This is a genomic window from Streptomyces sp. NPDC050534, assembly GCF_044457745.1.
In the GTDB taxonomy this organism is placed as follows: domain Bacteria; phylum Actinomycetota; class Actinomycetes; order Streptomycetales; family Streptomycetaceae; genus Streptomyces.
Genome location: NZ_JBITHF010000003.1, coordinates 1 through 57,163 on the forward strand (window position 1 = coordinate 1; position 57,163 = coordinate 57,163).

The window sequence follows — 57,163 nt, forward strand, 5'->3', positions numbered from 1 at the left end:
CGCGGCCCCCATGCAATTCGCGGGGTTCGACCCGTTCTGCCGGGTGTTCCGATGGTTGTTCTGATCGGCTGCGCCGAGCCGCGGGGCCGGGCGCTGGTGACCCGCGCCGGTCCACGCTGCGTCACGGCGCGAACGCGAAATTCGGCTCGAACTTCTCGTACTGAACATCCCCGCGATGCCCGTCAATTGAAGGCGTCGGGCGACCCGCTGTGACCAGATCACGTTCATCCCGTTGTTCCTGTGTCGTGACGGGTCTCCTGTTGTCTGCCTATTTGTCATGCACGCGAAGGGTTGCGTTCAGTCCGTGGCCCGTCCGGCTGCGTGAGCTTTCACGTGTCCAAGAGGCCTGCGAGGCAAGGGAGTTAGCCGATGACCGGAGCAAGCTCGCCAGACCGACGCCGCTTTCTGACCACCGGCACCGCCGTGCTCGGCGCCGCCGCCTCCGCCATGCTCTGGCTGCCGGGCACCGCACGGGCGGCCGAAGGCACACTGCCCGACGGGGTCTTCAGCCTCGGGATCGCCTCCGGTGACCCGCTGCCCGACGGCATCGTGCTGTGGACCCGGCTCGCCCCCGACCCGCTGGCCGGCGGCGGGATGCCCGACCAGGTGGTCCCGGTCGAGTGGGAGATCGCCGAGGACGAGGGGCTCGGGAAGACGGTGCGCCGGGGCGTCGCGCAGGCCCGCCCCGAATACGGGCACAGCGTCCACGTGGACGTCCGCGGCCTGCGCCCGGACCGCGCGTACTGGTACCGCTTCAGAGCGGGCGGCCAGCTCTCGGACACCGGCCGCACCCGCACCGCCCCCCACCCGCACGCCAGGAACGGCTTCCTGCGCGTTGCCCTCGCGTCCTGCCAGAACTGGCAGCACGGCTATTTCACGCCGTACGCCGACATGGTCGAGCAGGACCCCGACTTCGTCCTGTTCGTCGGCGACTACATCTACGAGTCCACGCCGTCGTCGGCGGGTCCGCGCCGGCACGAGGGCACGGGGGAGCCGTACACCCTGGAGCAGTACCGCAACCGGTACGCGCAGTACCGCACCGACCCCGACCTGCTCAGGATGCACGCCAGTGCGCCCTGGGTGGTCACCTTCGACGACCACGAGGTCGACAACGACTGGGCCGGCGAGGTCCCGCAGGACCCGGACAAGCAGCCCCACGACGCGTTCGTGGCCCGGCTGACGGCGGCCTTCCAGGCGTACTACGAGCACATGCCGGTCCGGGCGACCGCGATCCCGAACGGCCCGCACATCCAGATGTACCGCCGCCTGGAGTTCGGCCGCCTCGTGCGTCTCAACGTCCTCGACACCCGGCAGTTCCGCAGCGACCAGGCGACTACGCAGGCCGGTGCCGAGGACCCGTCGATGACCATGCTGGGCGCCGAGCAGAAGACCTGGCTGGTGGACGGGATGCTGGACTCGCCCGCCCGCTGGAACCTCGTCGCCTCGCAGATCATGATGGCCGAGACCGACATCCTGCCCGGCGAGGGCAAGCTCTGGTACTACGACGCCTGGGACGGCTACCAGGTCGAACGCAACGCCCTGCTGGAGGAGTTCGCCGACGTCCGCAACCCGGTCGTGCTCAGCGGCGACCGCCATCTGACGATGATCAGCGACCTCAGGACCGACTACTCCGACCCGGACTCCGAGGTCGTGGGCGCCGAGTTCGTCGGTACGTCCATCTCCAGCAACGGCGACCAGGACCAGGCCGCCTTCCACGCCCAGTGGGACCCGCTGAAGGCGGACAACCCGCACTGGAAGTTCATCGACGCCCACCGGGGCTACCACCTCTTCGACATCCACCGCGACGGCATCGACGCGCAGGTGCGGGTGATGGACACGGTCGTGCGGCCGCAGGCGACGCCGAGCACGGTGGCGCGGCTGCGGGTGGAGAACGGCCGGCCGGGCGTGGAACTCGCCTGAACGCAATGCCGAAAAGCCGGTGCGTGAAGCAGGTGTGAGACGGGCCTGGGCTCATCCGGGTTCCAGGCCGCTCTCAGGTAAGTCTCAGGTGTGAGTCTTACCCTCCCTTAACCATGGAGATCGACTGTACGAGAGATGACGGCCGGGCGAACGACCCCGTGGGCCCCGCCCAGTTGCCCCCAGGCACCCGGCTGCTGCACATCGGCCCGCACAAGACGGGGACGACCTCGATCCAGGGCGCGCTGTTCGCCGCGCAGGACCGGCTGCCCGCGCACGGAGTCGAGTTCCCCGGGCACACCCGGCACCCCATGGAGGCGGCCCTCGCCGCCGTCGCGCGGCCCGGGATGATGGGTGACGCGGTGCCGACCGAGCGGCACTGGACGACGCTGGTGCGGCAGGTGCGCGAGGCCGGTGACCGCACGGCCGTGGTCAGCAGCGAGTTCTTCGCCGACGCCGAGGACGACGAGACGATCGCGCGGATCGTCGGGCAGCTCGGCGGCGACCGCGTGCACGTCCTGGTCACCCTGCGCCCGCTGGCGAAGATCCTGCCCTCGCAGTGGCAGCAGTACGTGCAGAACGGTCTGCGGATGGGCTACGGGGACTGGCTGGAGCACATGCTCCGCAAGGCCCCGTACGAGCAGCCCAACCCCAGCTTCTGGCGCCGGCACCGGCACGACGGGCTGGTCGCGCGGTGGGCGCGGGCGGTCGGCACGGAGCGGATCACCGTCGTCGTGGTCGACGACCGGGACCGCGGCGGCCTCATGCGCACCTTCGAGGCGCTGCTCGGGCTGCCCGCGAATCTCCTTCAGCCCGTTCCGGACACGGCAAACCGTTCGCTTACTCTCGCCGAGACCGAAATGCTGCGAAATCTCAACAGGGAATTCCGCGGCAATGGGCTGCCGGACGAGCTGTATTCCAGGCTGGTGCGTAACGGCGCGGTCATGCATATGAAGAATTCGTGCAGCCCCGCACCGCAGGACGTGAAGATCTCGACGCCGCGGTGGGCGGCCGAGGCCGCCGCCGGGATCGCCGCGGAGATGATTGACGCCATCACCCGTACGGGCGTACGGGTGGTGGGTGACCCTGCGCTGCTGTCCACCGTCCCGGAGCCCGCGGGTGAGCCGCCGCAGGAGCCGCGCATCGCTCCCGAGGTGGCCGCCCAGGCCCTGTACGGCGCGCTCGCGGCGGCCGCCGAGGTGCCCGTACGGCACAGCACCCCCGCCAAGTCGCGCACGGTTCACCAGACGTCCTCGGTGGAACTCGTGAAGGTGCTCGGCCATCGCTGTCTGAGGAGGCTGCGCCGCCACTGACCGGCTGTGCAGTTACTCACAGCAACGCACCGCCATTCCGCGGGAGCCCGCCGAGGGCGCCCCCGGCGTCACCAGCAGTTCAAGGTGAATGCAAGATGGCGCGTACATATGCGGTGAACGGCGCTCACCTTGCACAGCGGTAACCGCAAGTGGGACCATTTCCCCGTTCCCTGACGCCCCAAGGTAGGTCCTCTGTGTCCCAGCACATAGCCAAGCCCCGTACCACCGCAGTGATCCTGGCCGGTGGCACCGGCCAGCGGGTGGGTCTCTCGATCCCCAAGCAGCTGCTGAAGATCGCCGGCAAGGCAGTGATCGAGCACACCCTGACCACCTTCGAGAACGCCGACTCGATCGACGACGTCATCGTGCTGATGGCGCCGGGGTACGTGCCCGACGTGGAGAAGATCGTCGCCAAGGCCGGGTTCACGAAGGTCAAGAAGATCATCGAGGGCGGCTCGACCCGGAACGAGACCACCGAGCGCGCCATCGAGGCCCTCGGCGAGGGCCTGGCCCAGGGAGAGGACCTCAACGTCCTGTTCCACGACGCCGTGCGCCCCCTGCTCGCGCAGCGCGTGATCGACGACTGCGTGACCGCGCTGGAGCGCTACCAGGCCGTCGACGTCGCCATCCCGTCCGCGGACACCATCATCGTCACGCGCACGCACGGCGAGGACGGCGAGTTCATCACCGAGATCCCGGACCGCTCCCGGCTGCGCCGCGGCCAGACGCCGCAGGCGTTCAAGCTGTCCACGATCAAGCGGGCCTACGAGGTCGCGGCCGGCGACCCGAACTTCCAGGCCACGGACGACTGCTCCGTCGTGCTGAAGTACCTGCCGGACGTGCCGATCCACGTCGTCGCGGGCGACGAGTACAACATGAAGGTCACCCAGCCCGTCGACGTCTTCATCGCCGACAAGCTGTTCCAGCTCGCCTCGACGGCCGCACCCGAACAGGTGACCGAGGATGCCTACCGTGCGCTGCTGACCGGCAAGACCGTCGTGATCTTCGGCGGCTCGTACGGCATCGGCAAGGACATCGCCGAGCTCGCCGAGTCCTACGGTTCCACGGTGTACGCGCTCGGCCGCTCCACCACCGGCACCCACGTGGAGAACCCGGAGGAGGTCGACGACGCGCTGTCCAAGGCGTACGCGGAGACCGGCCGGATCGACTACGTCGTCAACACCGCGGGCGTGCTGCGCATCGGCAAGCTGGCCGAGACCGACAACGCGACCATCGAGGAAGCGCTGAAGGTCAACTACCTGGCCCCGGTGCAGATCGCCCGTTCCGCCTACAAGTACCTGGCCGAGACCAAGGGCCAGCTGCTGCTGTACACCTCCAGCAGCTACACCCGCGGCCGCGCCGAGTACAGCCTCTACTCCTCGACCAAGGCCGCCATGGTGAACCTCACCCAGGCCCTGTCCGACGAGTGGGCGGGCGACGGCATCCGCGTCAACTGCATCAACCCGGAGCGCACCGCGACGCCCATGCGCACCAAGGCCTTCGGCCAGGAGCCCGCGGGCACCCTGCTCTCCTCCGAGGCCGTCGCGCGCACCTCGCTGGACGTGCTGCTGTCCGAGCTGACCGGGCACGTCATCGACGTCCGCCAGCAGGACCCGACGGCGGGCGCGGCGAAGGCCTCCGGCTTCGAGCAGGCGCTGGCCTCGGTTCTGGACCGACAGGACGGCGTGTAATAATCGACGGGAATTAGCCTTACGTTATTCAGGCCTCTGCTTTCCGGTGTCAATGCTCTGCATTGACCGGGTGAACGCAGGGGCCTGAATCCGTACACCCGACGAATTACCGCACACCCTGCGCAGTCCAGAACAAAACCGGCACTCCCCCCTCCCAGAGCAGGTTCTCCGTGATATCCACCGCTATTCGCGTCGCCCGAGTGGGCAGCGCGGCTGAGCTGGCCGCGGCGGCACTCATGATGCTGGGTTTCCCGGCGCTCATGCTGGCCGCGCTCGTCCCGAGCGTCTACGCCTTCGCGGCCGCGGCCGCCGTCACGTATCTGGCGGACCACTATCTGCACCGCAAGGGCAGCTACCTGGTCAACCGGCTCAGCAAGGTCCGTGCCGGCCTGTCGATCCGCTTCCTGATCCGGCAGCTGCTGCTGATACTGCTGCTGGCCCGGATGTCGCTCGCGGACAACCTGATCTACTACGGCGCGGTCGCCTGCTTCATCGCCTTCTACGGTCTGCAGGCCCCGCACGGCGCCCTGGTCACGCTGATCCGCAACCGCCGCCGGATGCCGGTCGCCACCCGCAACGTGGATCTGAAGTCGCGCATCCGCATCCCGGACGCCCCGCCGCGCTTCCTGCTGGACCGCTCGGCCGAGAAGATGCTCCACCTCGACCTCGCGGCCGTCGTCGGCATCCTGGTCTCCGCGGCGGCCGACTCCTCCGTGCCCGGCTTCATCGGCATCGGCGTCACCCTGTTCCTCGGCTGCCTGTACGTCCTGGCCCTGGTGCCGTACGTCCGCGGCGGGAAGATCCCGCCGAGCGCGGAGAAGGTGCTCGCGGCCGTCGACGACTGGCTGCGGGAGTACAAGCCGGAGACGGTGCTGTACTTCTCCGGCTCCAAGGACTCGGCGTACCAGGTCAACATGTGGCTGGAGACCATGGAGCAGCTGGACTCCAGGCCGCTGGTCATCCTGCGTGAACGCGTCATCCTGGCGAACCTGGCCCCCACCACGGCGCCCGTCGTCTGCGTGCCCGGTGGTGTGCACCTGATGAACATGGAGCTGTCGACCGTGCGCGTCGCGCTGTACGCGGCCAACGTCGGCAAGAACATCCACATGCTGCGCGTGCCCACCATGAAGCACGTCTTCATCGGCCACGGCGACAGCGACAAGCTCGCCAGCGTCAACCCCTTCAGCAAGGTCTACGACGAGGTGTGGACCGCCGGCCGCGCGGGCCGCGACCGCTACGCCATCGCCGACGTCGGCGTCCGCGACGACGACATCGTGGAGGTCGGCCGCCCGCAGCTGGCGCCGATCGAGACCTGGCAGGGCGTCCCCGAGGGCCGCGTCCCGACCGTGCTGTACGCGCCCACCTGGGAGGGCTGGGACGGCAACCCGGGCAACACCTCGCTCGTGCTGGCCGGCGAGAACATCGTGAAGAAGCTCGTGAAGGCCGACCCGCCGGTCCGCGTCCTGTACAAGCCGCACCCCTTCACCGGCACCGTCAGCAAGGAGGCCGGCACCGCGCACCGGCGCATCATGGCGCTGGTGGAGAAGGCCGCCGCCGAGCGCGCCGCCGACTCTCGCTCCGCCGCCGACGCCGCCGCCCAGGAGCAGGCCAAGGGCGACCTGGCCCGGATCGACGCCCGCCTCGCCGAGCTGTCCGGCTCCGGGGGCGACCGCGGTGACGAGGCCGAGGCCACGCGGGACGGTGTGGCCGACGTCGAGAAGTACGAGGAGGTCGCCCGGCTGCGCGGCGAGTGGAACGACGCGTACTGGCGTTCCTTCGGCAGCTTCGAGCACCGCGTCATCACGGGCGCCGAGCCGCGTCTGTACGACTGCTTCAACGTCTCCGACGCGATGGTCTCCGACATCTCCTCCGTGGTCTCGGACTTCATCGCGAGCGGCAAGCCGTACGCGGTCACGGACTCCGCCGAGCTCGGCGTCGAGGAGTTCAAGCGGCAGAACACCGCCGTGCGAGCCGCGGTGATCCTCTCCAACAGCTCCGCGGAACTGGGCGAGTTGCTGGCCGCCGTGCGGACCCCGGACGCCGACCCGCTGGCGGAGGACCGCAAGGAGCTGAAGAAGTACCTGCTCGGTCCCGACGAGCCCACCTCCATCGAGCAGTTCAACACCGCGGTGGCGGACCTGGCGCTCAAGGCGCACACGCGCAACCTCGGCCAGGAGTCCCGGACCGCGGGCGGCGCGGCCGGTGCGGACGAGCTGTCGGACCAGCTGTCGCCCGCGCAGCCGGTGCCGGCGGCGGGGGAGCCGGACGGCACGAAGCAGCGCTGACGGCCACCACCCTCACGTAGGAGCCCGGCCCCGGGGAGCGATCCCCGGGGCCGGGCTCTATCGCGTTTCTTACCCCATGGCGCACCGCATCCTGAGCAACTCTCACCGGCGATACGTACCTTCCGGTGACCTGTGTCACCAATGTCGATCAGTGAGGCAACCTCCTCGAGTGAGCACCCGTCTAACAAATTGCGAATATGTGGATTCGGGGGAAATGCACCTTGACCAAGGGGGAAATGTGACCGGCGCGCAGCCTGATGTCAGCGTGATCATCGGGGCGTACGAGGCGATGCCGTATCTCGTCGAGTGCCTCGCATCGGTGGAGGCACAGACCATCGACCGGGGGCGCATCGAGGTCATCGCGGTGGACGACGGCTCCACGGACGGCACGGGGGAGTACCTGGAGGACTTCGCGGCGCGGGCCGCCATGCCGGTGACGGTGATCCGGCAGGACAACTCCGGCGGCCCCAGCGGGCCGCGCAACGTCGGGCTCGGCAAGGCCGCCGGGCGCTACGTCTTCTTCCTCGACGCCGACGACCGGCTCGGACCGGAGGCGCTGGAGCGGATGGTCGCGATGGCCGACCGCAACGGCACGGACGTGGTGCTCGGGCGGGTCGAGGGGATCAACCGCAAGCCGCCGCAGTCGATGTGGGGCAAGACGCTCGACCGTACGGACGTCTTCTCCTCCAACATCAAGTTCACGCTGAGCGCGCAGAAGCTGTTCCGCCGTGAGCTGCTGGAGCAGCACGGGATGCGGTTCGACGAGTCGCTGTGGACCGGCGAGGACGCGCTGTTCACGATGGAGGCATACCTGCGGGCCAAGGGCGTCTCCGTGATCGCCGACCACACCTGCTACTACCTGGTGGGCCGGGACGACGGCAAGCACGTGACGAAGAGCGGGGGTTACTCCCTGCGCTTCGACTCCGCCCGCGCCCTGATGAACCTGATAGCCGAGCACGTGCCCGCCGGGGAGCGCCGGGACGCGCTGCTGGTCAGGCCCTTCCTGGTGACGCTGCTGCCGCAGTTCGGGCCCAAGTACCTCAAGGACAGCGAGCAGGTGCGGCAGCACAAGTTCCAGCTGGCGAAGCCGCTGATGCAGGAGTTCTGGAGCGAGGGCGTGGCCCGCCGCCTCAAGGTCGAGGAACGGCTGCGCCTGCACCTCGTCGCCGAGGAGAAGCCCGAACTCCTCAAGGAGGTCGTCGAGTTCGTCAAGGCGAAGAAGCAGGCGCCCGCTCTCCTGGAGAGGCGCGGCCGCCACGTCTACCTCGTCTACCCGCACTTCCGCAAGGCCGCGGCCGCCGTCCCCGACACGATCTACCTGGCTGCCCCCCGCGAGGCCCGGGCCTTCCCCGGCTACCGCGAACACTCGGCGGGCGGCACGCTGCTGCGCCGCGCGGCGCGCAGGGCCCGCCGGGTGCTCAAGTCCCGTGACGCGGCGGCGCGGACGCGCCCGCCCGGCGGGACCGCGGCGGCGGCCTGAGTCCGGCCTACTGCTTGCCCGACTGCAGCGCCTTGCGGATCGGGCGGCCCACCACGCGGCGGGCGCGGCGGTACACGGATGCGGAACCCGGGGCCGGCTTGCCCCCGCCGCGTTCCAGCTCCCGCTTCAAGTGGGCGTTGTCCAGGGTCAGTTCGGTGATACGGGTCTGGAGCCAGCCGAAGCGCGAGGTGAGCGAGGAGATGTCGGCGTCGTTCCATGGCCGGATGCCGGGCGGGAAGGCCAGCGAGCGCATGCGGGCGTCGAAGGACGCGCCGCCGTCGCCGTGGGAGAAGGTGTTCTCCAGGCCGTTGCGGTCCAGGAAGGCCGTGAACCGCTCGAAGCGCTCCAGGTGACCGCCGGTCAGGCCGGTGAAGTCGGCCTCCTCGTACAGCCGCGCCGGGTCGAGCTCCGGGGTCAGCTTGTCGATGCGGCGGTGCGGGATGTCGAAGTAGCGGCACAGCTCCAGCGTCCGTGAGTCGCCGCACAGCACCGTCGCGGGCGTGCCCGCGAGCAGCGCCGCGATGTTGCCGTGGATGCGGGAGCCGAAGGAGAAGTCGTAGCCGCGCAGGTCGTCGATCCAGGTCACTGGGTCGATGTAGACCCGCACCTTGTCCTCCCGGAACATCGGGTGGTCCGGGTGCGTCGGGATCGCCGTCACCTGCGCGTTCGGGTGGGACAGGTCCCGCCAGTGCAGCTGCCGCGCGTCGCTGAGGTTCTGGCCGATGAAGGTCAGGTGCGGATAGCGGGCGTGGGCGCGGTCGACGACCTGGTCGAGACCCTGCTTCTGCACCGCGCTGTGCGAGCCGTTGACCGCGATCCGGGAGTCGGCGGTCAGCTCCGGCACCTTCTTCTGGACGCTCAGCTCCTTGCCGTACATGAAGAGCGACGGGCACCCGATGACCTCGACGTCCCGGTATCCCAGGCCCTTGAGGTACTGCTCGGTGAACTCGCCGCGCACCCCGATCGACGCGCTGCGGTCGAGCACCGCGGAGACGAACGCGCGCACCGTCTCCTCCATCGGCTTCAGCCGCGCCGCGTTGTAGTTCAGCCCGGCCTGCGCCCCGATGCCCAGCACCACCACGGGGATCCGCAGCCTGCCGATCAGCCGCGTCAGCCGCTTCAGCGACCCCTCGAACGAGGGCCGGAACGCGTTCGCCAGTGGTACGACGAAGGCGTCGTACTCCTCGTTGATCCGCTCCGCCGCGGCCGCCTCGGTCCGCATGCCGTTCGCGACGACCTCGGTGCCCGGTGTCTCGAGAATCTTGTGGGAGGCGTCACTGAAGATCAGATTGCCGGAGTTGGTGGCGATGACGTCCTGGTGGAGAGCCTCCTCCACGGGAAAGACGTCGAAAGGGCTCTTGCCCGAGCGCAGGAGGATGCGCTTCACACGGCGGTCTCTGGATTGCACAAAGTTCAACCTAGATTTGCCTGCACTTTGATTTCTATAGACAACCAGTGCAACCTTTTTGCCGTAAGCGACGTGTGATCACGCAGTTACGTCGTGCCTGTCCGGGGACTGGACCGGCGCGCGGGAGCCGGTCCCCTTCGCGTAGATTGCCGGGCGGGGATGCCCGAGTGCGAGGGGACGGAAGAGCAAGGTGGCAGGGGCAAGGCAGGGCGTCATCGAGGCCCGCAGGATCGTCGTCAAGGTGGGTTCCTCGTCGCTGACGTCCGCCGCGGGCGGCCTCGACGCCGACCGGGTCGACGCGCTCGTCGACGTTCTCGCCAGGAGCCGCAGCGGAGGCGAGAAGGAGATCGTCCTGGTCTCCTCCGGTGCCATCGCCGCCGGCCTCGCCCCGCTGGGACTGCGCCGCCGCCCCCGGGACCTCGCCCGCCAGCAGGCCGCCGCCAGCGTCGGCCAGGGACTGCTCGTCGCCCGCTACGCCGCCTCCTTCGCCCGCCACGGCGTCCGCGTCGGCCAGGTGCTGCTCACCTCCGACGACATGAGCCGCCGCGCCCACCACCGCAACGCCTCCCGCACCCTCGACAAGCTGCTCGCGATGGGCGCGTTCCCGATCGTGAACGAGAATGACACCGTCGCCACCGACGAGATCCGCTTCGGCGACAACGACCGGCTCGCCGCCCTCGTCGCCCACCTCGTCCACGCCGATCTGCTGGTCCTGCTCTCCGACGTCGACGGCGTCTACGACGGCGACCCCAGCAAGCCCGGCACCTCGCGGATAGCTCAGGTGCGGGGACCGGAGGACCTGGCGCACGTCGAGATCGGCAGCGCGGGCCGGGCCGGCGTCGGCACCGGCGGCATGGTCACCAAGGTCGAGGCGGCCCGGATCGCGGCCGCGGCCGGCATCCCGGTCGTGCTCACCAGCGCGATCCACGCGGCGGACGGGCTGAGCGGCAAGGACACCGGCACCTACTTCCACCCCGCCGGCAAGCGCTCCGCCGACCGGCTGCTGTGGCTCCAGCACGCCTCCACCCCGCAGGGGCACCTGACCCTGGACGACGGTGCGGTGCGGGCGGTCGTCGAGCGGCGCACATCGCTGCTGCCGGCCGGAATCGCCGCCGTGGAGGGCGAGTTCAGCGCCGGGGACCCGGTCGAGCTGCGGGACGGCGAGGGGCGCGCGGTGGCCCGCGGGCTCGTCAACTTCGACGCCAAGGAGATCCCCCAGCTGCTCGGGCGTTCGACGCGGGAGCTGGCGCGCGAGCTGGGCCCGGCCTACGAACGCGAGGTCGTACACCGCGACGACTTGGTGATCCTGCATCCCTGACCCCCGTCAGGGACCGAAAACAGGGGGAACGCCCCGGAAATCGGCCCGTCCCTGAGGTGGACGTTCCGCAAAACCGCCCCACGGGCCCTTGCGGCCTGCTCAACTTTGTCTCAGGGACACATTCCGCACGAGCCCTGCTCGACCGTCGCGTGAAGGAGGCCATCGTGAGACGAGTGCGCCCTGGGACGGCGTCCCGCGGCGGCGTCAAAGGCGCCACCGCCTCCCGGGCGGCCGGCGAGGAGCGCGCCCTCACGAGCGTCGCGGCGGGGACGCGGTACGAGGAGCCGGCCGACCTGCCCCGCCTGTGGCACGTCACCCTCAGCGTCTCCGGCGAGGAGGCCCCGCTGAAGGAGGTGCGGCGCGGCCTCGAACAGCTCGCCCACGATCACCCCTTTCTGCTGACCAGCCGCTATGCCAACGATCACGCGGAGATCCGCTACTGGGAGGAGGCCCGCGACCTGCACGACGCGGCCGCCGTCGCGCTGCGTCTGTGGGGCGAGCACCGCCAGACCGCCCAGCTGCCGCCCTGGGAGATCGTCGGCCTGGAGGTCATCGACCGGGAGACCTACCACCAGCGCGTCGCCGAGGGGTACGGCCCGCCGCCCGCGAGCCCGGTGGGCGTGCACCCCTTTTGAGACCCCTTGGCCGGGTGTCTCGGGGTGTGGGATGTCCGGTGAACGGTCCTCCGCGGCGCACTACTCTTCCCTCATGACCACGCTTTCGCCGTACGACTCCATGTCCCCGGTCACGCAGGCCGCCTACCGCGCCAAGGCCGCCGCCGCGGACCTCGCCCCGCTGCCCCGCGCGGAGAAGGACGACGCGCTGCTCGCCGTCGCGGACGCCCTGGAGGTCCGTACGAGCGAGATCGTCGAGGCCAACGCCAAGGACATCGCCAAGGCCCGTGCGGCCGGCACCAGCGAGGCCATCGTCGACCGGCTCACCCTCACCCCGGAACGGGTGCGCGCCATCGCCTCCGACGTGCGGGACGTCGTCGCGCTGCCCGACCCGGTCGGCGAGGTGGTCCGCGGCTCGACCCTCCCGAACGGCATCGACCTGCGCCAGGTCCGCGTCCCGCTCGGCGTCGTCGGCATCATCTACGAGGCCCGCCCGAACGTGACGGTCGACGCCGCCGCGCTCTGCCTGAAGTCCGGCAACGCGGTCCTGCTGCGTGGCTCCGCCTCCGCCTACGAGTCCAACACCGCCCTGGTCCGGGTCCTGCGGGACGCCGTCGGAGGCGCCGGACTGCCGGCCGACGCCGTCCAGCTGGTGCCCGGCGAGAGCCGCGAGAGCGTGCGCGAGCTGATGCGCGCGCGGGGTCTGGTCGACGTCCTGATCCCGCGCGGCGGCGCCTCCCTGATCCAGACCGTCGTCTCCGAGTCCACGGTCCCGGTCATCGAGACCGGCACCGGCAACTGCCACGTCTACGTCGACGCGCAGGCCGACCTCGACATGGCGATCGACATCCTGATCAACTCCAAGGCCCAGCGGGTCAGCGTCTGCAACGCCGCCGAGACCCTCCTGGTCCACCAGGACATCGCCCCCGAGTTCGTGCCGCGCGCCCTGGACGCCCTCGCCGAGGCCGGGGTCACCGTGCACGCCGACCCGAGGGTCCTGGCCTACGCGAAGGACTCCAAGGCGACCGTCGTCGAGGCCACGCCGGAGGACTGGGACACCGAGTACCTCTCCTACGACATCGCCGCCGCCGTGGTGGACTCGCTGGACAAGGCCGTCGAGCACATCCGGCTGTGGACCTCCGGCCACACCGAGGCGATCGTGACGACCTCCCAGCAGGCCGCCCGCCGCTTCACCCAGCTGGTCGACTCCACCACGGTCGCCGTGAACGCCTCGACCCGCTTCACCGACGGCGGCCAGTTCGGCTTCGGCGCGGAGATCGGCATCTCCACGCAGAAGCTGCACGCGCGCGGCCCGATGGGCCTGCCGGAGCTGACGAGCACGAAGTACATCGTCACCGGGGACGGCCACATCCGGCGCTGACCGGAGCCGCGAGGCGGGGGCGCATATGCGCTGGGCATGCGCTCCCGGTACGCGCCCGTGCTGCACGGGAGATGTCTCAGCAGGCGGATGAATTTCCATACCGTCTGCCCAAATTGACCCCCCAGGTCTACTCTGGAGACGTGCCGGAGGACGTGGGGGGCACGCCGTTCCCTGACGGCTGGGAGCCCGACGACGACCACGACCGCGGGGTGTCGGACGAAGAGTTCGCCTCCGTGGTGTTCGACGAGGCCTTCGTACGGGCGGCAGCCGTCCATGAGCCGACCGCCGTGGAGCGCCTCCTGGCCGCGGCGCAGGCGAGAGCGGAGGCCTCCGAGGCGGAGGCCCGCCGGGCCCACGGCCGCGGCAAGCGCTACGAGGACGGGTACCGCCCCGGCGACGGCACCGGTTTCGGCCATGATCCCGACCTCGACGACCCGGACGACACCGACGTCCTCGACGGCCGCTACGGCACCACGGGGACGTACGGAAAGCAGGTCCGCTGGCACCGCCCCGTCGCCTGGATGCTCGCCATCGTGATGGGCATAGGCATGGTCGCGCTGGCCTTCGCCGCGGTCTACCGCGGTGCCTCCTCGGGCAGCCGCGAGCAGGTGCCGCCGCCCGCGTCGACCGGTCTGGAACAGGGGAGCGCGGCGCCGCCCTCCGCCTCCGCCGACACCGGCCAGCCGGCCATCTCGGTCATCCCGCGCACCCCCTGAGCGGCGCCCGGAGCACGGCCTTGGCACGTGCGTCCGCGTCCTGGCCCGATCCTGGTGAGAACCTGTCAGAAGTTGTCGTGCGCCCGGGCGTTTACCCCGGCTCCCGGAGACCTACCCTGAAGATATGGGCGGGCCTGGAGACCCACCTGAGGGGACACCCGAGGGCGCCCCGGCAGGTGGTGAGGACGAGTACCGATCCGTCGTGTTCGACGAATCGTTCGTCCGCGCTGCCCGCCTCCAGGAGTTCTCCGCGCAGGAGCGCATGGCCGACCACGCGCCCGCCGTACGCCGCCGCCCGCCGCTGCGCCGTGGCCTGTCCCGGCAGGCGCTGATCCTGGTCCTGCTGATCGCGGTGGCCTTCGGCACCGCGATCTACATGGGCGTACGCCACCCCTACCAGACGCCCTCCGCCCGGCAGCCCGTCGAGCCCCTGCGGATGACCGTCATCCCGCTCTCCCCCCAGGGCAAGGTGCCCGGCGCGACCGATCCCGAGTACCTGTACGCGCACAGCCCCGCCGCGCAGTTCCGCGTCGGTGCCGAGGGCATACCGCTGCCGGCCTCGCGGCGCACCGCGCACTTCTCCGACAGCCAGGTGGTGGCCGCCCTGACCACGGCCAAGGACTACATCGTGCGGTCCGCGCTCGACCCCGAGGTCATCTCCAGCCAGGACGTCCGCGCGGTGCGGGTCATGCTCAACGGCGACCAACTCGACCAGTTCGACCAGAGTTTCGAGCATCCGGTGGCCGACGGCCGGCATCAGCCCACCGGATGGCTGGTCCGCTTCGACCAGACCCGCGCCCAGCTCGCCGACAGCAGGATCCGGGTCCAGGGCACGCTGCAGGCAGCCGAGACCGACTCCGCCACCCTCGAGGTCACCGCGGACCACACCTTCGTCTACGCGCTGAAGCCGACCGGCTCCGACGCCAAGGCGCTGGCGTCCCTCTTCACCGTCCGGCGCGAGCTGCACTTCCGCTTCGACCGCGACGACCTCCGTCTGCACCAGGCCCAGCTCGTCGTCTCCTACGTCCAGGCCGGCCCGCTGTCCTGCGCCGAGGACTCCACGAACCATCTGCACCCGCTGCTGGCCGGGCAGACGGCCCGGGCGGGCGGCCCGGCGGGCACGGACCCGTACGCCACCAGCGGGTTCACGGCCCTGTGCGGGTCGCTCGCGGTGAGCGCGCAGCCGAAGGTGTGAGACCTGCTCCGCCCGCTTCCCGGTGGCTCAGTCGTCGCCCCGCGGCGGTGTGTCCTTGGGCGGTGTGCCGTCGGGAGGCGTGTCCGCGGAAGGCGTGTCGGCCGGCGGCCGGTCCTCGCGCGGCGCCGAGCCGGTGAAGCCGTCGAAGCCGCGCCGTACCCGGCCGCCCAGGCCGCCGGCCCCGCCGGCGATATCGCTGACCAGCTTCATCAGCGGGTCCTTGGAGCCCTTGACGTTGCTCGCGTAGCTCGCCGCCGACTCGCGCCAGGAGTCCGAGACCGAGGCGTCCTTGTCCTCGTCGCGGCGCGGGTAGTGGCCGTCCATGATCCGCTGGAAGTCGCGGGACTCGGCCCACTTCTTCAGCTCGGCAGCGCGGATGGTGGTGAAGGGGTGGGTCCGCGGCAGCAGGTTCAGGATCTTCAGCACGGAGTCGCGCAGGTCGCCGCCCGCCTCGTACTCCTCGGCCTGCTTGAGGAAGGCGTCCACGTTCATCTCGTGCAGGTGGTTGCCGCCCGCGATCTTCATCAGGCCGCGCATCGAGGCCCGCAGGTCCTGCCCGGCCAGCAGGCCGGCCCGGTCCGCGGACAGCTCCGACTTGCGGAACCACTCGCGCAGCGCCGTCACGATCGCCATGATCGCGAGGTTGCCCAGCGGGATCCAGGCGATCCGGACCGCGAGGGTGGTCAGGAACAGCAGGATCGTGCGGTACACGGCGTGGCCGGACAGGGCGTGACCCACCTCGTGCCCGACGACGGCCCGCATCTCCTCCTCGTCGAGCAGTTCGACGAGACCCGTGGTGACGACGATGATCGGCTCGTCCAGGCCGATGCACATCGCGTTCGGCTGCGGGTCCTGGTTGACGTACATCGGCGGGACCTTCTCCAGGTCCAGGATGTAACAGGCGTCCCGCAGCATGTCGTTGAGGTGGGTGAACTGCTGGTCCGAGACGCGCACCGAGTCGGACAGGAACAGCAACCGGAGGCTGCGCTCGGGCAGCAGCGCGCTGAGCGCCTTGAAGACCGTGTCGAAGCCGCTCAGCTTGCGCAGCGCGACCAGCGCGGAGCGGTCGGCGGGGTGCTCGTACGCACGCGAGGAGATCCCCGGGAATCGTCGGCGTTGCCTGCTCGGAACGTGCTCGTGTCCGTTGTGCTCGTGGCCGTCGTCGGACATGTGTGTCCCCCATGTGCGTGTGAGTGGCCCTTTGCGGACCCTTGTGCGGCCCTTTGCGCCCCCGAAGCAAGGCCCAGCCTAGGCGGAGTTACCGTGGACGGGCACTACACCGAAGGAGTCCAGCACCATGGAGCACACTGCCGCAGCCCTGTGGCTCGTCCAGGCCGCGAGCGCGTCCCCGCACCAGGGGCCGGGGAATCTGCTCCGGATCGTGCTGGTCGTGATGATGGTGGGGTGCGCGCTGACCGGGTGGTTCCTGTTGCGGGGTTACAAGCAGAAGGACGACTGAGGGCCTTCCCGGGTTCCCCGACGGCGGAGTCGGCGTGATCGCCACAATGGCGCCCGCTTACGATTGGCCGACATCTTCATCCCGCCCACACCGGATAGGTTCTGCCGATGACGAGCTTCCACGCTGCCGCCGCTCAGTTGGTCACTCTCGCTGCCGAGGGCGAGGAGCACGGCGGCAATCACGAGAGCCTCAGCCCTTACCTCACCGGCGGCGGCGCCCTGTTCATCCTGCTGCTCCTGCTGTGGATCACCACCCGCTTCAACCGCGATCGCTGAGCCCCCGGGCCGCTGCCGAGGACCGGTCCGCCCGGTCCTCTCAGGCAGGGCCGGTAGGGTCTGCACGCATGGGAGAGCAGGACATGCCTACCGGCCCGTCGAACCCCGGCAAGCGCCGCCTCGGCGTCATGGGCGGAACGTTCGACCCGATCCACCACGGGCACCTCGTGGCGGCCAGCGAGGTCGCTGCGCAGTTCCACCTGGACGAGGTGGTCTTCGTGCCGACCGGCCAGCCGTGGCAGAAGACGCACCGCCACGTCTCCCCGGCCGAGGACCGTTATCTGATGACGGTGATCGCGACCGCCGAGAACCCGCAGTTCTCGGTGAGCCGTATCGACATCGACCGGGGCGGCGCGACGTACACCGTGGACACGCTCCGTGATCTGCGCGCGCTGAATCCCGACACGGACCTGTTCTTCATCACCGGCGCCGACGCGCTCGGCCAGATCCTCACCTGGCGGGACTCGGAGGAGCTGTTCTCCCTGGCGCACTTCATCGGCTGCACCCGGCCCGGCCACCACCTGACCGACCACGGCCTTCCCGAGGGCGGTGTCTCGCTCGTCGAAGTTCCGGCGCTGGCCATCTCCTCCACAGACTGCCGTGCGAGAGTCGCCAAGGGAGACCCCATCTGGTACATGGTGCCGGACGGAGTCGTGCGCTACATCGACAAGCGCGAGCTGTACCGCGGCGAGTGAGCCGAGAGGGGCACCGGTGAACGACCGATACGACGCGGGCTACGGCGACCACGAGGACCAGTACGAACTCGTCGGCTACGACGAGTACGGCCGGCCCGTCTACAGACAGGCCACGCAGCAGCAGGCGCCGCAGCAGCCGTACGACCCGTACGCGCAGCAGCAGGGCTACGGATACGACCCGTACGCGACCGGTTCGCAGCAGCAGATCCCGCAGCAGTACGACCCCTACGGCACCGGACAGCAGCCCGTCACGCCGCCCGCGCCGCCCTACGACCCCTACGGCACCGGCGCGCCCCAGGGCGGCGCGCCCCAGGCGCCGTACGACCCCTACGGGCGGGCCGCGGCCAGTGGGCAGCAGCCCCGGGTCGCCGAGCAGACCGCCTACATCCCGCAGCAGGCGAGCCCGGGGGAGCGGGCGCAGGAGGCGTCGCCGGCCGAACGGGACTACCGCACCGAGCAGTTCGACTTCGTCGAGGAGCCCGACGGCGACTCCGAGGACGTCATCGACTGGCTGAACTTCACCGAGAACCGCACCGAGCGCCGCGAGGAGGCCAAGCGCCGCGCCCGCAGCCGCCTGGTCGCCCTCGTCGTCGTGGTGGCCATGGTCGCGGTCGGCGGCGTCGGCTACCTCTGGTACGCCGGCAAGCTGCCGGGCCTGTCGTCGTCCGGCTCCAAGAAGGGCGGCACCGCGACGGCCGCGGGCGCCCAGAACCGCGACGTGATCGTCGTCCACCTGCACAACACCAAGGGCGGCGGCACCTCCACGGCCCTGCTCGTCGACAACACCACCACCAAGCAGGGCACCACCGTGCTGCTGCCCAACTCCCTTTCCCTGACGGACGACGACGGCACCACGACCACCCTCGCCAAGTCGGTCGACGGGGACGGCTCCTCCGGCACCCGCGACTCCCTCGACACGGCCCTCGGCACCGACATCGAGGGCACCTGGCGGCTGGACACCCCGTATCTGCAGAACCTGGTCGACCTGATCGGCAACATCGAGGTCGACACCAACGCGGACGTACCGGACCCGGCCGCCAAGAAGAAGGGCGCCGAGCCCCTCGTCCACCAGGGCAAGGACCAGACCCTCAGCGGCAAGTCGGCCGTCGCCTACGCCACCTACCGCGCCCCCGGCGAGGCCCAGAACGCCCAGTTGGAGCGGTTCGGCCAGGTCATGGCGGGCGTGCTGCGCAAGATGTCCTCCGACCCGACGGCCGCGACGACGACCGTGCAGACCCTCGCCCAGATCCTCGACCCGTCGCTCACCGACAAGGACCTCGGCACCTTCCTCGCCAAGCTCGCCGACCTCGCCAAGGGCGGCGACTACAAGACCGCACTGCTGCCCGTCCAGAGCGACGGCACGATGAGCGCGCAGGCCAGCGCCAGCGTGGTCAAGGACGTCCTCGGCGGCGCGGCCAAGAGCCCCGACCAGGGCTCCGCGGTCCGGGTCTCCGTGCAGAACGCCACCGGCGCCAAGGGCAACACCGACAAGGCCCGCGTGGTCCTGCTCAACGGCGGCTTCACCTTCCTCGAGGGCGGCACCGCGGGCACCACGTCGGCCACGTCCAAGGTCGTCTACACCGACGCCAAGGACAAGGCGAACGCCACCGAGGTCGCCAAGACCCTGGGCCTGCCGGGCAGTTCCGTGGCCAAGGGGAAGACCACCTCGAACGCGGACGTCTCGGTGATCCTCGGCCAGGACTACAAGCCGTCCGCGTCCTGACGGACCCGTGCGGCGGCGGGCGCCCCGCGTGATCTTTCCATCACGTGGGGTACGCCCGGCGGTCCGTGAGACCCTTGATGTCAACCGACCGCCGACCGAAAGCCACGTAGTGACCGCCACTGACCGTTCCCTCGAGCTGATCCACACCGCCGCCCAGGCGGCCGCCGACAAGCTCGCGCACGACATCATCGCCTACGACGTCAGCGACGTGCTGTCGATCACGGACGCCTTCCTGCTCGCCTCCGCGCCCAACGACCGCCAGGTCAAGGCGATCGTGGACGAGATCGAGGAGCGGCTGCAGAAGGAGCTCGGCGCCAAGCCGGTGCGCCGCGAGGGCGACCGCGAGGCCCGCTGGGTCCTCCTCGACTACGTCGACATCGTCGTCCACGTCCAGCACAGCGAGGAGCGCGTCTTCTACGCCCTGGAGCGGCTGTGGAAGGACTGCCCCGAGCTCGAACTGCCCGCCGACGCCAAGGCCACCCGCGGCAAGGCCGAGGAGCACGCCAGGCACCAGGCCGCCGAGGAGGCGACCGACCTCGGCGGTGAGTGGTGATGAACGCCACTGGTGAGGTGTCCCCCGGCAAGCCCGGCCGGGGACGCCGCGTCATCCTGTGGCGCCATGGCCAGACCTCCTGGAACGTGGAACGCCGCTTCCAGGGCACCACGGACGTCGCCCTCACCGAGACCGGCGTGGCCCAGGCCCGCCGCGCCGCCCGGCTGCTCGCCTCCCTGGCGCCCGACGCGATCGTCGCCTCCGACCTCCAGCGGGCCGCGAACACCGCGGCCGAGCTCGCCGAGCTCACCGGCCTGGAGGTCGCCCACGACGAGGGGCTGCGCGAGACGTACGCGGGCGTCTGGCAGGGCCTGACGCACGAGGAGATCATCGAGCGGCACGGCGAGGAGTACGCCGCGTGGAAGCGCGGCGAGCCGGTCCGCCGCGGCGGCGGCGAGCTGGAGACCGAGGTGGCCGAGCGCGCCGCCCCGGTAGTGGTCCGGCATGCCGAGAAGCTCCCCGACGACGGCACGCTCGTCGTGGTCAGCCACGGCGGGACGATCCGCACCACCATCGGGCGTCTGCTGGGCCTGGAGCCCCGCCACTGGGAGAGCCTCGGCGGCCTCTCCAACTGCTGCTGGTCCGTCCTCGGCGAGGGCGCCCGCGGCTGGCGCCTGCTGGAGCACAACGCCGGCACGCTGCCCGAGCCGGTACTCGGTGACGACGACTAGCGGATTTCACTTTCCGGCAGGTCGCAGGCTAGAGTTCTTCTTGTTCGTCCCGCCGAGCGGGAAGAACCTGATGGGGCTATAGCTCAGTTGGTAGAGCGCCTGCATGGCATGCAGGAGGTCAGGAGTTCAATTCTCCTTAGCTCCACAACAAGATCCCGTCTCCGTCAGGAGGCGGGATTTTCTGTCTGTTCCTGTACGACGTGAGTCACTTGCGGTCCCGAAGGCGTATACCTCTGTGGAGGCGCTCTCGGCGTGCGTGTCCGTACTGGTACTCAGGCGTCGCTGACCGTATTGGCCCGGCCGTGGCAGAATCAAACGGCCGGAAGGGAGCGCGGCCCGACGGGAGGGAGCTGTGATGCCTGCGAGCATCCTCGAGGAGGTCGGCCACCTCCTCGAAGCGGCGTCTGCACGGGACACGGTCATCCGTCTGAGCTGCCCTTCCTGCGGTTCCGCCCATGTCGCGCAAGTCCTCGGCGACAACGGCGGAGTCTCCTACGTGTGCACGGCCTGCGGCCACAGCTGGAGCTGATCGATGGGTGCACACAGGCGCAAGTGCGATTGGTGCGGCAGCGGCACGCCGATCGTCCGCGACATGGAGCCGGTCAACCCCGACTACCAGTACTGGTGCGAGGAGTGCGCGAGGGCGCTGATCATAAAAGGCGACCCGATCGAGACCTACCGTGAGCTGGAAGGGGAGCCGATCTACGGCCGTCTGCTCGAGGAGCACTGCACGCTCAAGCGGTTCTACTCGTTCGTCACCGCGTGACGTGCCGGCCCTGCCCGGGGCCACGGAAACGATTTGGTGTTGCACCCGGTGGACCGTGTAATGTTGGCGTCGCCGCCGGGGAAACCGGGCGGACCAGAGCACGGGGCTATAGCTCAGTTGGTAGAGCGCCTGCATGGCATGCAGGAGGTCAGGAGTTCAATTCTCCTTAGCTCCACGGCAGATCCCGCCGGATCGTGAAGATCCGGCGGGATCTTTGTTTGTGCGGGGGCAGTTGTACGCGGCTCAGCGGCCGAGCGCGCGCCGCCCGCGCCCCTGGGAGAGCACCGGCAGGTTGCGGGAGGGTGCCCGGTCGCGCGGCGCCTCCTCCTCGATGCGCAGGGCGAGTGCCGGGCAGCGGCGCACCGCACGCAGTGCCTTGGCCTCCGCGTAGCGCGGCACCTGGGCCTGGGCGACGGTCGGGAAGCCGTCGGCGCCGAGTTCGAAGACCTCCGGGAGGATGTCCGCGCACAGGCCGTGGCCCCGGCACAGGGTCCAGTCGACGTAGATCTTCTGACGGCTGGCGCCGGTCTCCGCGGGCTCCGCGCCGCCCGTGATGCCCGCGGGCATCTGGCCGCCCTCGAAGAGCGGCAGAACGCCCTCCACGGGCCGTCCGCAGCCGTTTCCGAGGACGTGCGCCGCGAGGTCGTCGGTGAAGGCCTTGATGGTCGACTCGAGGAACATCGCGGAGCCGTCCGGATGCGAGCACGCGCCGCGCCGCTTCACGTTCTTGGCGACCTGTTTGAGGGCCTCCAGGGCGGCCGGGCCGCCGCCGCCCAGGATGTCCTCCATGCCGCGCGCGGCGGCCGGCAGGCCGAGGTAGCAGGGACCGCACTGGCCCGCGCTCTCCTCGGCCAGCCACTGCGCCACGCGCAGCGACTCGCCCAGCGGGCAGGTCTCCTGACTGATCGGCAGGATCGCGCCGGCGCCGAGCGAACCGCCCACCGCGTCCAGGGAGTTGCGGGAGACGATCGCCTCGTCGACCGTCGCCGCGTCGATCCACTTGCCGTGGTAGCCGCCGGTCAGCACGCCCTGGGGGACGGGCGGGGCACCGGCGAGCTGGAGGACGTAGCGCAGCGGGACGCCCGTGGGGACCTCGATCACCATGGGGCGGGCGACCGCGCCGGAGACCGTCAGCATGACGGTGCCCGGCTCGTCGTAGAGGCCGGTGTTGCCGTAGCGCTCGGGGCCGATGCGGGCGGCGATGGCGAGCTGGGCGAAGGTCTCGGCGTTCGACAGCAGGGTGGGCGCGCCGCCGACGCCGCTCTGCGAGGCGCTGATCTTGCGGCCGGGCGGGATGGCCGGGCCGCCGTCGATCGAGCGGATCAGGGAGGCGGCGGCGCCGGTGACCATACGGACCGGGTTGCGCTGGACCCAGGCCTTGAGTGCTGAGCGGCGTCCGTTGCTGAGGCCGCGTTCGGCGAGGGCGGCCTCCATCGAGCGCTGCGTCGACTCACGGGTGACCCCCACCACGAGCGTGCGGGCACCCAGTGCCTCCGCGACCAGCAGCGCCCCGTCCAGGATGAGATGGGGGGCGCGGTTGATCAGCACCGTGTCCTTGCGGCAGGCCGGCTCGTCCTCGCTGCCGTTGACCACGACGACCGGCCGTACACCGCGCTTGATCGCCGTCTCGGCGACCGAGCGCAGCTTCTTGTGGAAGGGGAAGCCCGCGCCGCCGCGGCCCTTCAGATTGATGTTCTCGGCGAGCTTCGCGAGCTGCTCGCCGCCCAGGGGTTCGAGCGGGCCGTGCACCTTGAGGTGCATGGACAGATCAAGTCGTTCGACAAGGTCGAAGCCAGACGTGAGTTGCGGAAGTCCGACCACGCGGACTTCTGGAACGTCGGGCAGGGCCTCGTTCACCTATAGCCTCCGGAAGGCGTGTTCCAAGGTTCGCCCGAACCCGGTGCGTCCCAGGAGGCACCGGGCGTCGATTCATCGGCGGGACCGCTGTTGTACGTGTCGTTCGAGTTGTACGTGCCGTACTGGGCGTTCGTCTCACCGGTGTCGTACACATCACTGTTGCGGTAGGCCGCGGCGCCCGAATTGTCATAGGTCGGGATGTTGTATGCGGTGTCCTGGAGCGGGTCGTACGCCGACGGGGGCGCCTCGCCGACGGGCGGGGGCGAGGGCACGGGCCAGCTGCCCGATGCGCTGTCGGAGGCGTCCATGCGCGGCAGCGACCCTGTGCTCTGGATGTGGGGCAGGTCCATGCGGGCGGTCTGGTCGGCGCCGTACTGCTGCCGGCCCGGCTGCTGCGGGGTGACGGCGCGGTAGGCGGCCGCGAAGCCGCCGGTGGAATCCGGGGTCATGGTGCGTGAGGACGAGGTGTCGTAGAAGCCGGCCGTGGAGGACGCCGCCGTGTCCATGGGGGACTGCCTGCGTGCCCGGGCGTTCTCGTAGCCCGGCAGTGCGGACGGCGTCTCGGCCGCACGCGCGCGTGGCGACGATCCCTCGGCCACGCGCGCGCGGCTGGCCTCCAGCTCCTCGCGGGCCGCCCCGGGATCGTTGCCCAGGAGCATCGCGAGGCGGTCGGCGACCTTCCGCTTGAACGGGCGCGGGGCCGAGCGCAGGGCGAGGGCCGCGGCGACCGCGACCACGCACAGCTCGTAGGAGACCATGAAGAAGGTCTTGGCCGGGCGTCCCGCGAACAGGCCGTGGATCAGGGCCGCGCACCAGGCCGGGTAGGCCAGCATGTGCATCGCGCGCCAGCGCGCCGCGATCGGCGCCGGGGAGGCGAACTGGTTGCGCAGGGCGCCGGTGATGCCGACGAAGATCATGAGGTACGCGGCCAGCGAGCCCATGCCGACGAGGGTGGCGCTGCCCGGGTTCGCGGCGCCGGTGCCCGAGAACAGCCAGCCGAAGGGGATCAGGGCCGCGACCCAGTCGGCGTGGTCCAGCGCGAGCTTGACTCCGATGTGCACCAGGAGGAAGGCGATCGAGGCGACGGCGGTCACCCGGTGGATGCCCTGGGCCACGAGGCGCTGGCGGATGTTGAGGATGAGCCGGTCCTGGGCCACCAGGCCCCAGATCACCGAGCAGGTGAGGCAGACGAGCGACAGGACGCCCGCACCGAAGTTGAGGAACTGCTGCAGCCAGTCGCCGCCGAGGATCACTACGGCGGGTATGAGCAGCAGCACGACAACCGACGCCACCCCGTAGGCCGACCGGCCGGGTTTGGGGAGCGTGCTGTTACTACGACGAGGGTTCATGGGGGCAACTCCGAGCAGTTTCGGGAAAGCGGTCCCGCTGCCGAACTCTAGGTGGCGCCATACCGATGGGTACGAGGTTTGAGTTATTGGGTTGTTATGCAAGGACAACGCAGTCGTTGTGATGTCCGGGTGTCGGGTGTTACGCGAAGTAACTTTTGACTTCTGTTCAGTTGATGTCCGGATGTGACACCGGGGCCAGAGACCCATACGGAAGCGCGTCGCATCGTGCTCAAGCGCTGCGGTACCCTAACCGCATGCGTGCCGTACGCCTTCTGCTTAGCGAGCCGCGCTGATCAGTCCCGACCGCCGGGCGACCCGGGTGGTCGGAATCGGCGCGGCGTCCCCTCCTGTGCGAGGGGATTTTTCGTTTCCGGGAAGTCGCAGCAGTCGGCAGAGACGATCGATGGAGCTTTGAGGATCATGAGCGAGACGAACCCCGCTGCCGCCGCCGAGGCGGCAGCGCCGCACCGCTACACGGCCGCCATGGCGGCCGACATCGAGGCACGCTGGCAGGACTTCTGGGACGCCGACGGCACGTACGCGGCGCCGAACCCCGAGGGTGACCTGGCCGGTGACCCCGCGGTCGTCGCCCGGCCCAAGAAGTTCATCATGGACATGTTCCCGTACCCCTCCGGTGCGGGCCTGCACGTGGGCCACCCGCTGGGCTACATCGCCACCGACGTCTTCGCCCGCTTCCAGCGCATGACCGGGCACAACGTCCTGCACACCCTGGGCTTCGACGCCTTCGGCCTGCCCGCCGAGCAGTACGCGGTGCAGACCGGCACGCACCCGCGCGTGTCCACCGAGTCCAACATCGAGAACATGAAGTCCCAGCTGCGCCGGCTGGGCCTGGGCCACGACAAGCGCCGGTCGTTCGCCACGATCGACCCGGACTACTACAAGTGGACCCAGTGGATCTTCCTGCAGATCTTCAACTCCTGGTACGACGAGGAGGCGGACAGGGCCCGCCCGATCGCCGAGCTGGTCGCCCGGTTCGAGTCCGGTGAGCGCGCCGTCCCCGGCGGCCGTTCCTGGGACGCGCTGACCGCCGGCGAGCGCGCCGACATCCTGGGCGAGTACCGCCTGGCGTACGCCTCCGACGCGCCGGTCAACTGGTGCCCCGGCCTGGGCACCGTGCTGGCCAACGAGGAGGTCACCGCCGACGGCCGCTCCGAGCGCGGCAACTTCCCGGTCTTCAAGGCCAAGCTGCGCCAGTGGAACATGCGGATCACCGCCTACGCCGACCGGCTGCTGGACGACCTGAACGAGCTGGACTGGCCCGAGGCCATCAAGCTGCAGCAGCGCAACTGGATCGGCCGCTCCGAGGGCGCCCGCGTCGACTTCCCGATCGACGGCGAGCGCATCACGGTCTTCACCACGCGTCCCGACACCCTGTTCGGCGCGACCTACATGGTGCTGGCCCCCGAGCACCCGCTGGTCGAGAAGTTCACCCCGGCCACCTGGCCGGAGGGCACCCACGAGGTGTGGACCGGCGGCCACGCGACGCCCGCCGAGGCCGTCGCCGCCTACCGGGCGCAGGCCGTCTCGAAGTCGGACGTCGAGCGCCAGGCCGAGGCCAAGGACAAGACGGGCGTCTTCATCGGCGCGTACGCGACCAACCCGGTCAACGGCGAGCAGGTCCCCGTCTTCATCGCCGACTACGTCCTGATGGGCTACGGCACCGGCGCGATCATGGCCGTCCCGGCGGGCGACCAGCGTGACTTCGAGTTCGCGCGCGCCTTCGAGCTGCCGATCCACTGCATCGTCGAGCCCACCGACGGCCGCGGCACCGACACCGCGACCTGGGAGAACGCCTTCTCCTCGTACGAGGCGAAGATCATCAACTCCTCGAACGGCGACATCTCCCTGGACGGCCTGGGCGTCGCCGAGGCCAAGGCGCGCATCACCGAGTGGCTGGCGCGCAAGGGCATCGGCGAGGGCACGGTCAACTTCCGCCTGCGCGACTGGCTGTTCAGCCGCCAGCGCTACTGGGGCGAGCCCTTCCCGATCGTCTACGACGAGGAGGGCATCGCCCACGCGCTGCCCGAGTCGATGCTGCCGCTGGAGCTGCCGGAGGTCGACGACTACTCGCCGCGCACGTTCGACCCCGATGACGCCGACACCGAGCCCGAGACGCCGCTGTCGCGCAACGACGAGTGGGTCCACGTCACCCTGGACCTGGGTGACGGGCGCGGTCCGCGGAAGTACCGGCGCGAGACCAACACCATGCCCAACTGGGCCGGTTCCTGCTGGTACGAACTGCGCTACCTGGACCCGCACAACAGCGAGCAGCTGGTCGACCCCGAGATCGAGCGGTACTGGATGGGCCCGCGCGAGGGCCAGCCGCACGGCGGTGTCGACCTGTACGTCGGCGGCGCCGAGCACGCCGTACTGCACCTGCTGTACGCGCGCTTCTGGTCCAAGGTGCTGTACGACCTGGGCCACGTGTCCTCGGCCGAGCCGTTCCACAAGCTGTTCAACCAGGGCATGATCCAGGCCTACGTCTACCGCGACGGCCGCGGCATCGCGGTGCCCGCCGCCGAGGTGGAGGAGCGCGACGGCGCCTACTACTACCAGGGCGAGAAGGTCTCCCGGCTGCTGGGCAAGATGGGCAAGTCCCTGAAGAACGCGGTCACTCCGGACGAGATCTGCGCCGAGTACGGCGCCGACACGCTGCGCCTGTACGAGATGGCGATGGGCCCGCTGGACGTGTCGCGGCCGTGGGACACACGCGCGGTGGTGGGCCAGTTCCGGCTGCTGCAGCGGCTGTGGCGCAACGTCGTCGACGAGGACAGCGGCGCGGTCACCGTCACCGACGCCGAACCCGACGAGGAGACGCTGCGCGCCCTGCACAAGGCGATCGACGGTGTGCGCCAGGACCTGGAGGGCCTGCGCTTCAACACCGCCATCGCCAAGGTCACCGAGCTGAACAACCACCTGACCAAGACGGGTGGCCCGGTGCCGCGCTCGGTCGCCGAGCCGCTGGTGCTGCTGGTCGCGCCGCTGGCCCCGCACATCGCCGAAGAGCTGTGGCGCAAGCTGGGCCACACCGACTCGGTCGTGCACCGCGACTTCCCGGTCGCCGACCCGCGCTACGTCGTCGACGAGACCGTGACCTGCGTCGTGCAGATCAAGGGCAAGGTCAAGGCGCGCCTGGAGGTCTCGCCGTCCATCTCCGACGCGGAGCTGGAGAAGGCCGCACTGGAGGACGAGAAGGTCGTCGCGGCGCTGGACGGCGCGGGGATCCGCAAGGTGATCGTGCGGGCGCCGAAGCTGGTGAACATCGTTCCGGCGTAGTCGCCGGCGCAGGTGTCCACGTCGGTGACCGCGGTCCGGGGCGTGAGCGCCTCGGGGTAGTCCCCTACGGGCAGGTTCGGGGTTCTTCTGGAACTCCGCGCCTGCCCGTCTCGTTTACCGTGGAAGAGCGGCGCGGGGTGTGCCGCGCCGTGCGGAGGAGGAGCGACGTGGAAGCAGTGATCGCAGTGTTCGCCCTGCTCTTCGTGCTCTTCCTGGCAGTCGGTGTGTACGCCACGGTGAAGGTGGTCGGCGCCGCGCGGCGCGGCGTGGACCGCACGATCTCGCAGGCCCGCCGCACGGTCGAGGACCACACCCTGCGGGCCAGGTCCTTGGCCCAGCCCGGAGCGGCGGGCGAGCTGGCCCAACTGCGCCTGAAGCTGCGCACGTCGATGCGCGCGACCCAGGACGCGCTGTACGCGGGCGTGCCCGAGGACGAGTCCCTCAAGGAGTCCCTGGGCCTCTTCGAGCGCCTCAGCGTGCACGGTCACGAGCTGGACGGCGAGCTCAAGCGCCTGGAGGCCGAGCCGGACCGCAGGACGCTCGCCGAGCGGCTGCCCGGCCTGCGGGAGCGCACCGAGCGCATCACGCACTCGGCGGACTCACTGCGCTGGGCCGCCCGCGACCGGGCGCACCGCTTCGCCGACGACGACCTGGACGCCCTGAGCGCCCAGATAGACGTGGAGGCCGGTGCGCTGCGGCACTGGACTCACGAAGACTCCTCGGGGGAGCCGGGGGAGCCGGGGGAGCCGTCGCAGTGGCCCGACACCCCGGCCGCCGACCAGGCGACGGCACAGCAGACCTGGCCGGAGACGCCCCGGTCGCGTACGGCCGAGGAGCCGACGCGGGCCGCCATCACCCCACCCGCACCGCGCCCCGTCTACCCATGGCAGAAGAAACCCCGCCCCGAGAGCACTACTTGATCCGGTCAAGGGCATGCCAGGTGAGAGGGGCCGGGCTGCCGCCCGAGCACTACGGCAGGTAACCTCCAGCTCATGTCCCGCCATGTCGCGATCGTCACCGATTCAACGGCCTACCTGCCGCCGCGGACGATGGAGCGCCACGGCATCACAGCGGTGCCCCTGACCGTGGTCCTCGGTGACCGGGCGCTGGAGGAGGGCACCGAGATCTCGACGCGTTCTCTGGCCCAGGCACTTCAGAAGCGGCATCCCGTCACCACCTCGCGGCCCAGTCCCGAGCTCTTCGCCGAGACCTACCGCAAGGTCGCCGAGTCCGGCGCGAGCGGCATCGTCTCCCTGCATCTCTCGGCCGAGCTGTCGGGCACGTACGACGCGGCGGTCATGGCGGCACGCAAGGCGCCGGTGCCGGTGCGGGTCGTGGACACCGGGACCGTCGCGATGGCCCTCGGCTTCTGCGCCCTCGCCGCGGCGGAGGCGGCGGAGTCGGGCGGGACGGTGGACGAGGCCGTCACGGCCGCCGAGAAGCGGGCCTCCGGCACCTCCGCCTACTTCTACGTCGACACCCTCGACTATCTGCGCCGCGGCGGCCGGATCGGCGCCGCGCAGGCCCTGCTGGGCTCCGCGCTCGCGGTGAAGCCGCTGCTTCAGCTGGACGCCGGCCGGATCGAACTGCTGGAGAAGGTCCGGACCGCCTCGCGGGCGATCGCCCGCCTGGAGGAGATCGCGGCCGACCGGGCCGGCAGCGCGCCGGTCGACATCGCTGTCCACCATCTCGCCGCCCCCGAGCGGGCGGCGGCCCTCGCGGACCGGTTGCGGACGCGGGTGCCGGGTGTGGCGGATCTGCATGTGAGCGAGGTGGGGGCGGTGATCGGGGCGCATACCGGGCCCGGGCTGCTGGGGGTCGTGGTCTCGCCGCGCTGACGGTTGCGCACCTGTGTGGGTGACGGGGTTATCCACAACTGGGCGGTAATCCCCGGGAATTGAGCAAGATCATCGCGAAGCCGGCGAGTGCCCGATCCTCGGCGCATGGCACTTCGATCACGTTCACGTACAGCGACCGTCTCCAGTGGGCCGGGACGGGGCTCCGGCTCCGACGGCCGGAGCCGCCACCGCCGCTCGCCGGTGCCGAGCCGGCTCCGGACCCGGCAGCGGCATGCGCCGGCGGAGGAACTCCGTCGGCGTGCGCAGCTGCTGTTCCCCGAACACGCCGGCGAGTGGCGGGAGTCGGGTGCGGGGCCGCCGGGGCCGCCGGTGCCGTCGGTGCCGGAGGACGGGCGCGAGACTCCTCGGCCGGGCGAGAGCCCGCAGGCTCCTACCGCCGGGGAGGGCCGGCGCGGGCGGGCCGGGCTTGCGCTGCGGGAGCGGATGCCGCTGTGGGTGCAGACGAGGTGCGGGCTGGAGCGGCGGAGCGTGGTCGCGCTCGCGGTACTGCTCGTCGTTGCCGCCGGCTTCGCCGTTCAGCACTTCTGGGCCGGGCGGACTCAGACCGTGCGGGCGCCCGAAGTGGTGCGGGCGGCAGCCCCGTTCGGTGAGCGGAAGGGGAGCGGGGAGCCCGCGCCGGACGCTTCGGCCGGAGCGCCGGGCGCCGCGGGCACGGCCGGGGCGGAGATCGTCGTCGACGTCGGCGGCAAGGTGCGCGAGCCCGGGATTCATCGTCTGCCCGCCGGTTCACGTGTCGCCGACGCGCTGAGCGCGGCCGGCGGGGTGCGCCCCGGCACGAGCACGGACGGGCTGAACCGGGCCCGCCTCCTCATGGACGGGGAGCAGGTGATCGTCGGGGAGCCCGCGGCTCCGGCGCCCGCCGCGGCCGGCGGCGGTTCGTCCGCCGGGACCGCGGGCGGTGCGGCCGCGGGCGGCGCGCCCGCGGGCGGCGCGCCCGCGGCCCCGGTCGCTCTCAGCACGGCCACCGTGGACCAGTTGGACACCCTGCCGGGGGTCGGTCCGGTGCTCGCCCAGCACATCGTCGACTACCGCACACAGCACGGCGGGTTCCGCTCGGTGGACGAGCTGCGCCAGGTCAACGGCATCGGCGATCGCCGTTTCGCCGATCTGCGGAATCTCGTACGGCCATGAGGCGCGCCCCTGGTCTCCCACCCGGCCGCACGGCCGTCCACGCCGCCGCCGCAGGACGGCTCGGAGCGGCCCATCCCCGGCAGGAAGGACCGACCGACCTGCGCCTGGTACCGCCCGCGCTCGCGGCCTGGGCGACGGCCGCGGTGCTGCTCGACGCGACGCCAGGGTGGGTCACGGGCGTCGCGGTGGCGTGCACGGCTGTGGCGCTGGTCCTGCTGGCGGCGCGGCGGCGTGGGGTGCGCGCGCAACCGTCCGGACCGGACCACCGGCTCCCGGTCGCCGCAGTGCTGCTCTGCGTCGCCGGGGCCGCGGTCTCCGCGGGGCTGCACGGAGCCGATGTGCGGCGCGGGCCGGTGCCGGGACTGGCGCGGCAGTACGCCTCGGTGACCGCCGAGGTCGAGGTCACCTCCGACCCCCGGCTCACCAGGCCCCGGATCAGGGGTGACCGTGCCGTGCCGGCCTCCGTGCTGATGGACGCGGAGGTACGGCGGGTGGAGGAGGCGGACGGGACGACGGTGGCCACACGGACGCCGGTGCTGGTGATCGTCGACGCGGGGACGCGGACCGGGACCTCCGCCGAGGTGCCGGGCCGAACCGGCCCGGTGGCTTCCGCAGAGGGGCCGGGCGGAACGGGCGCCGCGACCGCTGCCGAAGGACCGTCGCCCTGGCTCGAGTTGCTGCCCTCCACACGCCTGCGCATTCACGCCCGCTCGGCGCCCGCCGCCGTCGGCGGTAACCGGATCGCGGGGGTGCTGCGGGTGCGGGGGCAGGCCGTGCCGGAGGTGGTGGAAGGGCCGTCGGGGGCGCAGCGGCTGGCGGGGCGGTTGCGGGCCGGGCTGCGGGAGGCGACGGACGGGCTGCCGGCGGACGCGCGGGCGCTGCTGCCCGGACTGGTCGTCGGGGACACCTCGCGGATCACCCCGGAGCTGGACGAGGCGTTCAAGGACACCGACCTGACACACCTGCTCGCGGTGTCCGGCAGCAACCTCACCATCATCCTCGCCCTGCTCATCGGGCCGCCGGGCATGGCCCGGCTGGCGGAGCGGCGGGGGTTCGCGTCCCGGCTCGGCATCCCGCTGCGGACGACCGCGGTGCTCGGCGGCGCGCTCACGGTCGGGTTCGTGGTGGTGTGCCGACCGGATCCGAGTGTGCTGCGGGCCGCGGCCTGCGGCAGCGTCGTGCTCCTGGCCCTGGCGACCGGCCGCCGCAGGTCGCTCGTCCCGGCGCTGGCGACCGCGGTCCTGCTGCTGGTGCTGTACGACCCCTGGCTGGCCCGGAGCTACGGCTTCCTGCTCTCCGTACTGGCCACCGGAGCCCTGCTCACGCTCGCTCCGCGCTGGAGCGAGGCGCTGCGGCGGCGCCGGGTCCCGCCGAGGCTCGCCGAGGGGCTGGCCACGGCAGCCGCGGCGCAGGTGCTGTGCGCGCCCGTGGTCGCCGTGCTGTCGGCGAGGGTGAGCCTGGTGGCGGTGCCGTGCAATCTGCTCGCGGAGATCGCGGTGGCGCCCGCCACGGTGCTGGGCTTCGCGGCGCTGGCGACGGCACCGGTGCTGATGTCCTTGGCCAAGGGGCTTGCCTGGTGCGCGAGTTGGCCAGCGGGCTGGATCGCGGACATCGCCCGGACGGGGGCCGCGCTGCCCGGCGGGGGAGTGCCCTGGCCGGGCAGCTGGACCGGGGCGGGGCTGCTCGCACTCGTCACGCTGGTCGTCCTGGCGGCGGGCCGGCGACTGCTGGGACACCCCTGGCTGTGTGCGGCCTGGGGGGTGCTGCTCGTCCTCGTCGTCGTGCAGCCGCCGCCCCTGACCAGGGTGATCAAGGGCTGGCCGCCTCCGGGGTGGCGGTTCGCGATGTGCGACGTGGGGCAGGGCGACGCGACCGTGCTCGCCGCGGGGGACGGCAGCGGCGTCGTGGTGGACACCGGGCCCGATCCGGCACTCGTCGACCACTGTCTGCGCACGCTCGGCATCACCAGGATCCCGCTGGTCGTGCTGACGCACTTCCATGCCGACCACGTGGCCGGGTTGCCCGGTGTGCTGCGCGGGCGTTCGGTGGGGGCGATCGAGGCGACGGGCTTCGAAGAGCCCGCGGACCAGGTCGAGTTCGTACGGAAGGAGGCGGCGGCCCGGCACATCCCGCTCACCCGGGCCGCGGCAGGGGAGCAGCGGCGGACCGGCGCGCTGAGCTGGCGGGTGCTGTGGCCCCCGCCGCGTCCGGCACCGGAGCCGGACGGGCCGAACGACGCCAGTGTCACGCTGCTGGTCAGATCGGCCGGACTGCGGCTCCTGCTGCTCGGGGACCTCGAACCCCCTGCCCAGCAGGCGCTGTTGAGGTCGCCGGAGGGGGCGCTGCTGGGCGGGGTGGACGTGCTCAAGGTGGCCCATCACGGCTCGGCGTACCAGGACCCGGAGCTGATACGCAGGGTGGCGCCGCGGCTGGCGCTGATCTCCTGTGGAAGGGACAACCCGTACGGGCACCCGGCTCCCAGCACGGTCGCGGCGCTGCGGGCCGAGGGCGCGGTGGTGCTGCGGACGGACCGGGACGGAGCGCTCGCCGTCGAGGGGACGGGCAGGGAGCTGCGGGTGGCGACAGACTGAGGGCATGCATATCCGAGAGATCGACGGCTACCTACACCGCCTGGGAATCGGGCCCGAGGAGTGGCCCAGCGCGCCCACTGCCGAAGCACTCCGCGATCTGCACCTGCGCCATCTGCGGACCGTGCCCTTCGAGAATCTCTCGATCCACCTCGGCGAGGAGATCGTGCTGGAGGAGGACCGGCTGGTGGACAAGGTGGTGGGGGCGCGGCGGGGCGGGTTCTGCTACGAACTCAACGGCGCGTTCGCGGCGTTGCTCGGAGGGCTCGGCTTCGAGGTCACCCTGCTCGCCGCGCGGGTGCACGGGGGCGCGGGGCGGCTCGGGATCCCGTACGACCATCTCGCGCTGCGGGTGCGGACGGCGGACGGGGCGCAGTGGCTGGCGGACGTGGGGTTCGGGGCCCACAGCCACTATCCGCTGGCGTTCACGGACAAGGGCGAGCAGAAGGACCCTGGAGGTGTGTTCCGGATCGTCGAGGCGGGGCCGGACCTGGACGTCGTGCTGAACGGCAGACCGCAGTACCGGCTGGAGGTGCGGCCGCGCGAGCTCGGTGACTTCGTGGCCGGGGCGTGGTGGCACAGCACCTCGCCCAGGTCGCACTTCGTGCAGTCGCTGGTGTGCTCCAAGGTGACGGAGGACGGAGGACGGATCACGCTCAGCGGGCGGAGCTTCAAGGTGACGGGAGCCGACGGGGCGCGGGAGGAGCGGGAGTTGGGCACCGATGAGGAGGTCCTCACGGTGTACCGGGAGCGGTTCGGGATCGAGCTGCACCATGTGCCGACCGTGCGAAATCCCCGCAGTGACTCCTGATTCGGTTCACCGCGCGGCACATCGGGTCGGCGCGGATCAACCCGAGCATCCGCGTCGATCTCGACGTGCGGATCGTGCGCACGGGCTGACCTGCGTCCTGCCTCCGGCGAGGGTGCCGGAGAATGAGCTCGTGAGCGATGTGAGACATGTGCTGGTGCTGCCCGACCGCGACGCCGCGGAGGAGGTGGCCGAGGCACTCGGGGAGCGGTTCGGGCTGTCCGAGGAGCCGCAGCTCGTACGGGATGCGCTGGCCGGTGAGGACGACGCGGAGGACGCGCAGTGGCTGGTCGTGCTGCGTGACGAGGAGGGGCGTTTGGATCCGGGGGAGCTGGATGGGTTCGTCGGGCACTGGGACGGGTGGCGGGAGGAGCCGTAGCGCTCCGTCGGGAGCGCCGGGCCCCGTGGCTGGTCGCGCCCGCGCGGCCGCGTTGTCAGTGCCCCGTGACATGCTTGTCGCGATGGCCAGGAAGACTGCGAATGACGACCCTCTCGCCCCGGTGACGCTCGCCGTGGGCCAGGAGGACCTTCTGCTCGACCGTGCCGTGCAGGAGGTGGTGGCCGCCGCGAGGGCCGCCGACGCCGACACGGACGTACGTGACCTGACGTCGGACCAGTTGCAGCCCGGCACGCTCGCCGAGCTCACCAGCCCCTCGCTCTTCGCGGAGCGCAAGGTCGTGGTCGTACGCAACGCACAGGATCTTTCGGCCGACACGGTCAAGGACGTGAAGGCGTATCTGGGGTCGCCCGCCGAGGAGATCACTCTCGTGCTGCTGCACGCGGGAGGAGCCAAGGGCAAGGGGCTGCTCGACGCCGCGCGCAAGGCCGGTGCCCGGGAGGTCGCCTGCCCGAAGATGACCAAACCGGCGGACCGGCTGGCCTTCGTGCGCGGGGAGTTCAGGGCCGCCGGGAGGTCGGCCACGCCCGAGGCGTGCCAGGCGCTGGTCGACGCCATCGGCAGCGATCTGCGCGAGCTGGCGTCCGCCGTCTCCCAGCTGGTCGCCGACGTGGAGGGGACCATCGACGGCGCGGTCGTCGGGCGATACTACACCGGCCGGGCCGAGGCGTCGAGCTTCGAGGTCGCCGACCGGGCGGTGGAGGGGCGGGCGGCCGAGGCCCTGGAGGCGCTGCGGTGGGCGCTGTCGACCGGCGTCGCGCCCGTGCTGATCACCAGCGCGCTCGCGCAGGGCGTGCGGGCGATCGGCAAGCTGTCCTCCGCCCGCGGGGGGCGGCCGGCGGATCTCGCGCGGGAGCTCGGGATGCCGCCGTGGAAGATCGACCGGGTGCGGCAGCAGATGCGGGGGTGGACACCGGACGGGGTTGCGGTGGCACTGCTGGCGGTTGCCGAGGCCGATGCGGGGGTGAAGGGGGGCGGGGATGATCCCGAGTACGCGTTGGAGAAGGCCGTGGTCACGATCGCCCGCGCCGCGCGGAGCAGGCGGTAGCCGTAGGGTCCGGGCCGGTGCGCGCCCGGGCGGCGGAACGGCATACGGCGGCCGGTGTGGGTTCCGGCCGCCGTGAGTGCCGTCGATCCCATAGCGCCGCGACGGTGGTGGGGCGTGCCCGCGGGTCGCGGACGCGCAGGGCTCAGCGGTTGTACTTGGCGAAGATGCGGGTCCCGGCCGTGGCCGACACGATCATCAGGCCGACGACGACGGCCAGCCCGGTCACGACGGTGTGCGATCCGTACTCACCGGCGAAGAACCCGCGCATGGCGTCCACCGCGTACCGCAGGGGGTTGGCGGAGCCGACGGCCTTCAGCCAGCCGGGGCCGTAGGAGAGGGGGAGGAGGATGCCGGACAGGAGCATCAGGGGCAGGGCGATGCCGTTGAGGACGGGAGCGAAGAGCCACTCCGACGTCAGCTTCAGGGCAAGGGAGTAGGAGAGGAAGGCCAGGCTGATTCCGACGAGCATCATCATGGCGATCGCGGCAAGCACGCCACCGACCGGAGCGCGCAGGCCGAACAGCAGGGCGATGAGGACGATGACGACCGACTGCACGAACAGCGCCAGCACGTCCCAGAGAACCCGGCCCAGCAGGAGCCCGAGCCGGCTCGCCGGGGTCACTCGCAGCCGCTCCAGATAGCCGGAGCGGACGTCGGGGATCAGGCCGAAACCGGCGTAGCCGGTGGCGAACAGGCCCAGTTGGACGAGAAGACCCGGGATGTAGATCTGCCAGGCGGACGAGCCGCTCTCCGGCAGCATCTTGACCAGGACCGGGCCGAACAGGGCCATGTAGACGAACGGTTGGACGAGACCGATGAGGAGGCCCATCCTCTTCTGTGCGGCGGCCGAGGCCTCGTCGCGGAAGACGATCGCCGCGTCTCGGATCGTGTGCATCGCTGGTTCCCCCTCAGGCGTGGACGGCGTCCGGCTGCGGACGGCGGTCGGTCATGGTCATGAAGACGTCGTCGAGCGTGGGCCTCACCACGCGCAGGGACTCCGCCCGGATGCGCGCGGACTCCAGCTCGCGCAGCAGGTCGGGGAGGATGCGCTCGGCGCCCCGGCAGCTGACCGACAGCACCAGGCCGCCCACCGAGACGCCGTGCACCTTGGGGTGGGAGCCGATCAGTTCGGCGGCTCGTGCCGCGTCGCCGTCGACCTCGATCTCGATGGTGTCGTGGGCGATGGCGGCCTTCAGGTTCTGCGGGCTGTCCTCGGCGATGATGCGGCCCTTGTCGATGATCAGGACCCGGTCGCAGAGGTTGTCGGCCTCGTCGAGGTAGTGGGTGCTGAGGAACACCGTGGTGCCGTGCTCGTCGCGCAGGCGCCGGATGTATTCCCACACGCCGTTGCGGCTCTCGGGGTCGAGGTTGGCGGTGGGTTCGTCGAGGAAGAGCAGCTTCGGCGCGTGCACCAGGCCGAGTGCCATGTCGACGCGGCGACGCTGCCCGCCCGAGAGCGTCTGGATGACACGGTCCGCCAGATCCTCGAGGCCCAGCTGCGCGATCACCTCGTCGGCGCGGGCCTCGGCTGCGGGCCGGCTCATGCCGTAGAGGCGCGCTTGCAGGACGATGTCCCGGCGGACCGGGGAACTGGGCTTGGAACCGCCCGCCTGGGAGACGTAGCCGATGTGCATCCGGACCTTCGCCGACTCCTGCAGCAGATCGCAGCCGGCGATGGTGGCCGTGCCCGAGCTCGGGCCGAGCAGGGTGGTGAGCATCCGCATGGTGGTCGTCTTGCCGGCACCGTTCGGGCCCAGGAAGCCGACGATCTCGCCCGCGTTCACGGTGAAGTCGACTCCGGCCACCGCCTCGACGCGGCCCTGCTTGGTGGAGAACGTCTTGGCCAGCCCCTTGGCCTGGATCATGGGTAATGCCTCCCGTGACGGATCGAGTAAGGCACGCTCGTGCGGTGCGGGTGGTTCGGTCATGCCTGCAGTCCTTCGGGCTCCTGCTGTTTCTCCCGGTCGGCCCACACCTGGCGTCCTTCCTTGGTGGTGAGCTCCGGCCAGGTGAGGGTGCCGTCCTGGATGTCGCCGATGATCCTGCGGGCCCAGTCCCGCTCGGCTTCGGCGATGGTCAGGGCGTATTCGAGTTCGATCACGAACAGCCGCGGTGTCTGCTGGCCCAGAGCCTCGGCCTGCGCCCGACGGCCCTCGGTGATCTCCTCGTCCAGCCGGGCGATGCGTTCGGCGAGGGCCTGGACCGCGCGCTCGGGTCCGAGGGCGCCGAGGTAGCTCACCGCGGCGAGGAAGCTGGGGTATTCCTTCACCGGTGTGCGGACGAGTTCGTCCAGCCAGCTCATGAACTCCGTGCGGCCCAGTTCGGTGTGGGCGTACACCTTGCGCTCCGGACGCCGTCCGGAGCGCTCCGTGCTGTGCTCCTCGATCCAGCCGGCCCGGTCCAGGGATTCGACGACGTCGTAGAGCGAGCCGGTCTTTACCTTGAAGCTGGTGTCCTTGTTGCGTTCCCGCAGGGTCGTGGCCATCTCGTACGGATGCATCGGCTGCTCCAGCAGCAGTCCGAGCACCGCGAGGCCGAGCAGGTTGGACACCGGTCGTTTGCGCGCCGCCATGATGCGTTCTCCTTTAGTCGGAACCGACTATACGGCATCGACTGATCTGCCGGTGCAAGGTCATGCCGTGTCGGAGTCCGCATGCAGCCGCCGCAGATACTCGGCCGTGGGGCTGGAGGCTGGTCGCAGAGTGTCCGGACGGCCGCAGTGCAGCACGCTGCCGCCGGCCGCCCCGCTGCCCGGGCCCATGTCGATCAGCCAGTCCGCGGCGGCGGCCAGATGCAGGTCGTGCTCGGCGAGCACCACGGTGTTGCCCGCGGCGAGGAGCACGTCGAAGGCGTCGACCAGCACCTGGACGTCCGCCGGGTGCAGTCCGGTGACCGGTTCGTCGAGCACGACGAGGCCGGGCTGCCGCGAGCCCTTGGTCAGTGCGGCCGCGAGCTTCAGCCGCTGTGCCTCCCCGCCGGAGAGCACGGTGGCGCTCTGTCCCAGCCGCAGATAGCCCAGTCCGGTCTGCTGCAGGGCTGTGAGTACCGGGCGCAGCGCACGGGTGTCGAGAACTTCGGCCGCCTCGTCGACAGTCAGGTCCAGCACCTCGTCGATGGCCAGGCCGCGGTAGGTCACCGCGAGTACGTCGGACTCGTATCGCCTGCCCTCGCAGACGTCGCACGTGACCCAGACGTCGGGCAGGAAGTTCATGTCGACCTGTCGTACGCCGTACCCGGTGCACGGCTCGCAGCGGCCGCCCGGCGAGTTGAACGAGAAGGCGGCCGCGGTCAGTCCGCGGCGTGCGGCACCGTCGGTGGCCGCGAACAGGTTGCGGATCAGATTGAAGGCCTTGGTGTACGTGGCCGGGTTGGAACGCGGGGTCCGGCCGATGGGCTCCTGGTCGACCACCGTCGCCCAGTGCAGCGGGCCCGCCCAGGCCACCCCGCCCACACCGGGAGCGGCGCCCGTGCCCTCCAGCCGGGCCTGCACCGCACCGGCCACCCCGTCGAGGAGCAGAGTGCTCTTGCCGCTGCCGCTCACGCCGGTGAGGCAGGTCATCGCTCCCAGCGGGATGTCGATCCGGTCGGCACGCACGGTACGCACCGCGATGTCGGTCAGGGTCAGCATCCGGTCGTCGTGGACGGGGCGCCGTTCGCGCCGTACCCGGCCGCCGCGCAGGCCGAGGTAGTGGCCGGTCAGCGATTCGGGGGCGGTCATCACGTCCTGCGGGGTGCCCTGGGCCATGAGCCGCCCGCCGTGGCGTCCGGCGCGCGGGCCGATGTCGATCACCCAGTCGGCCAGCCCGATCAGCTCGGGGTCGTGCTCGATCATGAGGACGGTGTTGCCGGAGCCGCGCAGTTCCTCGATGAGCTCGCCCAGCTGCGCCTTGTCGGCCGGGTGGAGTCCGGCGGAGGGCTCGTCGAGGACGAAGGCCACCCCGGAGAGGTCGGTGCACAACTGGGCCGCCACCCGGGCGCGTTGCAGTTCTCCGCCGGACAGCGTCGGAGCCGGCCGGGAGAGCTGGACATGGCCGACGCCGAGCCGCACGAGCAGCCGCACCCTGGCCTGCAGGGCGGGCAGCACGGCCTGGGCCGCCTCCCGCTGGGCCGGTCCGAGCGTCGAGGCCAGGCGTTCACCCCAGTCGAGAACGTCCTGCACGGGGCAGTCGAGCAGCTCGTGCAGGAGTCGTCCGCCGAGCCGGACGGTGCGGGCGATCTCACCCAGGCCCGTCCCCTCGCACACGGCGCACGGCTCGTTCCGCACGAAGGGCGCGTACGTCTCCCGGACGGCCGGGCTCGCGGCGCCGGCGTACAGCCGCTCGGCCTCGGCGATCGCGCCCGGCCAGGGGCGGCTGTTGCGGACGCTGATCGCGGTGCCGCTCTTCTTCATGGTCGTCTCGTAGGAGACCTCGATCTCCTCCTCGCCCATGCCGTGCACCACCGCCTGCCGGAAGTCCTCCGGCTGCTCCCGCCAGGGCCGGTCGGGATCGGTGCCGAACCGCCGGGCCAGCGCCGCCACCGTCGCCCGCTCCGGGGTGCGCGCCATGGTGAACCACGGCGAAGCCCCGGCCAGCAGGGGCAGGCCGGGATCGGTGATCAGCAGTGTCTCCTCGGACCGGGCCCTGCCGCCGGCGCCGCGGCACTCCTGGCAGCACCCTTCCGGGGCGCCGGGGTTGAACTGCGCCGCCTTCAGCACGGTGCCCAGGGCACGGTCCCAGTCCCGGCCCAGCGGAGGCAGCCGGGCGAAGGCCAGGCCGAGGTAGTCGTTGACGCCGCTGACCGTGCCCATGGTGGAGCGCGGGCTGCGGGCGGGAATGCGCTGGTCGACGGCGAGCGTGGGGGGCAGACCGTCGATGCGGTTCACCTGGGGGCGGTCCCGCGGGGTGATGAACTGGCGGACGAACGGGCTGATCCCCTCCAGATACCGCAACTGCGCCTCGGCGTGGATGGTGTCGATCAGCAGCGAGGTCTTGCCGCTGCCGCTCACGCCCGAGAACGCGACGACCTTCCCCTTGGGCACTGACACGTCCAGGCCGTCCAGGTTGTGCGTGCGGGCACCGACCACGTCGATGGTGTGCTCTCCGGTTCCCATGACCCCTCCTCGGATTCCGATATTCGGTTCCGAATATAAGGGTTCGGCTATATCAGTTCAAGGTGATCACTGCCGGGTGGGCCGAACCAGCGCTCCAGCGCCGTGCGCAGTGCTTCGGCCGTGTCGTCCGCCGAACCCGCCCAGGCGACATAGCCGTCGGGACGGACCAGCAGCGCCTCGGCCGGCGGTTCCAGGGCCGTCTCTCCGGTGCAGACCGACACCCGGCCGGCCCACGGCCCCGCCGCCTCCCGCAGATCGCTCCGCCCCGCCAGGTCGAGCAGCAAGGGCCGGGCGGGCCGCAGCAGTTCGGCCACCGCCGCCGTGCCCTGCGGGAGGCCGGACAGCACCAGGTGGCCCGCGAATCGCCCCGCCCATGGATGCACCACCGCCGGCGGCGCCGGCGGGAACGTCGTCGGATGGCTCACGGCGGTTCCGGTGATCATTCCGGCGAAGTACCGGTTGACCTCGTCGAAGCCGAGCAGCTCCTCGACGAAGCCGCGCAGCGGGGTGGTGTGCTGCTCGTCCGGGCGCATCAGAGCCAGCTGGGCGCGGGTGTTGAGCAGGACCCGTTCGGCGACGGGATGCCGCTCGTCGTGGTACGTGTCGAGCAGTTCCTCCGAACCCCAGCCGCGGATCCGGGCCGCCAGCTTCCAGCCGAGGTTGACCGCGTCCTGGAGGCCGGTGTTCAGGCCCTGGCCGCCGATCGGGAAGTGCACATGCGCCGCGTCACCGGCCAGCAGCACGCGGCCGCTGCGGTACCGCTCCGCCTGCCGGCTGGCATCACCGAACCGGGACAACCACGTCACCGGTTCGGTCAGCTCCAGCGGCCTGCCCCGCACGCGCGCGACCGCCGCGGTCAGCTGATCCAGCGTCACCGGTCCTTCGTCCGCCGCCTGTTCACGCCCGTACTCGATGGCGACCACCCGGCCCGTGCCGCCCTCCGGCGGGAAGGCCAGGATCAGAATGCCGTCGGGGGTGCGCTCCCAGCGGCGCGGCACATCGCGTTCGGGGGTGTGCACATAGCCGATCAGCGCGGTGACGGTGGCCTCGGTGCCGGGGAAGCCGATCCCGGCCAGCCGCCGCACCGTACTGCGGCCGCCGTCGCAGCCGACCGCATAGCGGGCCCGGACCCGATAGGGACCGTGCGGCCCCACCGCCGTCACCTCCACGCCCTCCGTGTCCTGGCGCAGCCCGGTCACCTCGTGGCCGCGGCGGATCCGCACTCCGGCCCGGTCCGCGTGGCGAGCCAGCAACTCCTCGGTGCGCGACTGCGGGACCAGGGCCGTGTACGGGTGCCGGGTCTCCATCAGGCCGAAGTCCAGGCCCTGGCTGAACAGCCCCGCGAAGGGCAGCCCCTTGGCGAGCTGGGTCCCCTCCAGGAAGCCGTCCAGGAGACCGCGCAGGTCCAGCATCTCCACCGTGCGGGTGTGCAGGGCTCCCGCGCGGTCGTGTCCGGGAGGCTCGAGGAGCTTCTCGAGCACCAGGACCCGTACTCCGCCCGCCCGCAGCTCGCCGGCCAGCATCAGGCCGACCGGGCCTCCTCCCACCACCACGACGTCCGTCGTCCCGTCGGCGTCGTCCGCAATGCCGTTGTGCATCATGCGCCTTCCGTGATTCGTGCAGCCGGCACGGGGCTCTCGGTGACCAGGCCCGTTAGACAACTGGCGACCTGGGCCGGCGTGGGACGGGTCATGGCCTGGTACTGAAGTGCTACGGCGGAGTGGGCCACGCGGTCGTCGAAGACGAGCTGCCGGGCCGCCGCCTCGACGGCCTCCGGGTGCGCGTCCTGCGAGCTCAGATGCAGCCCGCCCCCCGCTTCGGCCAGCCGCCCTCCGTTCAGGTCCCGCTCGAAGGTGTCGCTCACGATCAGCTGGGGCACTCCCTGGGCGACGGCGCCCATGGTGGTGTTGGCTCCGCCGTGGTGCACGATCGCCGCGCACGAGGGCAGCACGGCGTGCAGCGGTACTTCGGTGACCGCCCGCACCCCGGCGGGCAGTTCACCCAGCCGGCCCAGGTCCTCGGAGCGGACGAGGAGCACCACCTCCGCGTCGAGCCGGGACAGCCTGCGCAGCGCTCGCATCAGCGGATGCCCGTCCGGCGCGCCGTCGGTGAACGTCCCCCAGGTGACACAGATCCGCGGCCGTTCGTACGGTCGCAGCAGCCAGGAGGGCACCGTCCCGGGTCTGTCCACCGCGACGAAGCGGATCGGGACCTCGGTCCCCGGGCCCGGCTGCTGCATCACGGCGGGGCAGGGGTCGATCACGAACTGCTGCGCCGACGGCCACACGCTGCCGGGCACCTCGGCCGCGACCAGTTCGTGCACCCTCTCGCGCAGCCAGACACCGCTCGGCGTGCCCCACACGTCCGGACCCCAGAGGTGCCGCAGGACGGGTAGCCCCCGTGCCGCGGCGACCGCCTCCGCGGCGAAGGCCACCGGCTCGTGCACCACCACGTGCGGCCGCCAGCGGTCGACGAGCGCCGCAAGCCCGTCGATCATGGCCACGGCGTTCTCGGCGAACATGCGGGGCAGGGCGTCCCGTTCCCGGTAGTACGGCTCACCGGGGACTCCCCGTACCTTCTGCCGGTGCCGTCCCGCGAACCCGCCCCGCGAGCTCACCCGCGCCACGGCCAGCCCCAGTGCCAGGGCGCCCGGTGCCGTGTCGGCATCACAGGCCACCCGGACCTCGTGCCCGGCGGCACGCAGCGCCCAGGCGAGCGGAACCATGGGAGTCAGGTGGGAGTTGGAGGCGGACGCCACGAACAAGAAACGCATGAGAGCCCCTGATCCTGTACGTCGTCAGACCGCACCGACGCTAGGAAGGCGGACTCGAGGCTGGCATGAGGCCCGGCCGTGCCCGGCGTTCCAGCGCATCTCGAGGACAGCACGACCCGCCCTTGGGAGGCTGCCGGGCACAGCGGCGCGGCCGACGGCCGGGCGCCGGGACTTCCACCTGGGCTGAAGGTAGGTCGCAATGAAGGCGAAGGTCTTGTCGCAAGACATCTGGACGTGGCTGCGTCCGATCCATCACGAGGCGCCCGGACCCGGGGCCGGTCCGGTCTGCCGGATCGGCCGCTGACATGCGCGTCCTGGTGTGTTCCGTTCCGTTGCTCGGGCACCTCAACCCGATGCTTCCGCTGTCCTGGGCGCTGCGCACCGAGGGGCACCAGGTCCTGGTGGCGACGGGCGAGGACTTCGCCGGACAGGTCCTGGAGCGCGGGCTGCCCGTGGCCGGCCTCTCGCGCGTGGACCTGCGGGAGGTCATGTCCCGGGACCGGGCCGGCAAGCCGCTGCCCTACACGCCCGAGGCGGACCGGTTGTGGCGCAGCGGCCGCGGCTGGGGCCGGCTGGGCGCCCGGCGCCTGACGGAGACGGTCTCGCTGATGCGCCGGTGGCGGCCGGACCTGGTCGTCCTGGACCCGGTGGAGTTCGCGGGCCGGCTGGCCGCCGAGCGGCTGAACATCCCGTGGGTGGAGCACGGCTGGGGCATCCGGCCCAGTCCCGAGTTCGCTCTCGCGGCCGAGGAGGAACTCGAGCCGGAACTCGAGCAGTTGGGGCTGCACTGGCTGCCCCGGGCCACCCGCTTCCTGGACACCTGCTCGCCGAGCCTGCAACGCCCGGGCGAGCACGGCGACCCCATGCGCTACATCCCGGTGTCCGGCCCCGCCGAACTGCCGGACTGGCTGGACGAACCCAGGCAACGCCCCCTGGTGTGCCTCACGTTCGGCAGTGTGCTGCCCAAGATGCGGCCGGAGCAGATGCAGGCCCTGATCAAGGGGCTGATGGACACTCTCCCCGCTCTCGGCGTGGACGTGGTGGTGGGCATCGACCCGGCGGCCGCGGAGAAGCTGCGGCCCTTGCCGCCGGGCGTGGTGTCCGTGGGCTGGCAGCCCATGGAGCACGTCATACCCCGTTGTGCCGTGCTGGTGCACTACGGGGCCTCGGGCATGGCCATGAACGCGATGGCCGCGGGGGTGCCCCAGGTGGTGCTGACCGTGCCGATCGCCGATGCGCCGTACAACGCGCGGCGTATCGAGGCGGTGGGACTGGGCGTCGTGCTGCCCAGCCTCCACCTGGAGGCGGAGCGCGTCGTCGATGCCTGCCGGGCCCTGCTCACCGAACCGTCCTGGAAGGCCAGGGCCGGCGAGATCGCCGCCGAGCAGGCAGACCGGCCGACGCCCGCCGAGGTCGCCGCGGAGTTCACGGCCGCGTACGGCTGAGCTGGTCGTGCATACAGACGAGTGCGCCGCCGTCCCGGGAACCGGGACGGCGGCGCACTCGTCTGCCGTGGCTCAGCCCGGCTTGCGGGCCACCAGGAGCCGGTCGTGCGTCATCGTGTCCAGCGGGACGACCCGCTCCACCTCGAAGCCGGCCTGCTCCGCCCATGCCGAGATGTCCCGCACCCGGTACTCCGAGCCGCCGTCGAGGATGACCGAGCACACCAGGCTCTGCAGATACGCCCCCGCCTCCGAGTCCGAGTCGAGCATCGCGTCGTAGACCAGCAGAGTGCCGCCCGGGGGAAGGGCGTTGAAGGCCTGTGCCAGCAGCGTCCTGCGGGATTCCTCGGGGTGGTCGTGCAGGACGTGCCCGAACAGGATCACGTCGGCGGCGGGCAGCGGATCCGTGAAGAAGTCGCCGCCGGTGAAGCCGACCCGGTCCGCCGTGCCGCGCGCTGCCATGTGCTCGTCGAAGAGAGGTTTGACCCCCGGTACGTCGAACACGGTCCCCTTCAGGTGCGGGTGGTCCAGCACCAGTTGTGCCGCCAGGTTGCCGCGGGCCCCGCCGACGTCGACGAACGTCGTCCACCGGCTCCAGTCCAGGCTCCCGCTCAGCTCCGTGGCCACGAACTGGTTGAAGGTGTCCATGTGATCGAGGAACCGGCGTGCCCGGTCCAGGTCAGGCTGCTCGTCCACCACCGCACCCGCGGTGATGTTCCGCCCCGAGGTGGCCCTGCCGTCGTGCAGGGCGTCGGAGAAGCGGTTCCAGAGCTCGTAGTGCACCCGGCCGTGCTGGAGTACCGCGCCGCCGATGTAGTGCGGCCGGCCGGGGACCAGGAAGTGGTCGGCGCGGGCGGAGTTGGCGTACACGCCGTCCTCGGCGGTCAGCAGGCCGAGGCTGACCAGCGCGTCGAGCCAGTCGGTCACCAGGTGGGAGCGCAGCCCGCCCTGTTCGCGGATGTCCGCCTCGGTGCGCGGACCCGCGGCGAGGAACTCGAAGAGTCCCAGCTCCATCGCGGTGTGCAGCACTCGGGCCCGGGTGTAGGCGACGTTGAGCTGGAGGATCTGCCGGGCCTCGGCCAGCGAGGGCGCCTGCGGCGTGGCGTTCGTCATCGGATGCCTTTCGGTCTACGGGAGGAAGCGGGAGGCAGATCAGATCCGCTCGGCGAGCAGCAGCCGCAGCGGCACACCCGGCAACTGGTGCAGCCGGGGCTCCCCGAAGCCCGCGCCCGCCAGGATGTCCTGGTACGTCTCCAGCGGATGCGACTCGCCCTCGTGGGTCAGGCCCAGCATCAGCGCCGCGAACAGGTGCGGCACCGGGTCGGAGGCGGGGTCACGGCCGTCCGCGGTGATCGCGACGATGCCGATCCGCCCGCCCGGCCGGGTCACCTGTGCCAGCCGGCTCAGCATCTCCCCGGCCCGCTCGGGGGAGAAGTGGTGCAGCACATTGGTGATCAGCGACAGGTCGTACGGGCCGTCCAGCGGTACTTCGAACATGTCGCCCGGGGTCAGCTCGACCCGGTCGAGAACGCCGAGGCGCTCGGCGTGTCCCCGGGAGTACTCCAGGACATTGGCCCAGTCCACGGAGCGGACGCGGGCCTGCGGGTAGCGCTGCGCCACCGTGTAGCCGTACAGGCCGTGTCCGCAGGCGACGTCCAGGATGTCCAGGCGCTCCCGGCCGGTCGCCCACGGTGCCAGGGTCTCGGCCAGGAGGTCGGCGACGGGGGGTGTGTGCGGGGTCGGATTGCGGGCCAGGTCCTCCCAGAAGCCGTACCCCGGCGTCTCGGCATTGGTGTCCAGTACGGTGCCGCCCTGCCTGACCGCCTCCGAGAGCCGGCCCATCGCCTCCCACTCGTAACGGCTGACCGCCAGCCGCAGCAGGTCGCCGAAGTAGCCCGGGCTCGACCGGACCAGGACGCGGTCGGCACCCGGAGACAGCCAGAACCGCTCCCCGTCCGTCTGCAGCAGCCGGATCGCGGCGAGGGCGCGCAGCAGAACGCGGATTCCCCGGAGGGGCGCGCCCAGTTGGGCGGCAATGGTTTCGGGATCGGCCGGCCCTGCTGCCATCGTGTCGAAGACGTCCAGATCCAGACCGGCGCACAGCACGCCGGCCCGGCGTACCGCCTGGGCCATGTTCATCAGGGTGAACTCGTCGACCGCGGAAACATTGGTCTCTGTCACGAGCTGTCCTCCTCAGTTGTCGGTGCGAGCGGTGGCGAGCTCGGCGAGATCCGTGGCCACCTGGGCGGGGGTCGGCTGGGCGAGCAGTTCGGCGCGCAGCCGGTCCGCAGCCGTGCGGATGTGCGGGTCCTGCAGCAGCCGGGTCACCGCGGCCCGGATGGCCTCCTCGTCCGCCTGCTCTCCGGGCAGATGGATGCCGGCGCCCGATTCGGCGAGCGCGGCGGAGATGTTGTCCTGATCGGCCATGTGGGAGATGGCCAGCTGACCCAGGCCGGCGCGGATGGCGTTGAGCACCGTGCCCGAGCCTCCCTGGTGGACGATGGCGTCGCAGTCGTCGAGGATCAGGTGCAGGGGCGGCGACTCCAGGACCCGGACGTTGTCCGGCAGTTCGCCGAGGTGCTCGCGCGAGGCGGCGTCGACAGCGACCACGATCTCGATGTCCAGACCGCCGAGCGCGCGGATGACCCGGGGCACCAGGAAGGCCCGCTCCCCGATGATCCGGGAGATGGACCTGCCCCAGGTGACACAGACCCGTGGTGTGCCCTTGCCGTTTCGGCGCAGCCCCGGACCGGGAGCGCTGCCCGCGCCGTTGTAGGGCACGTACTGCACCTGCAGCCGGGCCGGCGAGGCCGGCGGCTGCAGACTGGGCGGGCAGGGGTCCACGGTACGCAGCGCGGGATCGCCCCGGACGTCCAGCCCGAGGGCGCGATACGGCTCGTAGAAGCCCGGCAGCTGGGCCAGGACCTTTTCGCTGCCCTCCGAGCCGAAGAAGTCCCAGCCCCACAGGTGGCGGATCCCCGGTACGCCCAGATCCTGCGCGGCGACCAGCCCGGGCGGGCACATGGTGTCGGCGAGCACCAGGTCCGGTTTCCAGCTGCGGGCCAGGTCGAGCACCGGATCGAGGTTGGCGAAGGCGGCCTGCTGCCAGGTGTCGAAGACCTGGCCCCCGTCGGCCGCCAGGTCGGCGTCCTCGGGTTTCTGGCGGCCCTTCAGCTCCTGGGACAGGGTCCTGCGGCGGATCTCCACCAGGTCGACGTCGGTGCCGACCGCGGCCATGGGCAGGCCGGACCGGGTGACCAGGTCGGCCATGGACGGCTGGGCCACCACCAGGACCTCATGGCCCGCGGCGCGGAACGCGGCCGCCAGCGGCTGGACGATGAAGTAGTGAGTGGGCCACGGGGACGTGGCCACCAGAACACGCATGTCCTTCTCCTCCCTGTCGGGCAAGGTCCTATCGGGCAAGGTTCGTCAGATCGGCCACCAGCTCGGCCGGTGTCGGCTGGGTGCGCATACCGTCCGCCAGCCGCCGCGCGGCGGCGCCGTACGCGGGGTCCGACAGCAGGCGGTCCATCTCGGCGCGCAGCACGCGCACCGCGTCCGGGTCCGCGAACACCTCGTCGGCCATGAGATGCCGGGCGGCGCCCGACGCGGCCAGGCGGGTGCCGTTGACCGTCGGCTCGGGCCGGGTGGTGATCAGGAGCTGCCGTACGCCCGCGCCCGCGGCGGTCATGCTGGTGCCCGCGCCGCCGTGGTGGACCACGAGGTCGCACGACGGCACCAGCAGGTGCAGCGGCAGCCCGACCGCGACCCGCGCCCGGGCCGGCAGCGGAGCGCCGCCCAGGGCCTGCGCGGTCTGCTCGGTCACCGCGACCACGACCTCGTCGGCCACCTCGGCGGCGGCCTCGACGCACCGGCGTACCCGGTCGATGACCGAACCGCCGCCGCGCAGCGCCATGTCCGTGGCGCCCCAGGTGACACAGACCCGGCTGCCGGAATGTTTTCGCAGCAGCCAGTCCGGCAGCAGGCCCGGTCCGTTGTAGGGGACGTACCGCATCTGACGGCAGGTCGGCCCGACCGGGTAGCGGATGCCCGGTGCACTGGGGTCGACCCAGGCGGTGGGCTCGGTCCGCACGGGCGCGCCGACCCGCTCGTACAACTCGGCGTACTCGGGGAGCGGTTCGTCCCCCAAGCGGTGCATCTCGATGCGCTGCAGGCCGGGAGTGCCCCACAGATGGCTGACGTTGGGCACCCCCAGGGCCGCGGCGACCACGGGCCCGGCGAGCGTGACGGCGTCGTGCACCACCAGCTCGGGCTGCCAGCACCGGGCGAGGTCGAGCAGGTCGTCGAGCATCGCCGAGGCCATCAACGCCTGCATCCGCCCCAGGTTCTCGATCAGCGCGAACTGCGTGTCGTCGAGGAGTTCCGGATGCACGGGCCAGTCCTCGGGCCAGCGTCTTTGGACGTGCCAGGAGGCCCGGCTGCGGTCGTTGGACAGCGAGGCCAGATCGACGTCCTGACCGACCGGCACGCCGGGCAGGCCGGACGCGGTCACGACCGGCATCAGCCCCGGCGTGCTCGCGACCCGCACCTCATGACCGGCGGCCAGGGCCGCCGACTCCAGCGGAACCATCGGGAAGTGGTGGGAGTGCCAGGGAAAGGTGGTGAACAGAATGCGCATGCGTAGGGTGCCTCTCCAGGTCGCGTCGGAAGGAGGAGCGTGCGGGCTCGCCGGCGAGGCGGTTCACTCCTCGCCGTACACGGGGGAGTCGCCCAGGACCTCGTCGATCCGGGCCATCAGGTCCGCCTCCAGACGGACACCGGCCGCCTTGGCGTTGCTGAGGACCTGTTCTGCGGTGGACGAGCCGATGACGGCCCCGCTGACCGCGGGGTTCTGCAGCACCCAGGCCACGGCGAGTTGTGCCGTGGTCAGGCCGGCGGCCTCGGCCAGTGGGCCCAGGCGCCGGACCCGGTCGAGGACCGTGTCGTCGTCCAGCCAGCGCCGCATCAAAGGAGCCCGGCCGCCCTTGGGGGCGGTGGCCCGGGAACCGGACGGCGGTTGCGCGCCCGGCGCGTACTTACCCGTGAGCACGCCCTGTTCCAGCGTGAAGTAGCAGATCTGACCGATGCCCAGATCACTGCAGGCCGGCATCACCTTCGTCTCCGGTGCCCGCCACAGCATCGAGTAGCGGGGCATGTGGGAGATCACGGGCACGCCCAGCCGGGCACCGAGTTCGGCCGCCTCGGTGATCCGCTCGACGGGCCACTCCGACATGCCGACGTAGAGGATCTTCCCCGCCCGCACCAGGTCGGAGAAGGTCCACATGAGCTCCTCGATCGGGGTCGCCGGGTCGTAGCGGTGGGCCGTGTAGACGTCGATGTGGTCGACGCGCAGCCGGCGCAGCGAGCCGTCGACCGACTCAATGACGTGCTTTCTGGACAGTCCCTGCCCGCCCGGACCGAGGCCGGTCGGCATCCCCACCTTGGTGCACAGCACCACCTCTTCACGGGGGCAACCGGCCAGCGCACGGCCCAGCAGGCTCTCGGAACGGAACATCCCGTAGACGTCCGCGGTGTCGAAGGTCGTCACCCCGACGTCACGCGCGGCTCTGATCGCGGAGAGCACCGCCTCGTCGGGGGTGTCGTCCTGGGGGTACAGCAGGTTGCCGTACACGATCTCACTGACTGAAAGGCCGCTTCGGCCGAGGCTTCGGAACTCCACGCGGATCACGCTGAGGTCCGGGGGTCGAAGGCGGCTCGAGCCCCGGCGGAGCCCTCGGCCGCGCCCATGGCGGCCGATCGGGACTTGAGCGGAGCTCCAGACGGAGTGTCGACCGTGGCCGTGAGCGCTGCCGATACCTGTCACGGGAGATGTCAATGACGCAAGCGATCATCAGCAGGAAGCACTCAGCAGTACCCCACGACAACAAGGACCAGAAACGCATCGCCGAGTCGGCGGCCGCCATAGACGGCGGCGTCATGTCCATGGACGACTTCCACGGTTGGTTCGACGAACGCCGCCAGGCCATCCGGATGGACGTGCAGCGCATACCCTTCGCCGATCTGAAGCGCTGGGGATTCCAGCCGGTCACCGGCAACCTGGTGCACGACAGCGGCCGTTTCTTCTCCGTCGAAGGGGTGCGGGCACACTTCGACGGCCAGGCCCCGCTCTTCTGGTCCCAGCCGATCATCAACCAGCCGGAGGTCGGGTTCCTCGGCATCCTGGTCAAGGAGATCGACGGGGTGCTGCACTGCCTCATGCAGGCGAAGGCCGAGCCCGGCAACGCCGAGGGACTGCAACTGTCCCCGACCGTCCAGGCGACGCGCAGCAACTACACCGGAGTGCACGAAGGCAGTGCCGTCCGGTACCTGGAGTACTTCACGGACCCCGGCAAGGGCCGGGCACTGGTCGACGTGCTCCAGTCCGAACACGGCGCCTGGTTCTACCGCAAGCGCAACCGCAACCTCGTCGTCGAGGCCGTGGGCGACGTCCCCGAGCACGAGGACTACTGCTGGCTGACGCTGGGGCAGGTCCGCCGGCTGCTGGGCATACGCGACCTGGTCAACATGGACACCCGGACGGTCCTGGCCTGTCTCTCGCTCGCCGAGGCCGGCGAGCAGGGCGACGCGGCGAGCGGGACCGGCCCCGGCGACGGTACGGCGGCACTGGCCGCCTCACTGTCCGAGGAGGCCCCCGCGGCACACACGTTGCCCGAGATCCTGCGCTGGTACAACGGGATCAGGGCCCGCAGCGAGGTCTCCGTCGAGCCCGTACCGCTCGCCGCGGTGGATCACTGGGTGCGCGATGAGGACGAGATCCGTCACCGGAGCGGCGGGCACTTCACGATCGTGGCCGTCGCGGTCGAGGCGGGCAACCGCGAGGTCACCGGCTGGACCCAGCCACTGCTCAGCCCGCGCGGCACCGGTGTCGTCGCCTTCCTGGCCAAGCGGATCAACGGCATCCTGCACGTGCTGGTCCACGCCCACCCGGAGCCGGGCTACGTCGACCTCATCGAGCTGGGACCCACCGTGCAGTGCGTGCCCGACGACCTCGCCCATCTGCCTGCCGAGCAGCGGCCGAGGTTCCTGGACGAGGTCCTCGCCGCGCGCCCGGAGCAGATCCTCTACGACGTCGTCCAGTCCGAGGAGGGCGGCCGCTTCTACCAGGCGCTGAGCCGCTACATGGTGGTCGAGACCGACGGCGACCCCGTCGTGCCCGACGACTACCGCTGGATGACCGTGGGCCAGCTGGTCATGCTGCTGCAGCACAGCAACTACCTCAACATCCAGGCCCGCAGCCTCATCGCCTGCCTCCAGTCCGTCTGGTGAGCACCGTGTCCGAGGACCGTGCCCCCCTGCGCATGGGCCTGCTGGGCTGCGCCGACTTCGCACAGCGTCGCGCCCTGCCCTCACTCGCCCGGCTGCGGGACTTCACCCTCACCGCGGTCGCCAGCCGGGACGCCGACAAGGCCAAGCGCTTCGCGAGCCGCTTCGGGGGAGATCCGGTCGCCGGGTACGAGGAACTGCTCGCCCGGGACGATCTCGACGCGGTGTACATACCGCTGCCCGCCGCACTCCACGCACCCTGGGCGAGCCGGGCACTCGAGGCGGGCCTGCACGTCCTGGTGGAGAAACCGGCGGCCGCGACGGCCGAGGAGGCCGGCCGGCTGACCCGTCTGGCGCGCGAGCGCGGGCTGGTGGTGATGGAGAACTTCGCCTTCGTCCACCACACCCAGCAGGAGGCGGTCCGTACCCTGCTGGCCGACGGGGCCATCGGCGAACTGCGTTGTCTCACGGCGGAGTTCGCCTTCCCACCGCTTCCGGCCACGGACATCCGCTACCGACCGGGACTGGGTGGTGGCGCCCTGCTGGACGCGGGCGTGTACCCCCTCCGGGCGGCCCGGATGTTCCTCGGCGACGACCTCGAAGTGACAGGCGCCACGCTGCGCACCGACACCGGGCGCCGGGTGGACGTCGCCGGAGCCGCACTGCTGACCGCGCCGGACGGGATCAGCGCCCAGGTGGGCTTCGGGTTCGTGCACTCCTACCGCTGCGGCTACACCCTGTGGGGCTCGGCGGGACGGATCGGCCTGGACCGGGCCTACAGCGCCCCGGACGACTTCGCGCCGACCCTCACTCTGGAGCGCGACGGCCGGACCGAGCGGCGCCGGCTCGCTCCGGATGGGCAGTTCACCACGCTCTTCGGGAACTTCGCGGCCGCCATCCGCCACAAGGACGTCGACGGACCGGCCCATGACATCGAACGGCAGGCGCACCTGGTGGAGCGGGTCGCCGTCACCGCCCGGCGGTTCCCGCTGTGAACGACCGCCGTACCACAAGTCCCTTGACCACGAAGAGAAAGGCCGACTCCATGGACGTCTCTGGCAATGCGCGAGAAGTGACCGTCTGCCGGATGTGCGGGGAGCAGGACTGGCAGAAGGTCGTGGACTTCGGCCCCGTGCCCCTCGCGGACAGCTTTCTCGCCCCCGCCGAGTCCTACGACGACGAGCCGCGCTACCCGCTGGCCGTGATCTCCTGCCGCTCCTGCCGGCTCATGAGCCTGACGCATGTGGTGAACCCCGAGGTGCTGTACCGGACGTACCCCTACACGACCTCCGACTCCGAGACGATCAAGAAACACATGGCGCATGTCGTCGGCGTCTGCGTCGAGCGTTTCGGCATCCCCGAGGGCAGCTTCGTCCTGGAGATCGGCAGCAACACCGGCTCCCAGCTGAAGGCCTTCCAGAACGCCGGGATGCGCACCCTCGGCATCGACCCCGCCCGCAACATCGCGACGGTGGCCAACGAGCGGGGCATCGAGACCTTGCCGGAGTTCTTCTCGGTCGACACCGCCGCGCTCGTCAAGAAGACCTACGGCACGCCCGAGCTGATCCTGGGCCGGCACGTCTTCGCGCACATCGACGACGTCGCCTCGGTTGCCGCGGGCGTGCGCAGTCTGCTGGGCCCTGACAGCCTGTTCGCGATCGAGGTGCCGTACCTGGTGGACATGCTCGAACGCAACGAGTTCGACACCATCTACCACGAGCATCTGTCCTACTTCGGCGTCGGCACCCTGGTCACCCTCTTCCAACGGCACGGCCTGCGGGTCGTGGACGTCGAACGGCTCGCCGTGCACGGCGGTTCCATCCTGGTCTTCGTGGGCCTCGACGACGGGACCCGGCCGACGAGCCCGGTCGTCGACGAACTCGTCGCCCTGGAGAAGCAGAGCGGACTGCACGAGGACGCCACCTACGAGCGGTTCGCCGAGCACATCGAGCAGATCACCGGCGAACTCACCGCGCTGGTCCGCTCGCTGCGGGCCGAGGGCAGGCGGATCGCCGGATACGGCGCCCCGGCCAAGGGCAACACCCTCCTGAACGTCTGCGGACTGACCACGGACGATCTGGAGTTCTGCTGCGACACCACCGAGTTCAAGCAGGGCCTCGTCCTCCCCGGGACGCACATCCCGGTGCACAGCCCCGCGTACGCGAAGACCCACGACATCGACTACTACCTCCTGCTGGCCTGGAACTACGGAGAGGAGATCATCGCCAAGGAGGCTGCGTTCCTGGCCCGCGGCGGACAATTCATCGTGCCCAATCCCAGGCCGTCGGTCGTCTCGGGCGGAGCGTGACGATGGCACGGACGACAGACCGCGCACCCTGCGTCGTCGTCACCGGCGGTGGTTCCGGCATCGGCCGGGCCACCGCCCGGGCATTCGCGGCCGAGGGCGCCCATGTGCTCGTCGTGGGGCGGACGGTCGAGCGGCTGGCCGAGACCGCCGAAGGGCATGCCCGCATCAGGACGCTCGTCGCCGACCTGGTCGACCCTCACGCTCCCGACCGGATCGTCGAGGCGGCACTGGACGCCACCGGCAGCATCGACGTACTGATCAACAACGCCGCCGTCCCGTGGCGCGCCCGGCTCGGCGAGATAGACCGCGAACGGGCCGAGCGGCAGGTCGCCACCAATCTGCTGGGTCCGCTCTTCCTGACCCAGTGCGCGGTACGGCACATGCCGTCCGGCGCGACGGTGGTCAACGTCAGCTCCAACCCGCCCACCCGCGGGTGGCCCGCCAACTCGGTGTACGGCAGCACCAAGGTCGGCCTCGACTTCCTCACCCTGACCTGGGCGGTCGAACTGGCGCCGCGCGGCATACGCGTCGTGTCCGTGGCCCCGGGGCCGACTCGCACGCCCGCTCTCGCCGTGGCCCGGGCGGGCCTTCCGCCCGAGCAGCAGGGCGACTTCTCCCGTGTTCCGCTGGGCCGTCCCGCCCAGCCGGAGGAGATCGCCTGGTGGCTGATGCAGGTGACCCGGCCCGAGGCCGGCTATCTGACCGGCGCGGTGCTGCGGGTCGACGGCGGACTGAGTGTGGGCTGACCGTTCGTCAAGGGCCCGGTGACGGTCCGGCAGCCGCGGCCGCCGGACCGTCACCGGGCGCGAACCCGTCCCTTGGCAGGAGTTCCTCAGCCCTCCACCAGAGCCACCGCGCGAGCCCAGCCGGCGCCCGAGCCGACGAGTTTCACCGGGAGGCAGGAGACGGTGTAGCCGAAGTCGCCGGGCAGGGCGTCCAGGTTGTGCAGTCGTTCGATCTGGCAGTACTCGCGCCGGCGCCCGGCGAAGTGGGCGGGCCACAGCACCGAGCGGTCGCCGGTCTCCTGGTAACGGCCGATCATGTCGCCGAAGGGCGCGTCGAGGCTGAAGGCGTCGGTGCCGATGACCCTCACCCCGAGATCGAGCAGGTAGTCGGTGGCCGCGCCGTCGAGACCGGTGAAATCGGTGAAGTACTTCTGCGTGCCGACGTACGCGGAGGCCCCGGTGTTCAGCAGGACGATGTCGTACGGCCGCGGGGTGCGTCCGATCCGGGCGATCTCCCGTTCCAGGACCTCGGCCCCCACCGCGCCCACCGGCTGGTCGCGCAGGTCGAGACGGATCGCGGGGCGGTGGAACCAGTCCAGCGGCATCTCGTGGATGTGCCGCGGGGTGCCGTAGCCGGCCTTCGAACCGTAGTGGGACGGCGCGTCCACGTGCGTTCCCGTGTGGCTGGTGAGGGTGAAGGTGTCCAGCGACAGCAACTCGCCGTCGGGCAGCACGGACGGGTCGAACTCGATGCCGAAGTGTGCCTTCATCTCCTCGCTCATGTGCCGGGCCCCCTCGGCGGGGGTGAGGATCTCGTGGACCACGGGGTCGGGCTCCCAGGCCTCCGCGTCCACGGGCGAGGACAGGTCGATGATGCGCATACGGGTCATCCCTTCGTGGTCTGCGTACGATCGGCGGGCGCGGCCGGGCCGACGGCGAACAGATCGGTGCGCACATCCACGGGCGGGCTGCCGAAGGCCACCCGGTGGGTGATCCGCTCGCCGAGCGGGCTGTGCCGGATCAGCCGGGCGATCCCGGAGCGCAGCAGGTCCAGGACCGGACCGCCGTTTCCGAACATGCCCTTGGCCTGCATCTCCTGCATCTTCATGACGGCGTTCACGGCGGGCAGCCGGGCATCGACGAAGGGCGCGAACCGCTCCCGTCCGACGGTCCCGGCCCGCAATGCCCCAACCAGTACGGGGTGGAGTACGGCGGCGTCCTGGAGCGCGAGATTGATGCCCTGGGCGCCCAGCGGGCTGTGCGTGTGAGCGCTGTCGCCGATCAGCACGAGACCGTCGCGCGTCCACTCGTCGGCCTTGCCGGCGAAGACGTCGAGCAGGCTGAGGTCCGACAGGCTCCCGACGGCCGTCTCGATGAGGTCCGCGTACTGCGGCAGCGCCGCGGTCAGTTCGCGTCTGACCTCACCGATGCCGCGGGCGGCGAGCTCCGGCCAGCTCTTGTGCGGCAGGGTCCAGCCGATCTGCAGCCTGCCGGGGTGGGAGTCGTGGACGAGGACGGGGCTGCCGGCGGTCCGGTGGATGCGTACGTACCCGGTCTGCCGGCCGGGCGCGTCCACCTTGAACCACAGCACGTCGTGCCCGAACGCCTCGACCCGGCCCGCGCCGATCCCCGCCAGCGCCCGGGTCTTGGAGAACCTGCCGTCCGCGCCGACGACGACCCGGGCGTGCACCCGACGGCGCCGGCCGGGCCCGTGCGCGACGGCCCCGGTGATCCGGCCGTCCTCC

The 57,163-nt window shown here is 71.1% G+C and carries 48 protein-coding genes and 2 tRNA genes (1 of these 50 cut by a window edge); 33 read left to right on the forward strand and 17 right to left on the reverse strand.

Annotated features, from left to right (window positions below):
* The first annotated feature begins 369 nt into the window (after nt 1-369).
* From ACIBN2_RS11000 to ACIBN2_RS11020, 5 genes are all read left to right on the forward strand, one after another.
* On the forward strand, nt 370-1,920 hold the full coding sequence (locus ACIBN2_RS11000) for an alkaline phosphatase D family protein (protein WP_399133985.1): 1,551 nt from the start codon (nt 370-372) through the stop codon (nt 1,918-1,920).
* A 113-nt stretch (nt 1,921-2,033) separates the two neighbouring features.
* The gene (locus tag ACIBN2_RS11005; RefSeq protein ID WP_399133986.1) at nt 2,034-3,230 is read left to right on the forward strand and encodes a hypothetical protein; all 1,197 of its coding nucleotides are present in this window, start codon (nt 2,034-2,036) and stop codon (nt 3,228-3,230) included.
* A gap of 194 nt (nt 3,231-3,424) precedes the next feature.
* Nucleotides 3,425-4,921 (forward strand): D-ribitol-5-phosphate cytidylyltransferase, encoded by a 1,497-nt coding sequence (locus ACIBN2_RS11010; protein WP_399133987.1) that lies wholly within the window; start codon nt 3,425-3,427, stop codon nt 4,919-4,921.
* Between the two features lie 200 nt (nt 4,922-5,121).
* Nucleotides 5,122-7,206 (forward strand): hypothetical protein, encoded by a 2,085-nt coding sequence (locus tag ACIBN2_RS11015; protein ID WP_399133988.1) that lies wholly within the window; start codon nt 5,122-5,124, stop codon nt 7,204-7,206.
* Nucleotides 7,207-7,444: 238 nt separating this feature from the next.
* Complete coding sequence (locus tag ACIBN2_RS11020) at nt 7,445-8,686, forward strand: glycosyltransferase family 2 protein (protein ID WP_399133989.1); 1,242 nt, start codon at nt 7,445-7,447, stop codon at nt 8,684-8,686.
* A 7-nt stretch (nt 8,687-8,693) separates the two neighbouring features.
* Here ACIBN2_RS11020 and ACIBN2_RS11025 read toward each other — a convergent pair whose 3' ends face one another.
* Nucleotides 8,694-10,073 carry a polysaccharide pyruvyl transferase family protein gene (locus ACIBN2_RS11025; protein ID WP_399133990.1) on the reverse strand — a complete coding sequence of 460 codons (1,380 nt, stop codon included), beginning with the start codon at nt 10,071-10,073 and terminating at the stop codon, nt 8,694-8,696.
* Nucleotides 10,074-10,284: 211 nt separating this feature from the next.
* On the opposite strand from ACIBN2_RS11025, the gene proB reads away from it, so the two are divergent.
* From proB to ACIBN2_RS11050, 5 genes are all read left to right on the forward strand, one after another.
* On the forward strand, nt 10,285-11,412 hold the full coding sequence (gene proB / locus ACIBN2_RS11030) for a glutamate 5-kinase (RefSeq protein ID WP_399133991.1): 1,128 nt from the start codon (nt 10,285-10,287) through the stop codon (nt 11,410-11,412).
* A gap of 164 nt (nt 11,413-11,576) precedes the next feature.
* Nucleotides 11,577-12,047, forward strand: coding sequence for a hypothetical protein (locus tag ACIBN2_RS11035; RefSeq protein WP_399133992.1), 471 nt, complete (start codon nt 11,577-11,579; stop codon nt 12,045-12,047).
* A 73-nt stretch (nt 12,048-12,120) separates the two neighbouring features.
* Nucleotides 12,121-13,407: a glutamate-5-semialdehyde dehydrogenase gene (locus ACIBN2_RS11040; protein ID WP_399133993.1), complete on the forward strand. Its 1,287-nt coding sequence runs from the start codon at nt 12,121-12,123 to the stop codon at nt 13,405-13,407.
* Nucleotides 13,408-13,547: 140 nt separating this feature from the next.
* Complete coding sequence (locus tag ACIBN2_RS11045; RefSeq protein ID WP_399133994.1) at nt 13,548-14,123, forward strand: hypothetical protein; 576 nt, start codon at nt 13,548-13,550, stop codon at nt 14,121-14,123.
* Between the two features lie 124 nt (nt 14,124-14,247).
* The gene (locus ACIBN2_RS11050) at nt 14,248-15,318 is read left to right on the forward strand and encodes a hypothetical protein (protein WP_399133995.1); all 1,071 of its coding nucleotides are present in this window, start codon (nt 14,248-14,250) and stop codon (nt 15,316-15,318) included.
* Nucleotides 15,319-15,345: 27 nt separating this feature from the next.
* On the opposite strand, the gene ACIBN2_RS11055 is transcribed toward ACIBN2_RS11050, so the two are convergent.
* On the reverse strand, nt 15,346-16,488 hold the full coding sequence (locus tag ACIBN2_RS11055) for a M48 family metallopeptidase (protein WP_399133996.1): 1,143 nt from the start codon (nt 16,486-16,488) through the stop codon (nt 15,346-15,348).
* A gap of 127 nt (nt 16,489-16,615) precedes the next feature.
* Here ACIBN2_RS11055 and ACIBN2_RS11060 point away from each other — a divergent pair, with 127 nt between their 5' ends.
* From ACIBN2_RS11060 to ACIBN2_RS11105, 10 genes are all read left to right on the forward strand, one after another.
* On the forward strand, nt 16,616-16,777 hold the full coding sequence (locus ACIBN2_RS11060) for a hypothetical protein (RefSeq protein WP_384260966.1): 162 nt from the start codon (nt 16,616-16,618) through the stop codon (nt 16,775-16,777).
* A gap of 107 nt (nt 16,778-16,884) precedes the next feature.
* Complete coding sequence (locus ACIBN2_RS11065; RefSeq protein ID WP_399133997.1) at nt 16,885-17,052, forward strand: hypothetical protein; 168 nt, start codon at nt 16,885-16,887, stop codon at nt 17,050-17,052.
* Nucleotides 17,053-17,120: 68 nt separating this feature from the next.
* Nucleotides 17,121-17,747: a nicotinate-nucleotide adenylyltransferase gene (gene nadD, locus ACIBN2_RS11070; RefSeq protein ID WP_399133998.1), complete on the forward strand. Its 627-nt coding sequence runs from the start codon at nt 17,121-17,123 to the stop codon at nt 17,745-17,747.
* A 16-nt stretch (nt 17,748-17,763) separates the two neighbouring features.
* Nucleotides 17,764-19,470: a LytR C-terminal domain-containing protein gene (locus ACIBN2_RS11075; protein ID WP_399133999.1), complete on the forward strand. Its 1,707-nt coding sequence runs from the start codon at nt 17,764-17,766 to the stop codon at nt 19,468-19,470.
* A gap of 109 nt (nt 19,471-19,579) precedes the next feature.
* Complete coding sequence (rsfS, locus tag ACIBN2_RS11080) at nt 19,580-20,023, forward strand: ribosome silencing factor (protein WP_399134000.1); 444 nt, start codon at nt 19,580-19,582, stop codon at nt 20,021-20,023.
* Complete coding sequence (locus ACIBN2_RS11085; RefSeq protein ID WP_399134001.1) at nt 20,023-20,694, forward strand: histidine phosphatase family protein; 672 nt, start codon at nt 20,023-20,025, stop codon at nt 20,692-20,694. Before rsfS ends, ACIBN2_RS11085 begins: the two co-directional genes overlap by 1 nt.
* Before the next feature lie 72 nt (nt 20,695-20,766).
* Nucleotides 20,767-20,839, forward strand: a tRNA-Ala gene (locus ACIBN2_RS11090).
* Between the two features lie 210 nt (nt 20,840-21,049).
* Nucleotides 21,050-21,223 carry a hypothetical protein gene (locus tag ACIBN2_RS11095; RefSeq protein WP_399134003.1) on the forward strand — a complete coding sequence of 58 codons (174 nt, stop codon included), beginning with the start codon at nt 21,050-21,052 and terminating at the stop codon, nt 21,221-21,223.
* A gap of 3 nt (nt 21,224-21,226) precedes the next feature.
* A complete protein-coding gene (locus ACIBN2_RS11100; RefSeq protein ID WP_003976229.1) occupies nt 21,227-21,460 on the forward strand; it encodes a hypothetical protein in 234 nt (77 codons plus the stop codon).
* A gap of 102 nt (nt 21,461-21,562) precedes the next feature.
* Nucleotides 21,563-21,635 (forward strand) — tRNA-Ala (locus ACIBN2_RS11105).
* Between the two features lie 68 nt (nt 21,636-21,703).
* Here ACIBN2_RS11105 and ACIBN2_RS11110 read toward each other — a convergent pair.
* Nucleotides 21,704-23,317, reverse strand: a complete 1,614-nt coding sequence (locus ACIBN2_RS11110) for an NADH-ubiquinone oxidoreductase-F iron-sulfur binding region domain-containing protein (RefSeq protein ID WP_399134004.1) — start codon at nt 23,315-23,317, stop codon at nt 21,704-21,706.
* Nucleotides 23,314-24,666 (reverse strand): cytochrome b/b6 domain-containing protein, encoded by a 1,353-nt coding sequence (locus tag ACIBN2_RS11115; protein WP_399134005.1) that lies wholly within the window; start codon nt 24,664-24,666, stop codon nt 23,314-23,316. The genes ACIBN2_RS11110 and ACIBN2_RS11115 overlap by 4 nt, the downstream gene beginning before the upstream one ends.
* A gap of 420 nt (nt 24,667-25,086) precedes the next feature.
* On the opposite strand from ACIBN2_RS11115, the gene leuS reads away from it, so the two are divergent.
* From leuS to holA, 8 genes are all read left to right on the forward strand, one after another.
* On the forward strand, nt 25,087-27,963 hold the full coding sequence (leuS, locus tag ACIBN2_RS11120) for a leucine--tRNA ligase (protein WP_399134006.1): 2,877 nt from the start codon (nt 25,087-25,089) through the stop codon (nt 27,961-27,963).
* Nucleotides 27,964-28,130: 167 nt separating this feature from the next.
* Nucleotides 28,131-28,883, forward strand: coding sequence for a hypothetical protein (locus ACIBN2_RS11125; RefSeq protein WP_399134007.1), 753 nt, complete (start codon nt 28,131-28,133; stop codon nt 28,881-28,883).
* A 72-nt stretch (nt 28,884-28,955) separates the two neighbouring features.
* Nucleotides 28,956-29,801, forward strand: a complete 846-nt coding sequence (locus tag ACIBN2_RS11130; protein ID WP_399134008.1) for a DegV family protein — start codon at nt 28,956-28,958, stop codon at nt 29,799-29,801.
* 105 nt (nt 29,802-29,906) lie between these two features.
* Nucleotides 29,907-30,953, forward strand: a complete 1,047-nt coding sequence (locus ACIBN2_RS11135) for a helix-hairpin-helix domain-containing protein (RefSeq protein WP_399134009.1) — start codon at nt 29,907-29,909, stop codon at nt 30,951-30,953.
* Nucleotides 30,950-33,544 (forward strand): ComEC/Rec2 family competence protein, encoded by a 2,595-nt coding sequence (locus tag ACIBN2_RS11140; protein WP_399134010.1) that lies wholly within the window; start codon nt 30,950-30,952, stop codon nt 33,542-33,544. The genes ACIBN2_RS11135 and ACIBN2_RS11140 overlap by 4 nt, the downstream gene beginning before the upstream one ends.
* A gap of 4 nt (nt 33,545-33,548) precedes the next feature.
* Entirely contained in the window at nt 33,549-34,352 is an 804-nt protein-coding gene (locus tag ACIBN2_RS11145) for an arylamine N-acetyltransferase (protein WP_399134011.1), read from the forward strand.
* A 130-nt stretch (nt 34,353-34,482) separates the two neighbouring features.
* Nucleotides 34,483-34,728, forward strand: coding sequence for a hypothetical protein (locus ACIBN2_RS11150; protein WP_399134012.1), 246 nt, complete (start codon nt 34,483-34,485; stop codon nt 34,726-34,728).
* 82 nt (nt 34,729-34,810) lie between these two features.
* Nucleotides 34,811-35,794, forward strand: coding sequence for a DNA polymerase III subunit delta (holA, locus tag ACIBN2_RS11155; RefSeq protein WP_399134013.1), 984 nt, complete (start codon nt 34,811-34,813; stop codon nt 35,792-35,794).
* 142 nt (nt 35,795-35,936) lie between these two features.
* Here the strand turns inward: holA and ACIBN2_RS11160 are convergent, their stop codons facing one another.
* Genes ACIBN2_RS11160 through ACIBN2_RS11185 form a run of 6 tightly spaced genes read right to left on the reverse strand, consistent with a single transcriptional unit; the run spans nt 35,937 to nt 43,659 of the window.
* On the reverse strand, nt 35,937-36,689 hold the full coding sequence (locus ACIBN2_RS11160) for an ABC transporter permease (protein ID WP_399134014.1): 753 nt from the start codon (nt 36,687-36,689) through the stop codon (nt 35,937-35,939).
* Between the two features lie 13 nt (nt 36,690-36,702).
* The gene (locus ACIBN2_RS11165) at nt 36,703-37,722 is read right to left on the reverse strand and encodes an ATP-binding cassette domain-containing protein (protein WP_399134015.1); all 1,020 of its coding nucleotides are present in this window, start codon (nt 37,720-37,722) and stop codon (nt 36,703-36,705) included.
* A complete protein-coding gene (locus ACIBN2_RS11170; protein WP_399134016.1) occupies nt 37,719-38,366 on the reverse strand; it encodes a PadR family transcriptional regulator in 648 nt (215 codons plus the stop codon). The genes ACIBN2_RS11165 and ACIBN2_RS11170 overlap by 4 nt, the downstream gene beginning before the upstream one ends.
* A 60-nt stretch (nt 38,367-38,426) precedes the next feature.
* Nucleotides 38,427-40,886 carry an excinuclease ABC subunit UvrA gene (locus tag ACIBN2_RS11175; RefSeq protein ID WP_399134017.1) on the reverse strand — a complete coding sequence of 820 codons (2,460 nt, stop codon included), beginning with the start codon at nt 40,884-40,886 and terminating at the stop codon, nt 38,427-38,429.
* A gap of 47 nt (nt 40,887-40,933) precedes the next feature.
* Nucleotides 40,934-42,487, reverse strand: a complete 1,554-nt coding sequence (locus tag ACIBN2_RS11180) for an FAD-dependent monooxygenase (protein WP_399134018.1) — start codon at nt 42,485-42,487, stop codon at nt 40,934-40,936.
* Nucleotides 42,484-43,659, reverse strand: a complete 1,176-nt coding sequence (locus ACIBN2_RS11185; RefSeq protein ID WP_399134019.1) for a nucleotide disphospho-sugar-binding domain-containing protein — start codon at nt 43,657-43,659, stop codon at nt 42,484-42,486. The genes ACIBN2_RS11180 and ACIBN2_RS11185 overlap by 4 nt, the downstream gene beginning before the upstream one ends.
* A 305-nt stretch (nt 43,660-43,964) precedes the next feature.
* On the opposite strand from ACIBN2_RS11185, the gene ACIBN2_RS11190 reads away from it, so the two are divergent.
* The gene (locus tag ACIBN2_RS11190; RefSeq protein WP_399134021.1) at nt 43,965-45,104 is read left to right on the forward strand and encodes a glycosyltransferase; all 1,140 of its coding nucleotides are present in this window, start codon (nt 43,965-43,967) and stop codon (nt 45,102-45,104) included.
* 72 nt (nt 45,105-45,176) lie between these two features.
* Here ACIBN2_RS11190 and mtmMI read toward each other — a convergent pair whose 3' ends face one another.
* The 5 genes from mtmMI to ACIBN2_RS11215 all read right to left on the reverse strand — a co-directional run bounded on the left by mtmMI (nt 45,177) and on the right by ACIBN2_RS11215 (nt 50,781).
* Nucleotides 45,177-46,214: a demethylpremithracinone o-methyltransferase gene (gene mtmMI, locus ACIBN2_RS11195; protein ID WP_399134022.1), complete on the reverse strand. Its 1,038-nt coding sequence runs from the start codon at nt 46,212-46,214 to the stop codon at nt 45,177-45,179.
* A gap of 39 nt (nt 46,215-46,253) precedes the next feature.
* Entirely contained in the window at nt 46,254-47,282 is a 1,029-nt protein-coding gene (locus tag ACIBN2_RS11200) for a methyltransferase (RefSeq protein WP_399134023.1), read from the reverse strand.
* Nucleotides 47,283-47,294: 12 nt separating this feature from the next.
* Nucleotides 47,295-48,485: a nucleotide disphospho-sugar-binding domain-containing protein gene (locus ACIBN2_RS11205; protein ID WP_399134024.1), complete on the reverse strand. Its 1,191-nt coding sequence runs from the start codon at nt 48,483-48,485 to the stop codon at nt 47,295-47,297.
* 28 nt (nt 48,486-48,513) lie between these two features.
* Nucleotides 48,514-49,740, reverse strand: coding sequence for a nucleotide disphospho-sugar-binding domain-containing protein (locus ACIBN2_RS11210; RefSeq protein WP_399134026.1), 1,227 nt, complete (start codon nt 49,738-49,740; stop codon nt 48,514-48,516).
* Between the two features lie 63 nt (nt 49,741-49,803).
* Nucleotides 49,804-50,781 (reverse strand): aldo/keto reductase, encoded by a 978-nt coding sequence (locus ACIBN2_RS11215; protein ID WP_399134027.1) that lies wholly within the window; start codon nt 50,779-50,781, stop codon nt 49,804-49,806.
* 155 nt (nt 50,782-50,936) lie between these two features.
* Between ACIBN2_RS11215 and ACIBN2_RS11220 the strand changes: the two genes are divergently transcribed.
* Genes ACIBN2_RS11220 through ACIBN2_RS11235 form a run of 4 tightly spaced genes read left to right on the forward strand, consistent with a single transcriptional unit; the run spans nt 50,937 to nt 55,439 of the window.
* Entirely contained in the window at nt 50,937-52,388 is a 1,452-nt protein-coding gene (locus ACIBN2_RS11220) for an NDP-hexose 2,3-dehydratase family protein (RefSeq protein ID WP_399134028.1), read from the forward strand.
* Nucleotides 52,385-53,380 (forward strand): Gfo/Idh/MocA family protein, encoded by a 996-nt coding sequence (locus ACIBN2_RS11225; RefSeq protein ID WP_399134029.1) that lies wholly within the window; start codon nt 52,385-52,387, stop codon nt 53,378-53,380. Before ACIBN2_RS11220 ends, ACIBN2_RS11225 begins: the two co-directional genes overlap by 4 nt.
* Before the next feature lie 23 nt (nt 53,381-53,403).
* The gene (locus ACIBN2_RS11230; protein WP_399134030.1) at nt 53,404-54,693 is read left to right on the forward strand and encodes a class I SAM-dependent methyltransferase; all 1,290 of its coding nucleotides are present in this window, start codon (nt 53,404-53,406) and stop codon (nt 54,691-54,693) included.
* Between the two features lie 2 nt (nt 54,694-54,695).
* Nucleotides 54,696-55,439: an SDR family NAD(P)-dependent oxidoreductase gene (locus ACIBN2_RS11235; protein WP_399134031.1), complete on the forward strand. Its 744-nt coding sequence runs from the start codon at nt 54,696-54,698 to the stop codon at nt 55,437-55,439.
* An 86-nt stretch (nt 55,440-55,525) separates the two neighbouring features.
* Here the strand turns inward: ACIBN2_RS11235 and ACIBN2_RS11240 are convergent, their stop codons facing one another.
* Entirely contained in the window at nt 55,526-56,299 is a 774-nt protein-coding gene (locus ACIBN2_RS11240) for a cyclase family protein (protein ID WP_399134033.1), read from the reverse strand.
* A 5-nt stretch (nt 56,300-56,304) separates the two neighbouring features.
* On the reverse strand, nt 56,305-57,163 hold the 3' portion of the coding sequence (locus tag ACIBN2_RS11245) for an FAD-dependent monooxygenase (protein ID WP_399134034.1). Its footprint extends 461 nt past the window's final position; 859 of the gene's 1,320 nt are visible here — the last part of the coding sequence; its start codon lies beyond the right edge, outside the window; the stop codon is at nt 56,305-56,307.

What these genes read in the sequence shown, in the direction of transcription:
- ACIBN2_RS11000 (WP_399133985.1), top strand. Translation starts at nt 370, where the DNA reads ATGACCGGAGCAAGCTCGCCAGACCGACGCCGCTTTCTGACCACCGGC.
- ACIBN2_RS11005 (WP_399133986.1), top strand. Translation starts at nt 2,034, where the DNA reads ATGGAGATCGACTGTACGAGAGATGACGGCCGGGCGAACGACCCCGTG.
- ACIBN2_RS11040 (WP_399133993.1), top strand. Translation starts at nt 12,121, where the DNA reads ATGACCACGCTTTCGCCGTACGACTCCATGTCCCCGGTCACGCAGGCC.
- ACIBN2_RS11050 (WP_399133995.1), top strand. Translation starts at nt 14,248, where the DNA reads ATGGGCGGGCCTGGAGACCCACCTGAGGGGACACCCGAGGGCGCCCCG.
- ACIBN2_RS11055 (WP_399133996.1), bottom strand. Translation starts at nt 16,488, where the DNA reads ATGTCCGACGACGGCCACGAGCACAACGGACACGAGCACGTTCCGAGC.
- ACIBN2_RS11060 (WP_384260966.1), top strand. Translation starts at nt 16,616, where the DNA reads ATGGAGCACACTGCCGCAGCCCTGTGGCTCGTCCAGGCCGCGAGCGCG.
- ACIBN2_RS11065 (WP_399133997.1), top strand. Translation starts at nt 16,885, where the DNA reads ATGACGAGCTTCCACGCTGCCGCCGCTCAGTTGGTCACTCTCGCTGCC.
- nadD (WP_399133998.1), top strand. Translation starts at nt 17,121, where the DNA reads ATGGGAGAGCAGGACATGCCTACCGGCCCGTCGAACCCCGGCAAGCGC.
- ACIBN2_RS11085 (WP_399134001.1), top strand. Translation starts at nt 20,023, where the DNA reads ATGAACGCCACTGGTGAGGTGTCCCCCGGCAAGCCCGGCCGGGGACGC.
- ACIBN2_RS11095 (WP_399134003.1), top strand. Translation starts at nt 21,050, where the DNA reads ATGCCTGCGAGCATCCTCGAGGAGGTCGGCCACCTCCTCGAAGCGGCG.
- ACIBN2_RS11100 (WP_003976229.1), top strand. Translation starts at nt 21,227, where the DNA reads ATGGGTGCACACAGGCGCAAGTGCGATTGGTGCGGCAGCGGCACGCCG.
- ACIBN2_RS11115 (WP_399134005.1), bottom strand. Translation starts at nt 24,666, where the DNA reads ATGAACCCTCGTCGTAGTAACAGCACGCTCCCCAAACCCGGCCGGTCG.
- leuS (WP_399134006.1), top strand. Translation starts at nt 25,087, where the DNA reads ATGAGCGAGACGAACCCCGCTGCCGCCGCCGAGGCGGCAGCGCCGCAC.
- ACIBN2_RS11130 (WP_399134008.1), top strand. Translation starts at nt 28,956, where the DNA reads ATGTCCCGCCATGTCGCGATCGTCACCGATTCAACGGCCTACCTGCCG.
- ACIBN2_RS11135 (WP_399134009.1), top strand. Translation starts at nt 29,907, where the DNA reads ATGGCACTTCGATCACGTTCACGTACAGCGACCGTCTCCAGTGGGCCG.
- ACIBN2_RS11140 (WP_399134010.1), top strand. Translation starts at nt 30,950, where the DNA reads ATGAGGCGCGCCCCTGGTCTCCCACCCGGCCGCACGGCCGTCCACGCC.
- ACIBN2_RS11145 (WP_399134011.1), top strand. Translation starts at nt 33,549, where the DNA reads ATGCATATCCGAGAGATCGACGGCTACCTACACCGCCTGGGAATCGGG.
- holA (WP_399134013.1), top strand. Translation starts at nt 34,811, where the DNA reads ATGGCCAGGAAGACTGCGAATGACGACCCTCTCGCCCCGGTGACGCTC.
- ACIBN2_RS11160 (WP_399134014.1), bottom strand. Translation starts at nt 36,689, where the DNA reads ATGCACACGATCCGAGACGCGGCGATCGTCTTCCGCGACGAGGCCTCG.
- ACIBN2_RS11165 (WP_399134015.1), bottom strand. Translation starts at nt 37,722, where the DNA reads ATGACCGAACCACCCGCACCGCACGAGCGTGCCTTACTCGATCCGTCA.
- ACIBN2_RS11170 (WP_399134016.1), bottom strand. Translation starts at nt 38,366, where the DNA reads ATGGCGGCGCGCAAACGACCGGTGTCCAACCTGCTCGGCCTCGCGGTG.
- ACIBN2_RS11175 (WP_399134017.1), bottom strand. Translation starts at nt 40,886, where the DNA reads ATGGGAACCGGAGAGCACACCATCGACGTGGTCGGTGCCCGCACGCAC.
- ACIBN2_RS11180 (WP_399134018.1), bottom strand. Translation starts at nt 42,487, where the DNA reads ATGATGCACAACGGCATTGCGGACGACGCCGACGGGACGACGGACGTC.
- ACIBN2_RS11185 (WP_399134019.1), bottom strand. Translation starts at nt 43,659, where the DNA reads ATGCGTTTCTTGTTCGTGGCGTCCGCCTCCAACTCCCACCTGACTCCC.
- ACIBN2_RS11190 (WP_399134021.1), top strand. Translation starts at nt 43,965, where the DNA reads ATGCGCGTCCTGGTGTGTTCCGTTCCGTTGCTCGGGCACCTCAACCCG.
- mtmMI (WP_399134022.1), bottom strand. Translation starts at nt 46,214, where the DNA reads ATGACGAACGCCACGCCGCAGGCGCCCTCGCTGGCCGAGGCCCGGCAG.
- ACIBN2_RS11205 (WP_399134024.1), bottom strand. Translation starts at nt 48,485, where the DNA reads ATGCGTGTTCTGGTGGCCACGTCCCCGTGGCCCACTCACTACTTCATC.
- ACIBN2_RS11210 (WP_399134026.1), bottom strand. Translation starts at nt 49,740, where the DNA reads ATGCGCATTCTGTTCACCACCTTTCCCTGGCACTCCCACCACTTCCCG.
- ACIBN2_RS11220 (WP_399134028.1), top strand. Translation starts at nt 50,937, where the DNA reads ATGACGCAAGCGATCATCAGCAGGAAGCACTCAGCAGTACCCCACGAC.
- ACIBN2_RS11235 (WP_399134031.1), top strand. Translation starts at nt 54,696, where the DNA reads ATGGCACGGACGACAGACCGCGCACCCTGCGTCGTCGTCACCGGCGGT.
- ACIBN2_RS11240 (WP_399134033.1), bottom strand. Translation starts at nt 56,299, where the DNA reads ATGCGCATCATCGACCTGTCCTCGCCCGTGGACGCGGAGGCCTGGGAG.